Here is a 40,926-nt window from a genome sequence, read left to right as displayed (position 1 = left end):
CCCGCATGAAGACCTTCAAGATCCTGCGGGACTATCGCCGCGCCGCCAAAACATTGGCCGACACCGCTTCCGGCGTTGCCAACCTCCACAACATCATCCTCGCCGGATGACGCCGACACCGTTGAACGGCAACGCGTTCACCGAGTTACGAGACATCCTTTAGCCGCCCGGCGCCTTACCGACCGGCGCAGCCGGTGGCTGAACGACCTCGCCGCCAAGGTGCACGCGCTCGAAGAGCAGATCGGTGACTTCGCTGAGCTCACCAGCGAGGACGCGTTCATGGACGCGCTGACCACCGCCGCGCAGATCGCCGACCGCACCTCACGTGCCGAGAAGCTCGAGGCGTTACGCAACGCGGTCGTCAACTCCGTGATGCCCGACGCGCCGGACGTCGACACGCAGCAGCTCTTCTTCGAGATGATCGACCGGTTCACCCCGACCCACGTACGGATGCTGACGCTGCTCTCCGATCCGCCTGGCTGGTTCGACCGCCACGGAATGCCTCGGCCGGGTATCTCAATGGGCCCGAAGACCGCCATCATTGAGGCGGGTATGCCTGAGCTTGCCGGCCGCCGCGATCTGATTGACCGGTACGCCGGGGCGCTCACCGTCGCTGGCCTGATCAACCAGTCGATCAGCGGGATTATGTCGGCTGGCGGACTGTGGGTGCCGGCGACCGCGCCGCTCGGTATCGAGTTTCTAGCGTTCGTTGCCGACCCCGAGAGCAAGGTCGACTAGGCCGGGTCATGCCTGTACGGAAGCTACCGAACCTGTCACCGACCCGGGTGGTCGAACTACAGGACGCCCTCCTGGCCAACGCCGACCGGCTCCTGACCGCCGCACTCGCCGTACTCGACCTCGGCAACGTCGGTCTCGCGCGGTCGCTGGCCATCCTCGCCATGGAGGAATCGGGGAAGGCCATCGCCATCCACGAACGGCGGGTGGAGATGGCCTACGCACCGGAGGGTGAGCCGTTCGTGAACGCCCGACTGGAGAACCTGTGGGCAAGCCACCAGGAGAAGCTGGAACTGGTCCACCGCTTTCTGGCCGAAGGAGCGGTACTGGTTCGGCACCGAGCCCGCAGACCCGGAGAGGAACCTTGCCTACCTGGGAACCATCAAACGATGGACTCGGCGGCACGACGGTCACGTCCGCGCGGATGGTGTAGGAGACGGCCATCGCGGGATCCGGTTTGATGTTAGGCGGCGATCGGGGTCGGCTCGGTGTTGTCGGTGTCGTGTTGGTCGGTGTCGACAGTGATCGGGCGGGCTTTGGCCAGTAGTTCCAGGCCCATGTAGCGGCGGCCTTCGGTCCATTCGTCGGTCTGCTCGGCCAAGACGGCGCCGACGAGCCGGATGATCGACGGCCGGTTTGGGAAGATCCCGACGACGTCGGTGCGGCGGCGGATCTCCTTGTTCAACCGTTCCTGGGGGTTATTCGACCAGATCTGCCGCCAGATCTCGCGGGGGAAGCCGGTGAACGCGAGGAGGTCGTCGCGGGCGACATCGAGATGCTCGGCCGCAGCCGGGAACTTGGCTTCGATGGTCGCCACGACCCGGGCGAACTGGGCGCGGACGGCGTCGGCATCGGGCTGGTCGAAGATCGTGCGCACCAGAGTGGCGATCCACGGCTGCGCGGACTTCGGCACCTTCGTCAGCAGATTCCGCAGGTAGTGGGTGCGGCATCTCTGCCAGGACGCTCCGGGCAGGGCGGCGCCGATCGCGGCCACGAGACCAGCGTGGGCGTCGGATATCACCAGACGGACACCGGCCAGGCCGCGGGCGGTCAACGACCGCAGGAACGCCAACCAGCCGGCGCCGTCTTCGTCGGAGGAGACATCGAGGCCGAGGACCTCGCGTTGACCGTCGGCGTTGATACCGACGGCGATCAGCGCGTGAACATTGACGGTCCGGCCGGCTTCGCGAACCTTCATCGTCAAGGCGTCCATCCACACGAACGTGTAGTGCCCGCTGTCGAGGGGCCGGTTGCGGAACGCCTCGACCTGCGCGTCCAGGTGCGCGGCCATCTCCGAGACCTGCGACTTCGACAGCTGCCGGATCCCGAGTTGCTCGACCAGCTTCTCCACCCGCCGCGTGGACACTCCTAGCAGGTAAGTGGTGGCCACGACCGACACGAGGGCCTGCTCGGCCCGCCGGCGGTGCGTCAGCAGCCAGTCGGGGAAGTACGAGCCCTGACGCAGCTTGGGGATGGCCAGGTCGATCGTGCCGGTACGGGTGTCCCATTCCCGATGCCGGTAGCCGTTACGGGAGTTCACCCGCTCGTCGCTGCGCTGCCCATACGCCGCGCCGCAGATCGCATCCGCCTCGGCGGACATCAACGCCTGCGCGAACGTCTTGACCATCGCCTGCAACACGTCCGGCGACGCACCCTCGATCTGCTCGCGCAGCAGGTCAACAGGGTTCACACTCTCAGATGCGGCCATCGCGTTCCTCTCCTTCAATGACTTAGCCGTCTCGAAGGATCACGCGGTGGCCGTCTCCTATCTACGCAACACGCCCATCACGGGCAAGTCGTACACCACTCCAGTGGACGCAACCGGCACGACAAGCTGAAGCAGCGCGGCTTCTACGTAGACATCGACCGTGCGGGGGCTGCACTCAAACCCACGGGCGTCTCCGATCGAGAATCGCTGGTCGATGTCATCGGTCATGTCCACCAGATCGGCTGGCAACTCCGGCTTGGTGAGCACATCGAGGCCAAACAACAGGCTGAAGAAGCGCGAGGCACTCCGCCCACGACCGAGGCCGAGATCGAGGAGATGCGTGAGATGTTCTCAGGCATTCCGGGCTTGGCCTCGGACGAGGAGTTCTACGACTCCATGCGGCAGGGACGAGAAGGCCGAAAGTTGAACAACGACGGCTACCGACTCCACTTGCCAGAACCCGGGAGCAACCCTTTCCAGAACCTGGGCAAGCGGGGCTACGAAGCCGAAGCCCGGGAGCTGATGCGGCTGGCCGAGGAGTCGGACCGGCGGGAGGGCCAATGAGCACGGAAATCCTCGCCATCATCGGGGCCCTGACCGGCGTGGTCGGCGCTCTGACCGGTGTCGTCTCACTGGCCTGGCAGATCCTCGTCCACCGCCGCTCAGGCCGCCTCGTCTCCGTCACGTCGGCCTACATCATGCGGCTCTATGGGCCACCTCACGCCCCCGAGTACGACGACGACCAAGTGGCGATCATCGTCAGCAATCGCGGAGGAGCACCGGTCACGGTGACCAACTACGGGGTGGCCATGGGCGGTAAGGGCTCCAAGAAGAACCTCTTCGTCACGAACCCACCCGCCTGGGCCACCAGCCTGCCCGCAGCTGTTGCGCCCGGCGGGGAGCCAGCCCAGCTTCTGGCCCCGGTCGCGGACCTGATGAGGGTTCACGAGGAGCACGGCATACCGTTCCGCAAGATGCGCCCGTGGGTCGACCTGGGTGACGGCCGCCGGGTCTACTCCAAGAAGGCGGTCCCGCTGAGGTAGTTCAGGGGGGGAAGGGCATCATGCGATTGACTCGTCGCTCAGTGGCCGATGTGTGGCGCACAGCTAAGAGAACGCAGAGCGGGCGGCGAGCCAGTGGGGGTGGCTCGCCGCCCGCTCTCGTGCCAGCGTCGGGTCGCCGGCCTCCTAGGACGGTCTAGGGGGTGTGCGGGGGACCTCCGGGTGCCGGCATCGGGCCGGCGCGAGAACCGATGAGTGCGATGTAGCGATCGCTGCTCTGGGTGTAGGGTGCCAAAACTAGATTCCGGCTGCTGACCTGCGGTTCAAGGATTCGTTCAGGCGGCCCGGTGGTACTCGTTGATGGCTCCTCCCAGCCGTCGTTGGCGTTGGACGACGCCGTGGATCGGCACAACGACCTCCGGGTCGTGGTTGGGTGGCAGCTGCCCGCGTCCTTGGTGCGGCCGATGATCATTGAAGTGTCGGACGTATTCGGTGAGGACCGTCCTGGCGTGCCGCTGGCCGTAGATGAGGAGGTGGTCGGTACATTCCTCGCGCATGCTGCGGCCCCAGCGCTCCACGAAGCAGTTGGCCTGGGGTGTGCGAGGTGGCGTCTTGACCACCTGCACGCCCTCATCAGCGAGCACGGTGTCGAACGATGTGCCGTACTTGGTGTCTCGGTCGCGGATCAGGAACCGGAACGCCCCGGCTCCTTTTCTGAGGTCCATGACCAGGTTGCGGGCCTGTTGGGTCACCCAGGCCTGGGTCGGGTGTTCGGTCACGCCGAGCAGGTGTATCCGGCGGGTGGCGATTTCCATGACGACCAGTACGTACAGCCGGCGCAGCCACACGGTATCGACGTGGAAGAAGTCGGCGGCCAGCAGGCCGGTGGCCTGGGTGCGCAGGAATGTGCGCCAGGAGGTGTCGGTGTCGCGGGGTGCGGGGCCGAGGTGGCCACGGGCCAGGATTCGGCGGATGGTGCCGAGGCCGACGCGGTGGCCTAGTCCGAGCAGTTCGCCTTGGATTCTCTTGTGGCCCCAGCGGGGGTTGTCCCGGGCCATCCGGCGGATGAGTTTGCGGATCTCGTCGCTGACGGGTGGTCGGCCGCCGCGGTGGGGGTAAGTCCAGCGGCGTCGGACCAGCCGGCGGTGCCACGCTAGCAGCGTCGCCGGGGTCACGATCCGATGGGCGCGAACCGCGCGGGGCAGCCGCCGGGCCAGCGCGGACAGGATCGCCCGGTCTGGCCAGGACAGTCGTGGTCGGCCGTGGACCTGACGGCGTAGCACCGCGACCTCGTGACGCGGCGCCAGTAGCTCAGCGAGCACCGCGCTGTCACTGCGGGCCACGACGAACAGGGCGTCAAACACGCGGATCGCGACCAGATAGATCAGTTGGAACACCATGACCATCAAGGTGCGCCAGCCAGGCTGGGGACCAGCTCACAGCGCGTGCGACACGTATTGGCATCGTACAGGCGGACCGGGCCGATCAGGAGCCGGACGCTCGACATGCGAAGCGTCGATGCGTTGCTAACTAGAGGTGAAAAATTTAGGCCCACTCAAGAGTAAGGTCAATGACCGTGATCAAACGGTTATCTTCGCTGACGCCTAGGCGTTGAGCAGGGAATTCGGATCGCTCGACAGTGCGCGACGCTGGCAGCGTCAAGATCATATAACGATTATGTTTCGGGGGATTGACCGACCAGGCCGCCGCGCGTCTACTTTCTCACTACCAGTTAGCAACTACTTGGCCTGGTCACGAGGGTGGGGATGAACGAGCGACGCACACCGGTTCAGGACGTTCGGCGGCTGCACCGCGGCATGGTCCTGCGGAGCCTGCGAGACGGGGGCCCCCAGCCCCGTGCCGAGCTCGCCCGCCGGCTTGGCCTGTCCGCCACCACGATGACCAAGGTCGTCGGGCAGTTGCTCGACGAGGGTGTCGTCATCGAGGCGGAGTCCGAAGGGGTCGCCGCCCGGGTGGGGCGGCCATCGGTGGACGTCCGGCTGAAGGCGGACGCCCGCCAGGTGATCGGCATCCATGTCGGGGCCGGTGCCGTCCAGCTCGGGCTCTGCGATCTTACCGCGCGCGCGGGGCACACCAGCGCATTCACATACGACCTGGCCGAGCGGCCGGAGCGGGTGGCGGCCCGGGTCGTGGACGCGGCGATCGACCTGCTGGCCCGTGCCGGCCTGCCGCGCGGCCAGCTCCTCGGTGTCGGCGTGGCTGCGCCGGGCCCGGTCGACCCTGCCCACCGGGTCAACGTACTGTCGGTAAACCTCGGCTGGCGGGACGTGCCGTTCAGCGACATCCTCGAGCGGGAGCTGGGCGCCGCCACAGTCGTCGACCACAACGTGCGTTCCATGGCGTTGGCCGAGGCGCGGTACGGCAAAGCCGCCGGCGTGGACCCGTTGTTGTACGTCCACGTGCGGTTCGGTCTCGGTGCGGGCGTGGTGATCGGCGGTCAGCCGTTCCGTTCCGGCCCGTACGGCGTCACGGAGCTGGGCCACCTGCGGGTGGTCGAAAAGGGCCGCCGGTGTGCGTGCGGTGCGGTTGGCTGCCTGGAGACCGTGGTGTCCGAGCCGTACCTGGTCGAGCAGCTCGCCACGGTCCTGGGCCAGGAGTCGACCCGCCCGATGCGGGACCTGGCTCGGCTCGCCGACGGCGGCGACGAGCGCGCGGTGTCCATTTTGGATGATCTGGTCGACTACCTCACGACGGGCCTGGCCAGCGCGGTCAACCTGCTCAACCCCGAGCTGATCGTCCTCGGCGGGATCTTCGACGCCGCGCCGGACACCGTGTTCGACAAGGTTCGCTCGGTCCTGCACGACAAAGCTTTCCCGATCCTACGGGACGTGGTCCGGGTGGATCGCTCGACGTTCGGGATCAACGCCGGTGTGGTCGGCAGCGCCGCCGTCGCACTCGATCGCTTCTTCTACAACCCCTAGGAATGATCGATGAATCGTGTGTACGCCCCGCTGCCGACGTTCGACCCGCTGGCCGGCGACGTCATCTTGAGTCCGGAGAAGGCCGAGGCCGGCTACTGGGTCGGATGCGCCGGCGTCCTTTACGACCAGGGCCGGTTCTGGCTGACGTACCGCCAACGCCGGCCGCGCGGCGCCGAGGCCGAGCGCGGCTGGCGGTGCGCGGTGGCGGTCAGCGACGATGGCGTCGACTTCAGTGACGTGTGGTCGGTCCACAAGGATGAGCTGCGCTCGTCGTCGATGGAGCGGTTCTGCCTGCTGCCCGAGGGCGATGGGTACCGGCTGTATCTGTCCTATGTGGACCCGATTGACAACCGGTGGCGGATCGACGCGCTGAGCGCCAGCGAACCGTCCAAGTTCGACATCGCTGCTGTCCGTCCGGTGCTCACCGCCGCCTTGACCGGCACCGAAGGCGTCAAGGACCCGTACGTCGTCCAGGTCGGGCCGGTTACTTACATGTTCGTCAGCTACGCCGCCGCGCTGGACGGCATCGGCGCCGCCGCCCACTCCACCGGGGATATCTACAACGTGGGCGCGACCACCCACCCGACCGGCCTGGCCACCAGCACAGATGGCGAGCGCTTCGACTGGCACGGCCAGGTGCTCGGGGTAGGCCAGGGCTGGAACCGTTACCAGGCCCGGCTCAACAGCGTGGTGCCGATGTCGGCCGGCGGCTACGTCGGCTTCTACGACGGGTCGGCCTCGCACGATGAGAACTACGAGGAGCGGTGCGGGATCGCGGTATCCGCGGACCTGTTCACCTGGCACCGGCTCTCCGACGAGGGGCCGTGGGTCACCTCCGGGCAGGCCACCGGGTCGGTGCGTTACGTCGATGCGCACATCATCGACGGCCAGTGGTGGATCTACTACGAGATGACCCGCGTCGACCTGGCCCACGAGCTTCGGCTCATCCGTGTCCCGGCGGCCTAGGGGGCAGGCTATGACATCCACGATCCCTGTGCGCGGCGCCCCGCCCGGCGCAGTTGCGCCACCGGGCCGGCCCAGGACCGGGCGACGGCGCGGCGACCGGACCTCGCTGCGCATGCTCGCGCTCAACGTGGTCGCGGTCGCCGTCGGCCTTGGCGTGTGGGCCGGACTGGCTCGTGCCGGTGTCGAAGGGCTGCCAGGCCCGGTGGCGGTTGCGCGCCGAGGCTGGGAGCTGATCGAGAGCGGCACCCTGTTGAAGGACACCGCCGCGAGCCTCAGGCGGGTGCTCATCGGCTTCCTGCTCGGCAGCCTTCTCGCGATCCCGGTCGGTTTCCTGATGGGCTGGTACGTGACCGCGCGCGGCCTGATCGAGCCGTACGTGCAGTTCTTCCGCACCATCCCCCCGCTGGCCATCATCCCGCTCGCGATCGTGCTGCTGGGCATCGGCGAGACGCCGAAAATCTTCGTCATCACCCTGGCCGCGTTCCTGTCCAGCGTCATCAGCACCTTTCAAGGCGTGGTCAGCGTCGACAAGACACTGATCAACGCGGCCCGGGTCCTCGGCGCGCGCGACGGGGTGACGTTCCGGCGGGTGGTCGTGCCGGCCTCCTCACCGTTCATCCTCGTCGGGATGCGGATCGGCCTCGGCTCGGCGTGGGCCACGCTGGTGGCCGCCGAGCTGATCGCCGCGCAGCAGGGCGTCGGCTACCGGATGCAGCAGGCGCAGCTTTACTACGACCTGCCCACCATCTTCGTCGGACTGATCACCATCGGCGTCCTCGGGCTGATCATGGACCGGATCCTGCTGCTCATCGAGCGACGGCTGACCCGTTGGCAGGAGCGCCGATGAACACCAAGATCTCCTTTCAGCAGACCAGCTGCGCATTCCCGGTCAACGGCGCCACGTTCGTGGCCGTAGACAGGGTCAGCCTCGACATCGCTGACCGCGAGGTGGTCACCGTCGTCGGCCCGTCCGGATGCGGCAAGTCCACCCTGCTCAACATGGCCGCCGGCCTGGTCAACCCAACCGGCGGAGACGTCTACGTCGACGGGACGCCGGTGCGCGAGCCCGGCCCGGAACGCGGTGTGATCTTCCAGCAGTACGCCCTGTTCCCCTGGCTGACGGTGCGGGCCAACGTCGAGTTCGGCCTCACCCTCCAGCGGGGTGTCGGCCGGGCCGAGCGGCGCCGCCGCGCGCAGCACTTCATCGACCTGGTCGGGTTGACCGACTTCGCCGACGCGTTACCCAAGACGCTGTCCGGCGGCATGCGGCAGCGGTGCGCGATCGCGCGCGCCTACGCCGTGAACCCGAGCATCCTGCTCATGGACGAGCCGTTCGGCGCGCTGGACGCGCTCACTCGCGTTCAGATGCAGGACCAACTGTTGCGGGCCTGGAGCGCCGAGCAACGCACCATCATGTTCATCACCCACGACGTGGACGAGGCCGTCTACCTGGCCAACCGGGTCGTCGTCATGGCCGCCCGCCCCGGCCGTATCAAGGAAATCATCCCGGTCGAGCTCCCGTACCCCCGCTCTGAGGCGCACCGCCTCTCGCCGGAGTTCGCCAAGATCCGTAATCGCGTCTGGCACGCCGTATATCACCAGACGCCGGAGGAGGAACCAGCGACATGAGAAACATCAATAGACGAGCGTTCCTGGCCAGTTTGGTCGCCGCCGGCGTCGTGGTCGGCACCGCCGCCTGCGGCGACGACAGCGGCGACGGCAACACCGGCAGCGGCGAGCTGCAGGAGGTCAACGTCGGCTACATCGCCGACTTCAACGGCGCCAGCTTGGTCGCCGTCGCCCAGGAGCAGGGCCTGTGGGCCAAGCACGGGCTCAAACCCAACCTCAAGGTCTTCACCAACGGCCCCTTGCAGGTGCAGGCGCTCAACGCCGGCGACCTCGACTTCGGCTACCTCGGACCGGGCGCGCTCTGGCTGCCGGCGTCCGGCCAGGCGAAGGTCATCGCGGTCAACTCGCTCGGCCTGGCCGACCGGGTCATCGCCAAGCCGGGCATCACCTCGATCGCCGCCCTCAAGGGCAAGACCGTCGGCGTGCCGGAGGGGACGTCGGGTGACATGATCCTGCGGCTCGCGCTCGCCCAGGGCGGTCTGAGCATAGACGATGTGAAGAAGGTCGCGATGGACGCCAGCACGGTCGTCACCGCGTTCGGGTCCGGGCAGATCGACGCCGCCGGCATCTGGTATCCGCTGGTCGGCACCATCAAGAAGCAGGTCCCGGATCTGGTGGAGCTGGCCAAGAACGAGGACTTCCCGCAGACCAACTTCCCGACCGTCTTCGTTGCCCGCAACGAGGTGGCCGAGGGCAAGAAGGACCTGACCAGCAAGGTGGCCGGCCTGATCCGGGAGGCCAACGACTTCCGGGCCGCCAACCTCGAGCAGACCATCGCGGCGACGGTGAAGCTGACCCAGGGGCCGGAAGCGAACTTCAAGGCCGAGGCGGAGAACGTCCGGTTCTTGACCAGCACGGAGATCGACGCGGCCACCGCCGACGGCTCGGTCAACAACTGGTTCAAGAGCCTCAACGAGCTGTTCGTCTCCTTCGGCAAGCTGCAGACCGCGACCGACCCTGCCACCTACTACCTCGGCGACGTCTACACGTCCGCAAAGTAGGCCCAGCGGGCCGCCGGTACGTTCTGGCACGGCGGCCCACCGATGATCGGAGGGAGGACCATGGTGCGCCGATTCCGGACCGCCAGCGACGAGCTGCGCGAGGTCGGCACCGACCCGGACTACCGGTTCTCCCTGGCCAACGAGCGCACCATGCTGGCCTACCTACGCACCGCCCTGGCACTCATGGCGGCCGGTGTCGCCCTGCTGCAGGTGTTCGAGCACCCATTGGACACCGCGGCCGGTGCCGTTCTCATGGGCGCCGGTATCGCCGTGGCCGGCAACAGCTACCGTCGGTGGCGGCGCGTGGAGGAAGCCCTGCGCCGGGACGAACCGCTGCCGTTCAGCCGGGTGCCAGCGGGGGCGGCGGCGGTCCTGGTAGCGGTCGCCGCCATCGTCCTCGTCGGCCGGGTGTGGCAGCCATGAACTCCGGGCAGCCGCACCGTGACCCCGGCCTGCAACCGGAGCGGACCCTGCTGTCCTGGCGGCGCACCGCCCTCACGGTCGCCGCGGGCGGCGCGATCCTGCTGCGCTACGCCACCCCCCAAACCGCACCAACCGTCGCGGCGGCCGGCGCACTGGCCGCCGCGGCGCTGGCCACGGTGCTCTGCGGGCGTTCGCGCGCCCAGGCGCACCGTGCGGGCCAGCTGGGCGCGCCAGCCCCAGAACTCGTCCTCGGCCTCGTCGCCGCCACCATCCTCGCCGGCGCCGCGGCCCTGACGCTCGCCCTGCTGGCCTAGCCACACAGCGAATCCGCGCAGGGCCCCGCGGGCGAGCAGCGTTCCCCCACTCGCCGCCTGGCCGGGCACCTCTGGGTGCCGCGTGCCCGGCGGACCGTACCCCACGTTCGGAGGCACCGAATGGATCGACCGCGGATTTCCCGACGAGGACTCCTGGCCACTACCGGGGCGGCGGCCACCGCGGCCGCGATCCCGAGCACCGCCTGGGCCGGTGGCCGCAACCCGGCGGGCCCGGGCCGCAAGGACGGCCGAACATCCTCTGGCTGGTTAGCGAGGACAACAACCCGTACGTCGGCGCGCACGGCGACCGGCTGACCCAGACGCCCACCATCGACACCCTGGCCCGGGACGGGGTGCGCTACCGCAACGCGTTCAGCGTCGCCCCGGTCTGCGCCCCGTCCCGGTTCGCCCTCATCACCGGCGTCTGCCCCGAGCGCGTCGGCCCGGCCGAGAACATGCGGGCCAGCAGCACCCTGCCGCAGTTCATGAAGGGCTTCCCGGAGTACCTGCGCCAGGCCGGCTACTACTGCACCAACAACAGCAAGACCGACTACAACACGACCATCGACATGGCCGCCACCTGGGACGCCAGCAGCGGCTCCGCGCACTGGCGAAACCGCCCCGAAGGCGCCCCGTTCTTCGCCGTCTTCAATTACCTGACCACGCACGAGTCATCGATGTTCACCGCCCCCGCCGGTCCCACAGACCCGGCGTCGGTGCGGGTGCCGGCGTTCCTGCCGGACACCCCGAATGTCCGCAACGACCGCGCCCACCAGTACGACCGCATGGCCCAGATGGACGCGCAGCTGGCCGCCCGGCTGGCCGAGCTCGACGCCGACGGGCTCGCCGAGGACACCATCGTGTTCTACCACGGCGACAACGGCGGCGTGATGCCGTGGAGCAAGCGGCACGCCAAGGACAACGGCCTGCGGGTCCCGCTGATCGTCCGATTTCCCCGTAAGAACTCCTAACGATCTCGTGCGCAATTACGTGGGGTGTGTGAGCTGCGGTAATCTGCGTTCGGTTACCAGGTGATCATGCGGTCGGACACCAGCCCTGCGACGGCGTCGATGGTCTCGGGCAACAGTTCACGCCGCCCGGTGAAGCGCTGGAGTTGCCGCCACCATTTCAGTTCGGCGATGGCGTGCTCGACCGGAATCCGTAGTGACGACTGCCGTTTACGGTCGGCCTCCCATTGAACCTGCCGGGCCGGTGGTGCGCCGGGACGTAGCTTCAACGGCGGCGCGGTTACCTGGCCCGGATGGTCTTTTGCCAGCCCTTGGTAGCCGGCGTCGACCAACACCTTCACCTGCGGATAGGCGTCCAGCAAGGCATCAATGCCCTCGACCCGGGCGGCGGTGGTGTCGTGCATCCGGCCTGGCCGGTGTCTGCCGCACCACAGCGTCGACCCGTACTCATCGGCCACGACGGTGGTCTTGATCGTGTTCTGCTTCACCTTGCCCGACACGAACGCCTTCCCCCCGGGCCGCCCAACGCGCGGGCGACGGACCCGGATCTCGGTGGCATCCAGCCGCAGCGTCACGCCCTCCGCGGCGGCGTAGGCGAACACGTCCGCCAAGGTGTGTAGCCGTATCCCACTCGGGCGGGCGCACCCTCGACCGGCCAGCAACGGCCGGACCTGCCCGATCGCCCGAGTCACCGTGGAGCGGTCCACCCCGAACGCCGCCGCCAAGGCCTCATGCGGCACACCCAACCGCAGATGAGCAAGGGTGAGCACCAGTCGGTCGTTGAACTCCAGGACCAGCCTCCGCCCGGCACCGGCTGCCCGCTGGCGGTCCCCACCCCGACGGGCGTACAACCGGCCTTCCTGTCCTGCCAGCCACACCGGATACAACTCGGTTCGTAGGAGATGCAGATGCCGGCGAGAGATCCCAATGAACGCGGGATGGCTGAACACACGACGAGCCCACCGCATCGACACCCGAAGATCATCACCCATGCCGGACCGGTGCACCAACCGTCCTATTGCGCACGAGGTCGTTAAACTCCGAGGTACGTAGCTTGCTGGCGGCGGTGGGGTTGTGCAGACACCAAAGACCGAGGATGCACGTCTCCATCGAGGTGCGCGCCAACAGCGCTGCAGCCTCCCGCTGGCGGGTCCGTACTGCACGTCGCGTTTCGCGCTGCAGCCACAGCAACCGCAGCAGCGCCAACTGCGCGAAATCCAAACCAGTCGCGGTCGTCTCGTCCTGCGGCCAGGGGATGCGGGTAGCCAGTTCGCGGGCACGGCTCCGGACGCGGGCGCGGCGCAGCAAGTCGGGATACGGCAATACACCACGAAGGACCATTCGGGCGATCACCAGCACGATGGGTGTCACAGTCGAGAGCATGGCAGCTCCACCATGCTCCGACCTCGCAATTTCGCCTGGGTCGGCCCATTCTGTCGTACCGGGCCGGCAAGATGTGGTCATGCCGATCCGGCAGAGGTAAGGAGCGACTGGACCACCACTGCTGCTGTGGCCTGCTGGGGACAGCAGCCCCGTGCCCACGCTGCGCACACCAGGCGCTCTGGATCTTGGCTTTACTGCCCGTGAACCGGTCACCTCTCGAGTTGCGTCCGTCAACGCCGTAAGCGTCCGATGATCATGTTCGAAGGCCCTCGTGTGCTGTGCCGTGCTACGGCACGAGTGACGGAAATCTGACTTACCGCTCAGGGCGGCGCGTAAGCCGAGTTGCCGATAGTGTCACTCGCGGCATTTAGCTGATGTCGTTTGGTAACCGCAGCGGATCGCCTTGGGGGTTTGATGGCACCGAGCAGACGTTGGGCAGTCCTGATCGGAGTCGACCAGTGTGGCTGTGACGTCCAGTTGCCTCCGCTCCATTATGCCGAGAGTGATGCGCTCGCGCTGCGGGACGTGTTGCTGGACCAGGAAATCGGCACCTTCGACGACGATGCGGTGAAGATGTTCGTCGGTCCCGAGGCCACCTGGCGCGAGATCAAGGTGTTTCTCCGTGATCTGGCACTAGAGTCCGCGCCGTCGGACGTCCTGTTTGTCTATTTCGCCGGACATGCGTTGGTTCCGCAATGGAGCGATCAACTCGACGCCTACCTGGTCACAGCTGACCTCAATCCCGGCACGCTTCCCCGCGAACCCGACAACGGGTTGCGGATGTCCTTCCTCAAGCGGGATATCTTTGACGCCTTCGCAGGCGCCTCATTCCTGGTGCTCGACTGTTGCCATGCAGGCCTCTACGCCGATGCGGACCGGCGCAACATCAAAGTTCTGCAGACTTACGCCGAGGCGGTGGACCGGCCCCGGCACAATGCTCTGCTCGCCTGCCCCAGTGGATCGGTGGCCCGGGAGAGCACCGATTATGGGCACGGGACGTTGACCCACCACGTGTTGCGGGCGTTGCGGGGCAGGGCAGGCGACGAGGCGGGACGGGTGTCGTTCGCGCAGATGGCGACGTTTGTGGCCGAGCAGGGTATGGACCCGCCACCGGTGCATACGGCGCACGTCTACGGGGCCACCACGGTGCTGACCCAGCCGCCCATGTCCCGGCACGACCGCCAAGCACTCAGTAGCCCGGCAAACCCCGGCATCACGCGCCCTTGCCTCAACCCACTCGAGGACCAGACAAGCTCGATCCGGCAGCTACTGGGCCGGATGTTCCGCGCGGACATGCGCTCAGCGCACCAGTCTCAGCAGGGCGAACGCGACGGACGCGTAGAACTCATCCGGCACGCGCTCGACGCGGGATCGGCCGCGGTCGTGGAGTTCGTCGGCAGCAACTTCGGCGTGGTGAACCGAACGGCACGATTCGACAAGGACACGCTGTCGCCAATGCTTGAGCTCGCGGCCGTCGACGCGGTAAAGCATCCGAGGGCGACACCCGGATACGTTGTCTCGCACGGCGTCGGCCGCCAGATGCTCTGCGTGCCTCTGTCATTTGCCGGCGACCGTACCCTCACTCTTGCCGTGGTCGACCCGGCACTTGCCCAGCTAGATATGGGTGAACCGCTGGCCGTCATGCTTCGCGCGGTCTGGGATTCCGATCCGGTGGCCGATCCTCTGCAGTCGGAGATGACCGTCCTGACCGCCCTGCGCACCTCTTTCGGCCGACTGCCACTCAAGCTGTACGACGATGCCTTCAGCCTCTACCAACAGCTGATCGGGTCGATGATCATGGTGTTTCAACCGGTCGTCGAGCTGGACCAACGTGCGACCGGTGTCAGCGTCCAGAGCTTCGAGGCGTTGGCCCGCCGCAGCGACGGTGAGCTGCGCGCTCCCTGGTCCGCGCTACGGATGGCTCACGACTGGGGCGACCGTTTCATCGTCGAACGCGATGCCATCCTCGTAACCAAGGCAATCCACTCCTACGCCGAGGCCGACGCTGCCTCCGGATGGCAGGGAACCAAGCCGTTGTCGGTCAACGTGGCGGTTCGCTCGCTGCTCAGCGACGCGTACATCAACCAGGTGAGCAAGGCGCTCGCCGAGGCAGGGCTGCATCCCCGAACCCTGACACTGGAGATCTCCGAGCAGGACCCGATCACACCTGAGCCGGGCGAGCGATGGCCGCAGGAGCCCCTGGTTTACTTTCACAACCGGCTCACCACGCTCGCGAGGGAGCTGCGGATCAGCTTCGCGGTCGACGACTTCGGAGTTGGCTACGCATCGCTGGCTCGTATGGCTGAGCTGCCGCTCACCCAGATAAAGGTCGACCGGGCGATTCTGCACCACCCCATGGCGTTGGAGGAACTCACGCTCGTGGCGCAAGTCGCTCGCTACGCCAGCGATCAGGGACAGACCGGGCAGCCAAGGACGGTCATCGTCGAGGGCTTCGACGATGACGCGCCAGTCAGTCTGTACGAGATTTTCCGATTGGGCATCCATCACGTGCAGGGTTACTTCAGCGGTGCGGTCGCCTCGACCACGCTGCGCGAACTGGACCCAGCCGTGCAGGAACGTATCGCATCACTCGTGAGAGGGGAAAAGTGACGAGCGTCAAGCTACTGCTCCCGCCGGAAGTGATCGAGGAACTCGATCTGCCCTATGAGGGGGTTCGTGACGGCGGTGCCATTACCATGGCGATCGAGGGGATTGCCGTGCTGGCAAGCCTCGCGACCCTGGCCACGCTGCAGCCACAGGCGGAGGCGCTGGTTACCGCGATACGCAACTGGCGTCTTCGCAATCATCAGAAGCCGGCGGTGCTGACGGTCGAGGGGGCAAACATCAGCCTGCGGATCGAGCTACCGCCCAACGTCAACCGAGCGACCCTGCTTCGGCAACTTGAACCACTGCTCGACGAAGACAGCCCGTAGACGCACCACCTCCCAGAGCCAGTGCGACAGAGCAAAGCCCTGACCGGCGAGATGCTGGTCAGGGCTTTGACCATTTTATTAACCTGACCTCACCCGCGGAGGCCGTTGACTCGAACTTCGAGCCCGCCCACAGCGTGGTGGAGGCTGGCCTCCGCCGGTGGGCGCTGTCCGACGACGAGCTGGCCCTGCAGTTCACCGAGGATGCTGCCAGGGAGTTGGAGATCCCCGACGTCGATGGTTGGCTGCGGTTCCGGCTTGCGGTAAGGCCGGCGGCGCGGCGTAAGCTGCGGGCCGGGCTGGAGAGGATACTCCAGCTGTTCAGTTGACGGCCCTGCGCGCCTATGGGTGCGTCCTTCGCGGCAGATGCGGACATCGACTTTCCACCGACTGTCGGACACTATTGGTAGGTTCGCCCTTGCTGATGGATGCTGGACCAGGTTTGGGGACGCTTGTGGCTGGGTCACGTCCGCGCGGATGGTGTAGGAGACGGCCATCGCGGGATCCGGTTTGATGTTAGGCGGCGATCGGGGTCGGCTCGGTGTTGTCGGTGTCGTGTTGGTCGGTGTCGACAGTGATCGGGCGGGCTTTGGCCAGTAGTTCCAGGCCCATGTAGCGGCGGCCTTCGGTCCATTCGTCGGTCTGCTCGGCCAAGACGGCGCCGACGAGCCGGATGATCGACGGCCGGTTTGGGAAGATCCCGACGACGTCGGTGCGGCGGCGGATCTCCTTGTTCAACCGTTCCTGCGGGTTATTCGACCAGATCTGCCGCCAGATCTCGCGGGGGAAGCCGGTGAACGCGAGGAGGTCGTCGCGGGCGACATCGAGATGCTCGGCCGCAGCCGGGAACTTGGCTTCGATGGTCGCCACGACCCGGGCGAACTGGGCGCGGACGGCGTCGGCATCGGGCTGGTCGAAGATCGTGCGCACCAGAGTGGCGATCCACGGCTGCGCGGACTTCGGCACCTTCGTCAGCAGATTCCGCAGGTAGTGGGTGCGGCATCTCTGCCAGGACGCTCCGGGCAGGGCGGCGCCGATCGCGGCCACGAGACCAGCGTGGGCGTCGGATATCACCAGACGGACACCGGCCAGGCCGCGGGCGGTCAACGACCGCAGGAACGCCAACCAGCCGGCGCCGTCTTCGTCGGAGGAGACATCGAGGCCGAGGACCTCGCGTTGACCGTCGGCGTTGATACCGACGGCGATCAGCGCGTGAACATTGACGGTCCGGCCGGCTTCGCGAACCTTCATCGTCAAGGCGTCCATCCACACGAACGTGTAGTGCCCGCTGTCGAGGGGCCGGTTGCGGAACGCCTCGACCTGCGCGTCCAGGTGCGCGGCCATCTCCGAGACCTGCGACTTCGACAGCTGCCGGATCCCGAGTTGCTCGACCAGCTTCTCCACCCGCCGCGTGGACACTCCTAGCAGGTAAGTGGTGGCCACGACCGACACGAGGGCCTGCTCGGCCCGCCGGCGGTGCGTCAGCAGCCAGTCGGGGAAGTACGAGCCCTGACGCAGCTTGGGGATGGCCAGGTCGATCGTGCCGGTACGGGTGTCCCATTCCCGATGCCGGTAGCCGTTACGGGAGTTCACCCGCTCGTCGCTGCGCTGCCCATACGCCGCGCCGCAGATCGCATCCGCCTCGGCGGACATCAACGCCTGCGCGAACGTCTTGACCATCGCCTGCAACACGTCCGGCGACGCACCCTCGATCTGCTCGCGCAGCAGGTCAACAGGGTTCACACTCTCAGATGCGGCCATCGCGTTCCTCTCCTTCAATGACTTAGCCGTCTCGAAGGATCACGCGGTGGCCGTCTCCTATCTACGCAACACGCCCATCACGGGCAAGTCGTACACCACTCCAGTGGACGCAACCAACGCCCCAGCCGGCCACCCAGCGTTCAACTGCAACCGCGCGGATCGCGGCACGTGCGGATGCGGGTCCGGCATGCGCGGGTGGTCCGCGCCCTGTCTGAAGCATGAGCGGGCGGCGGACCAGACGAAGCACGATACGAACCAGTGAGCAGTAGTAGTCGGCGATTCGCTGCCGGGTGAACGGGCGGCGCTGCGGGACTACTGTTGCTCCGCATGACCCACGTCGAGATCGAGATCACCGCGGAGCTGGTCCGGGATCTGGTACGCGACCAGCACCCCGACCTCGCCGATCGCCCGGTTCGGCTGGGCGCGCGTGGATGGGACAACCAACTTTGGCGGCTCGGTGACGACCTGGCCGTCCGGCTTCCGTGGGCGACCGGGTCCGCGGACGTGCTGCTGCGCAAGGAGTACTCCTGGCTGCCCACGCTTGCCCCGCGCCTTCCGCTGCCGATCCCCGTCCCGCAACGATTCGGCGAGCCCTCCGAACGGTTCCCTCGGCCCTGGCTCATCACCACCTGGGTTCCGGGCACACCCGCCGACCAGATCCCCGTCACGCGTGCAGCAGACGCGGCCAAAACCTTGGCCACTTTCCTGACCGCTCTTCACCAACCCGCCCCCAGCGTCGCGCCCGCAGGCCGGGACCGCGGCGGGCCACTGGCCGGCCACGCCGAGGGATTCGCCAAGGCGGTCACCTCCGCCACCGAGCGAGGGCTGATCCACGACCCGGACGCCGTTCGCGCCGTCTGGCACGACGCGGTCGCCGCGCCTCAATGGATGGGCCCGGCACTATGGCTTCACGCCGACCTGCACCCGGCCAACGTCCTCACCGCCGACGGCACCTTCTGCGGCGTGATCGATTTCGGCGACCTCTGCGCGGGCGACCCAGCATATGACCTCGCCGCCGCGTGGCTCCTGCTACCGGCCGACACCACCGACCACTTCTACGCGGCCTACCAGCCGACCCCGGACACCGCCACCATGCGCCGCGCCCGCGGCTGGGCGATGGCACGCGCCCTCGGCGGCATCCTCATCGGCGACGCCGGCATCCACGGCCGCCCCGGCGGCAAGCCCACCTGGGGCCCACCCGCCCACGCCGCCCTGCAACGCCTCATCGCCACAATCCGCTGACCCGGCGATCGCCAATGCGTCCGACAAACGGCGCGATCAACCATCCGCACAGCGGGTGGACACCATCGGACTGACCCGCATCTACGTGCTGTTCCTGATGGAGATCGCGACCCGGCGACTCCACCTACTGGGCGCCAGCACGAACCCGACCGGTGAGTGGGTGGCGCAGCAAGCCCGCAACCTGATGCTGGACCTGGGGGAGCGGGCCAACCGGGTTTCGGTTCCTAATCCGCGACCGGGACGCCAAGTACACCGCCATGTTCGACACCGTGTTCCACGCGGAGGGTGTCGAGGTGCTCCGGACACCACCCCAGGCACCCCGGGCGAACGCGTTCGCGGAGCGCTGGGTACGCACGGTGCGGCGGGAATGTCTGGACCGGATCCTGATCTACAACACGCGACATCTGCTCGCCGTGCTGCGCGAATACCTAACGCACTACAACCAACATCGTCCGCATCAGGGCCGCGGGCAACGCCCACCTGACCGAGGCGCGGTCCCAGCGCCGGTGACCGACCTGGGTGCCGTCCGGGTACGGCGCAGGAAGTTGGTCCAGGGGTTGATCAACGAGTATGAGCAGGCCGCGTAGCCGAAACCGAGTTCTCGCACGGGACAGGTCGTCACGGGCCGCGTATCGAAAGAAACCTTGTGGTCAGGTACTCCGATGCCTAAGCTAAAGCGCCTTAGTTGTTGTGGAGGGGGGAACCCTTGCCGAATCTTGTCGGAGGTACGCGTGCTTCATGGTCGGTCGTTCACGGCGGTCGCAGTCGCGGTCGCCCTCGTCGTCACACTGTTGCCATCGTCGGCGACCGCAAGTGACACCCTGCCGTGGGAGGGCGTCGCGGCGAAGGGCGCCAACCAGCCCTACCAGCACGGCTACACCAGTGCCGATCTGCTGCGCTGGACGCCGGAGTCGGACCTGTTCGGCGACATGACCCGCGCCCGAGTCCCGCTGCAGCCGCGCGTCGCGCCGCTGAAAGCCACCCAGGCTGACCCGAACCTCGACCCGGCGGTGCAACAACTCACGCTGGCCGGGGACTATGGCAACGCATTCTTCGAGAGCTACCCGTACAACAACGAGTTCAGCGCCTATCTGTTCAACTACTGGCAGTATACCGACTACTACGCCGCGTGGCACGGTATGCCCACAGAGGGCGTGCCGGAGAAACTGTACGATCCAAAGCTGGACTGGCGCGAGAAGTGGTTCGAGTTCGGGATGCTCAACCTGCCCAACTCCGGGTACACCAACGCGGCGCACAAGAACGGCGTGAAGTCGCTCGGCTGCATCTTCTTCTCGGAGAACGACCGCGGCACGCAGACGTACACGGAGATGCTCGTCCAGGACGAGAACGGCGACTACCCGGTCGCCCGCAAGCTCGTCGAACTGGCCCGCTGGTACGGCTTCGACGGCTACTTCATCAACCAGGAGGAGCCGTCCGTCGCGGTTGCCGACATCCCGCGCTACAAGGCGTTCCTCAAGGTGCTCCGGGACTCCGGGCTCTACGTGCAGTTCTACGACTCGGTCGACACGATCACTGGCCTGCGGGTGTACCAGAATGAGTTCAACAGCCAGAACAGCCCGTTCGTGCGGGATCCGGAGCTGGGCGACGTCAGCGACTCCATGTTCCTGAACTACTGGTGGAACAAGAGCAAGCTCACCTCGTCCCGAAACCACGCGCGGTCCCTCGGGCTCGACCCGCGCAGGGCGGTGTTCGCCGGCCTGGAGGCAGGCAAGGACCAGTTCAAACAGCGGTTCAACCTGGACGACAACCTCGACGCCGATGGTGTGCCGATGAACGGCATCGCGACGCTGGGTGCGGACTTCGTGCACTCGGACATGGCCGACAAGGAGAACGACGCCAAGCAGTGGCAGGCGTACGACCGGGAACGGCGCTGGTGGACCGGTAGCTCCACCGGCGGGGCCGACGACGCCGCGAACTGGAAGGGCATTTCGTCCTACATCACCGAGCGGTCCACGATCAGCGGCACTACCTTCGACACCACCTTCAACACCGGTCACGGCCTCGAGTACGTCGAGAAGGGTGCGGTGTCGAACCCAGCCGAGTGGTCGAACATCAACATTCAGGATCATCCGGTTACCTGGCAGTGGAACATCTCCGCGTCTGGGGACGGCACGCCGGTGCTGGGCGTCGACTACGACTACGGTCCCCGGTACACGAAGGCCGACCGGTTCTCCTACCAGCAGGTGGGCGCCTATCAGGGCGGCAGCTCCCTGGTGCTGACCGGTGACCTGGCCGCGGACAACTACCTGAAGCTCTACCGCACGAATCTGTCGGTGACCGACAAGTCGAAGCTCGGGATCACCTACCGGAAGGTCTCGGCCGACGACGCATCGCAGTTGCGCGCCGCCGTCACCTTTGCCGACGATCCGGACACCGTGGTGCACCTGCCGATCGAGGCCTCGGGCGCGCGGACCGGCTGGACCAAGGCGTCGCTCGACCTGTCGCCGTACGCGGGGCGCACCATCGTCACGCTCGGCCTGTTCGTCGCCGCCGGGCCGGCCACCATCGAGAACTACCAGCTGAACGTGGGCCGGATGACGCTCACCGACGGCGAGTCGCATGTGCCTCCCACGCCGACCGGTTTCCACATCCGCGCGGCGCTCACCGGCACCGACGAGCTCGAACTCGGCTGGAACCTGGACGACTACGACAGGGTGGCCGAGTACGCCGTCTACGACAATGGCGTGTATCTCGGCGGAACCTACGACGACGTCCTTTACGTCAAGCGGTTCACCGGGCAGAAGGGCACGCTGGAGCTGCGGGCCGTCGGTCACGACGGCAGCGTCAGCGAGCCTGCGATCATCCGGTACGACTTCCGGAGAGCGCCGGGCGACGTCAAGGCCACCACGGCGGCTGACGGCAGCGTGACAGTGACCTGGCCGAAGGCTGCTCCCGGCGCCCGGGTACGGCTGGAATCGGCGTACTCCGGCACCCGCATCGTCCGAGAGGTGACGTCGACGGATGCCACCTCAGCGACCCTGACCCGGCTGCCGACAACCGGTGGGCACTACCTGGTGACGGTCAGCCACAGCAGTGCGACACCGGTCTCCTACCGGGGTGAGTTCGCTGACACGCACGTCGAGGCGTACCCCGCCGCGCTGGTGACCGTCACCGGAAACTTGTTTCGGTTCCGGACCCCGTCGACGGCGGACTGGTACAAGTTGCACGTCAAGGAGGACGGCGTGGCGAAGACGTTCGCCACCACCTATTCGTCCGGCGCGAAGCCGTACATCATCCGGGGGCGTACCACCCTTGCGGCGCTCACGGTCATGATGGACCGCCTGGACTCAGAGGTCACCGTCACGATCGAGGATTACGCCGGCAACACCACCACCACGGTTGTGCGCGCGGCCTTGGCCGAGCGGCTGAGCGAGGGTGGGCTCCGTGTACCGTAGGGGCACGCCGCGATCGCCCGAGTCGTCGGATCCGCGCCCGTACCGATGAGGATCTATGCCGCCGCGCCGCACCCGACCGACGTTGAAGGATCTCGCCAAGCGTCTGGGGATCTCCGAGTCGGCCGCATCGTTCGCCTTGAACGGGCGTCCCGGGGTCTCGGAGCAGACCCGCAAGCGGGTCCTCGCCTTGGCGGAGGAGTTGCAGTGGTCACCGCATCACGCAGCGCGGACCCTGTCCGGCATCACGTCGATGACCGTGGGCTTCGTGCTCACCCGCGACGTGCAGGAATTCGGGATGGAGACGTTCTATCTGCGGTTGCTGACCGGTGCGCAGTCCGTGCTCAGCGATCGTGGATACGGCCTGCTGTTCCAGATGACGCACTCGGTGGACGAGGAGCTTGCCGTGCTGCGTCGCTGGAGCGAGGAGCGCCGGGTTGAGGGTGTAATCATCAGCGACCTGCGCCGCGGTGATCCGCGCCCTGCGTACCTGCGGGATCTGGGCCTGCCGGCCGTACTGGTCGGCGGGCCCGACCCAAGGAAGCTGATACCGGGCGTCACGGTCGATGACGGTGCGGCGATCCGGCTGCTCGTCGAGCACCTGCGGGACACCGGACACCGGCGCCTAGCCTACGTCAGCGGGCCGGCTGACCTGCTCCACGTGCATCGCCGGATCATCGCGTTCCGGCGTGCAGCGGATGGGATCATGGCCGAGCCGGGGGTTATCGGCACGGACTACAGCGACGAGCAGGGGCGGGCTGCCGCCCAGCGGTTGGTGCGCGCCGCTGATCCCCCGGACGCAGTGGTCTTCGACAACGAGGTGCTGGCGGTGGCCGGCGTCCGGACATTGAACGGCGCCGGCCTGTCCGTGCCAGCCGACATCTCCGTGGTCAGCTGTGAGGACTCCGCGATCTGCATGGCCTTGCAGCCGGCGCTGACCGCCGTGCAGCGCGATCCGACGGTCTTCGGCGAGACGGTGGCGCAGAAGCTGCTCCGGCTGGTGCACAACGAGCCGGAGCCGGTCGTCGAGGCGCAGCAGCCCACGATAGCGATCAGGGAGAGCACGCGGCAGCGTTGACGCCAGTCGACGGACCGGGCCGTTCCCTGTGCTTCGCCGTGACCCGCGAGCGGAGCCACCAGGTGTGGAGTCGTGGCGGCAACCTGCGGCGATGCATTGACACAGTCACTAAAGCGCTTTAGGGTTCTCGCCAATCACCGGAGGTGACACCGTGCATGTCAATCCGTCCATCGTTCTCGCGCGTCTGCAGCGGGTGGTCCGGGAGCGGCTTCGCCCCAGGCTGTACGAGCCGCTCGCGGACGTGTCGGTGAGCGCCTGGCGGGTCGACGGCGACGGCGAGCCGGTACCTCCCGGGCACGCCCTCGGCCTGGACGTCCTGGCTGACCGGGAGAACCCCGGCTACGTGCCGTTCGCCGTCGGTGACACCTGGGGTCCCGCCTGGGGCACCACCTGGCTGCGTATCGAGGGCCGGGTGCCCGGCTCGGTGCTCCCGGTCGAGCTGGTGCTCGACCTGGGGTGGTTCGACCACTCCGTGGGCGGGCACTGCGAGGGCCTCGTGTACCGGCCCGACGGCATGCCGGTCAAGGCGCTGCACCCGCGTAACGGCTGGGTACGGCTGACCGGCCCGGGCGCCGCGCCGGACGTCCTGGCCGTGGACGGCTCGTTCACGCTCTACGTCGAAGCGGCCGCGAACCCGCTGCTGCTCGGCCTGCCGCCGTTCGTGGAGACCACACTCGGCGAGAAGCCCCGTCCCGACGAGCCGGAGCCGTACCGGCTGGTGGCCGCGCAGCTGTGCGCGTTCTCGCCGGACGTGTTCGCGTTGCTGCGTGATCTGGAGGCGACCGGCGACCTGCTGCCGCATCTGGACCCGGGCGAGCCGCGCTACTGGCGGGTGCTGGACGCGGTGGAGGCGGCGCTCGACGCGACCAACGTGCCGGACGCTCGGGCGGCACTGGCCGACGTCCTCGCCCGGCCCGCACACGCCACCGCGCACCGGGTGACCGCGGTCGGTCACGCGCACATCGACTCGGCCTGGCTGTGGCCACTGCGCGAGACGCGGCGCAAGGTGGCGCGCACACTCACCAACGTGCTGGCGCTGATGGACACCGACCCCACGATGGTGTACGCGATGTCCTCGGCCCAGCAGTTCGCCTGGGTCCAGGCGGACCATCCGGAGCTGTTCGAACGGGTCCGAGCCCGGGTGGCCGAAGGGCGCATCGTGCCGGTCGGCGGCATGTGGGTCGAGTCGGACGCCGTGATGCCGGCCGGCGAGTCGTTGGTCCGGCAGATCAGCTACGGCCAGCGCTACTTCGCCGAGACGTTCGGCCACGAATCCGAGGTGGTCTGGCTGCCCGACAGCTTCGGCTACTCCGGCGCGTGGCCGCAGCTCGCCCGCCGCGCCGGCTACCGCTGGTTCCTCACCCAGAAGCTCTCCTGGAACGACACCACCGTCTTCCCGCACCACACCTTCGCCTGGGAGGGCATCGACGGCACCCGCATCCTCACCCACTTCCCGCCGTCCGACACGTACGCCGCCGAGGTGACCGCGGCCGAGCTCAAGCACGCCGTGACGAACTTCCGGGACAAGACGCGCTCCGACCATTCGCTGCTGCTGTTCGGGTACGGGGACGGCGGTGGTGGCCCCAACCGGGAGATGCTGGCCCGCGCCCACCGCTTCCGCGACCTGGAGGGCGCGCCGCGGGTCGAGCTGCGCGCCCCGGAGAAGTTCTTCGCCGACGCCGAGGCCGAGCTGGGCGACCGGGCGCCGGTCTGGGCCGGTGAGCTGTACCTGGAGCTGCACCGAGGCACGCTGACCTCGCAGATCGCGATGAAGCAGGGCAACCGCCGGGCCGAGGCGATGCTGCGCACCGTCGAGTACCTGGCGACGGCCGCCGCCGTACGCGACGGCGCCGCCTACCCGTACGACGAGCTGGACGAGGCATGGCGCACGGTGCTGCTGCACCAGTTCCACGACATCCTGCCCGGCTCCTCGATCTCCTGGGTGCACCGCGAGGCCAGGGACACGTACGCCCGCCTGGACGCGCGGCTGCGCAGCCTCGTGCCGGGCAGCGGCGCCCCCGGGCGGCTGGTCGGCTGGACCGTGGTACGCGCCGAACCGGCGGTGGCTCCCGGCGCGGACGGTGTGCTGGACAACGGCATCCTGCGCGCCGTCATCGGCCCGGATGGGCACGTGACCACGCTGACCGAACTGCGGACCGGCCGCGAGCTCGTGGTCGAGGGCGGGCAGCTCGGAGTGCTGCAGCTGTTCCGCGACGAGCCGGTGCGCTGGGACGCCTGGGACCTCGACCGGCACGTGCTGCGCAGCCGGGTGGAGCTGACCGGCCCGGTGACCGTCGCGGCCACCGGGGACGCGATCGTCGTCACCCGCCAGCACGGCGACTCGACGTTCACCACCACGTACACGATGCGGCCGGACGCGCCCCGCCTGGACGTCACCGTCGACGTGGACTGGCAGGAGCGCGAGCACCTGCTCAAGCTCTCGCTGCCGGTCGCCGTACACACAATGCGGTCCCGGTACGAAACGCAGTACGGCTCCATCGAACGTCCCACCCACGAGAACACGCTCGCCGACGAGGCCCAGTACGAGGTCTGCTCGCACCGCTGGGTGCACGTGGCCGAGCCGGGACTCGGTGTCGGCGTGGTCAACGACTCCACGTACGGATGCGACGTGCGCCGGGTCCCCGGCGGCACCGACATCCGCCCCACGCTGCTGCGCGCACCGCGGTTCCCTGACCCGGACACCGACCGCGGCCGGCACACGTTCCGATTCGCCGTCCTGGTCGGGGACGAGACGGACACCCGGGCCGCCGCCGACGACCTGAACGCACCGCAGCTCGCCGCGCTCGCCGATGTCGAACCCCTGATGACGCTCGACGTCGAGTCGGGCGCGGCCGTCATCGACTGGATCAAGCTCGCCGACGACCGCAGCGGCGACGTCATCGCCCGCGTTCACGAGACGCGCGGCGGCCGCGCCATCACCCGCCCCAACCTCGGCTTCGACGCCACCGTCACCGAAACGGACCTGCTCGAACGCCCCCTTCCGCCCGATTCCGACCTGCCCGTCGCCCTCCGAGCCGGCCGGCTGGTCCTCGGCCCCTACCAGATCGCCACTCTCCGTCTGACCCCGTCACCGTCCAAGGAGTGCTGATGTCCTTCCGCAAACCCGCCAGATACGTTTTACCGGTCGTCCTCGCACTCGCGCTCGGCGCGTGCGGGATCGGCGGCGGCGCCGACGACTCGGAAACCACCGTCAGCGGCGAGGTGAAAGGCGAGATCACCTTCCAGACCTGGAACCTCAAGGGCAACTACGCCGACTACTTCAACGGCCTGGTCACCGCGTTCCAGAACGCCAACCCGGGCACCACGGTCAAGTGGATCGACCAGCCGCCGGAGGGATACCAGGACAAGCTCTCCGCCGACGCGGCCGCCGGATCCCTCCCGGACGTGGTCGACATCGGCCCGGAGGCGGCGTTCACGCTCGCCAATGCCGGCATGCTCCTCGACCTGTCCAAGACCGACCCCGAGGCCAAGGCGTCGTACCTGCCCAAGGCATGGGACGCCAACGCCTTCCCGTCGCTCGGCGGCACCTACGCGTACCCGTGGTACCTGAACACCGGGCCCTCCTTCTTCAACACGGCCGTGCTGCAGAAGTGCGGCGTGTCGAAGGATCCGCTGCCGGCCACCTTCGACGCGCTGTTCGCGGCGGGCCAGAAGATGGCGGCGACCTGCAAGAGCGATGCCACCATGGTCGGCCGGCTGCCGGCGATCGAGACCTTCGGCGCGTACGGCGTGCCGCTCATGGACCAGGCGGGCACCAAGTTCACCTTCAACGACGCCAAGGCCGTGGAGCTGGTCAGCCACTACCGCAACCTGTTCCAGGCGGGCGGCATGACCGAGGAGACGCTCAACAAGTTGCAGACCGGTGAGGTGGACGCGTTCAAGGCCGGCCGAGTCGGGTGGCTGCCCGGCAGCTCGTACACGCTCAAGGATCTGAAGGCGACGGCACCGAAGGTGGCCGAAACCGTGGCGATCTCGCCGCAGATCACCAACGACAAGCCGAACATGTACATCGAGTCGCTCGCCGTCAACGCGAAGTCCAAGAACGTCGCCACCGCCGTCGCCTTCGCCAAGTTCGCCACCAACAAGGAGAACCAGCTCGCGTTCAGCAAGCAGGCCGCGATCTTCCCGTCCGCCGCCGGCGCGCTCGACGACCCGTACTTCACGACCGACGATGGCACTGACGAGGCCAAGCTCCGGCTGGAGTCCGCCAAGGCCGTCTCCGAGGCGGTCGTCTACTGGCCGGCGGCCTTCTCCTCCAAGAGCGTCGACTACCTGCGGGAGCAGATCGCCCTCGCCGTGCTCGGCAAGAAGGACGTGCAGGCAGCGTTGGACGAGGCCGTCAAGTACGCCGACGCGAGTCTGCCCAAGAAATGACCGCCACCCCCGTCCGCCGGGATACCACGGCGACCGGGACGATGCCGCCGCGAGCCCGCCCGGGCCGCGGCGGCATCGGGCGAACTCACGACCGGTGGTGGACACCATGGCTGTTCCTGGTGCCCGCCCTGGCGATCGTCGTGGTCTTCATCCTGTTCCCGTTCGCCAACACGCTCGCCCTGTCGGCGACCGATGCGACCCTGCTCAAGCCGGGCCAGTTCGTCGGCGCGGACAACTTCGTCCGGCTCTGGCACGACGACCGGTTCCGCACCGCCATGACCAACTCCCTGCTGTACGTGGTCTGCGTGGTCCCGGTCATGGTCGCCGCCCCGCTGGTGCTGGCCGCGCTGGCCAATGGCACCACCCGGATCCTCGGTTTCCTGCGCACCGCGTACTACCTGCCGGTGGTCATGTCGTCGGTGATCGTGGGTCTGATCTGGACCAACCTGCTGGACAGCCGGGGCCTGGTGAACCAGGTACTGGACTGGCTCGGCGTGATCAGCGAGCCGGTGCCGTTCCTCAGTGGCCGCTGGCTGACCCTGCTCAGCGCGATGGTGGTCACGATCTGGACCGGCCTCGGATACTACATGGTCATCTACCTCGCCGCGCTGGCCAACATCGACCCTGCGCTGTACGACGCCGCATCCGTCGACGGGGCCGGGCCGATCCGGCAATTCCTGCACGTGACCGTCCCGGGCGTACGCACCACGTCGGCACTGATCGGGCTCTTCTCCTCGGTCTCCGCCTTCCGCGTCTTCGGCGAGGTGTACATCCTGACCGGCGGCACCGGAGGCGTGGGTGGCCAGAACATCACGATCACCATGCTCATCCAGCAGGAGGGCACCGGCCTGCAGGCCGAGACCGGGTACGCCGGCGCGATCAGCGTGGTGATGTTCGTGGTCCTCGGGCTGCTGCTCGCCGGGCAACTGTGGTTCCAGCGCCGAGGAGGCAGCCGGTGAGCCGTACCCAGAAAACCCTGCGCTACCTAGTGCTGCTCGCGTTCTTCCTGCTGCTGGCCGGGCCGCTGCTCTGGCAGCTCTCCCTGTCGTTCAAAGGCGCCGGCGACGACCTGTACGCCCAGCCACCGCAGGTGATCCCGGCCGACCCCACGACCGGGAACTACACCGGCGTCCTGGACCGTCTGCCCGTACTGCTCTACGTGTTGAACTCCGGGATCGTGGCGCTGCTGGTGGTGGCCGGCAACATCGCGGGTGCGACCCTAGCCGGATTCGCCCTGGCTCGACTGCGCTTCCGGTTCCGTTGCCTGGTCACCGGCCTGTTCGTGGTGGCGCTGCTGGTGCCGATCGAGTCGATCATCATCGCCCAGTTCCTGCTGGTCCGATCCACCGGACTGGCTGACACGCTGCTCGGCGTGGCCCTGCCGACCTGCGTCGCCGCGCTCAACGTGCTGCTGATGCGCAACGGCTTTCAGGTCATCCCGGCCGAGCTGGAGGAGGCGGCCCGGATCGACGGCGCGGGCGTGTGGCGGCGGTTCTGGCACGTCTGCGTGCCGCAGGTCCGCGGCGTGATGACCGTGGTGGCGATCTTCTCGTTCGTCGGCGCCTGGAACGACTTCCTGTGGCCGCTGATCGTGCTCTCCAGCGAGGAGAACTACACCCTGACCCTTGGCCTCAACCGGTTGCGTGGCACCTTCTACTCCGATCCGCGGCTGATCGCGGCCGGCACGATCATCGCGCTGCTGCCGATCCTCGCCGTGTTCGCCCTTCTCCAGCGATACTTCTTTCGCGGCCTGGAAGCAGGCGGCATCAAAGGATGACCTTCGTGCGCACACTTCCCCGTTTCGGCGTCAATTACGTTCCGTCCGGTGATTGGTTCTACTCGTGGTTGTCGCCCCGCTGGGACACCATCCGTCGTGACCTCGACAGCATTGCCGCTCTCGGGCTCGACCACGTCCGGGTCCTGCCGCTCTGGCCGGTGCTGCAGCCGAACCGCACGCTGATCGCCGACAAGGCGCTGGCCGACGTGCGCCGCGTCGTGGAGCTCGCCGGGGACGCCGGGCTGGACGCGAGCGTCGACGTGATCCAGGGGCACCTGTCCAGCTTCGACTTCGTGCCGTCGTGGCTGTCCAGCTGGCACCGGCGCAACATGTTCACCGACCCGGAGAGCGTCGCCGCGCAGGCCGCGCTCGTCAAGGCCGTGCACACCGCCGTCGCGGACCTGCCCGGCTACCTCGGCCTGACGCTCGGCAACGAGGTGAACCAGTTCTCCTCGCCCCCGCATCCGTCGCCGATGCCGGCCACTCCCGACCAGATCAGCACCTGGCTGACCACGCTGCTGGCCGCGGTACCGTCCGGTCGGGGCGTGCGGCTGCACGCCGAATACGACGCCGTCTGGTACCAGGACGGGCATCCCTTCCTGCCGACCCATGCCAGCCGGTACGGCGACGTCACCGCCATCCACTCCTGGATCTTCAACGGCACCGCGCAACACTACGGCGCGATGTCCGGGGCGAGCATCCGCCATGCGGAGTATCTGATCGAGCTGTCCCGAGCGTTCGCGGTCGACCCCGCCCGCCCGGTCTGGTTGCAGGAGATCGGCGCACCGCTGAACTGCCTCGACGAGAGCGACGCGCCCGAGTTCTGCCGCCGCGCGGTGCTCGCCGCAGCCGCGTCCGACGCGCTGTGGGGCATCACCTGGTGGTGCTCGCACGACGTACGTCGCGGTCTGGCTGACTTCCCTGAACTGGAGTACTCGCTCGGGTTGTTCGACTCGAACGGCCGGGTCAAGCCGATCGGCACGGCGTTCGCCGAGGTGGCCGAGCACGTCCGGGCGGGATGGCGGGACGCCGCGCCGGAACCGCGCACGACCGCCGTGCAGATTCCGGCCGACGGTGACGGTGTCCCGGTGAGCCGGGCCGCCCTCGCACCGGGCGGCGCGGTCTTCACCGCCTGGATGGCGGCCGCCCTGCGCGGCGAGCGCCCAGCGCTGGTCCTCACTGGGGCCGCCCACCGCTTCGAACACCTGCTGCCGCCCGTGCCGTCCGATGTTTCCGGCGTCTACAGCGCGGTCAGCGACGCCGACGCGTTCGCCCTGTGATGCCGCTCTACCGCAGGGCGGACCTGCCAGTCGGCGAGCGGGTCCGGGATCTGCTCGGCCGGATGACCCTGACCGAGAAGGTCGGCCAGCTCAACCAGCGCCTGTACGGCTGGCACGCGTGGCGACGCACCCCCAACGGGTTCGCGGTCACCGAGAAACTGGTCGCCGAGGCGCGCCGCTACGGCGGGATCGGGGCCGTCTACGGCCTGCAACGCGCCGACGCCTGGTCCGGGCAGGGCTGGGCGACCGGCGCCACGGCCGACGACGGTGCCGAACTCGCCGCCGAGGTCCAGCGCGCGATCGTCACCGAGTCACGGCTCGGCATACCCGCGCTGTTCGTCGAGGAAGTGCCGCACGGTCACCAGGCCCTCGACGGGACGGTGCTGCCGGTCGCGCTGGCGGTCGCGTCGAGCTGGGACCCGGACCTGTACGAGCGGGCATCCCAAGCGGTCGCCACCGAGGTTCGCGCCCGCGGCGCCCACGTCGCACTGGTGTCCACACTGGACGTCCTGCGCGATCCTCGCTGGGGCCGCGCCGAGGAGACGTTCGGCGAGGACCCGTACCTCGCCGCCGTGTTCACCACGGCCGCTGTACGCGGGCTGCAGGGCTGCGGCGCTGGCGAGCCGGTCCCGGCGGATCGGGTGGCCGTGGTGCTCAAGCACGCCGCCGGGCAGGGCGCGACGATCGGCGGCCGCAACTGGGCCGCGACCGAACTCGGCTGGCGGGAGCTCGCCGAGATCCACCTGCCGCCGGTCCGGGCCGCCGTGGACGCCGGCGCGGCCGGGCTGATGGCCGCCTACAGCGAGGTCGATGGCCTGCCAGTGGCCGCCAACCGGCACCTGCTCACCGATGTGATCCGTGGTGCACTCGGCTTCGACGGTCTGGTGATGGCGGACGGTACGGCCCTGGACCGGCTGCTGCGACTCACCGGTGACCCGGTGTCCGCGGCGGCGCTGGCGTTGCGGGCCGGCACCGACCTGAGCCTGTGGGACGAGGTTTTCCCACACCTGGGCACGGCCGTCGAGCGGGGCCTGTTGACCGAGGAGGAACTCGACCACGCGGTGTCCCGGGTCCTCGCGCTCAAGTTCCGGCTCGGCTTGTTCGACGAGCCCGCCGTACCACCGGCCGGGGTCGACCACGCTCGGCGGGAGGCGGCGCGGCTCTCCGCGGAACTCGCCGCCCGATCCGTCACGCTCTTGCGCGACGACGGCCAGCTTCCGTTGCGCGGCAGGCGGATCGCGGTACTCGGGCCACACGCCGACACGCTGGACCACGCGCTCGGCGACTACACCGCGCCCCAGCGCCCCGACGCCGGAACCACGATCGCGGCGGCGCTGCGGGCCGCCGTACCGGTGGGCACGGAGGTGGTGACCGCGCCCGGCGCGGACATCGCCACCGACGACGAGTCGGCGATCTCCGCCGCGGTGGCTCTGGCCCGGGACGCGGACGTCGTCGTGCTCTGCCTCGGCGGCTCCAGCGCCCGTGACGCCGAAACCCGGTTCGACGTCAACGGAGCGGCCCTTACCGGCGGGCCTCGCTCGCAGATGACGGCGGGGGAGGGCGTCGACCTGGCGGCGCTGCGGGTCGGCGCGGGTCAGTACGCGCTGCTGCGCCGCGTGGCCGCGACCGGCACTCCGGTGGTGGCCGTCGTCGTGCAGGGCCGGCCACATGTGCTCGGCGAGGTGCTGTCCACCGCTGCCGCGTGCCTGAACGTCTTTTACCCGGGGCCGGCGCTCGGCACCGCGGTGACGGATGTGCTGCTCGGCCGGCGGGAACCACAGGGACGGCTGCCGGTGTCACTGCCGCGCGACGCCGCGAGCCTGCCGGTGCACTACAACCACCGCGACCACGACTGGGCCGGATACCTCGACGCGCCGCCCGGACCGCTGTTGCCATTCGGCTCCGGGCTCGGCGCGCACCCGCTCGTGCTCTCCGCGCCGGAATTGCTGCCGGGCAAGCAGGTGAGCGTAACCGAGCTGCGGGCAGGCACTGAGCTCACGTGCCGGGTCTCGATCCGCAACGACGGCCCGGTCCGGGCCTCCACGGTCGTACAGCTCTACCTCCGCCGGATCACGGCGTCGACGTGGCCACGCACCCGCGAGCTGCGTGGCTTCCGGTGGGTCGAAGTCCCGGCGGGCGGGTGCGTGACAGTGGAACTGACGGTCGGCGCCGCACAGGTGAGCGCGGTGGATGACTGCGGACGCCCACAGGTGGAAGCCGGTCTCGTCGAGCTGCAGACCGGCACATCGGTGGCCGACCTTACCGGGGTGCGGCTGTTGCTCACCACCGCCGCGACGGCCGTCGCTCAGCCTGAGGGGGTATCCCCATCGGCTGGGGTACCGCGATCACCGAGTTCCTCACCAGGACCGCCGGAGAGAACGGCCACGCAAGCGCCGCCCGGAACCCGGCCAGCGCAGCGCGCGCTCTGACGCGCGGTCGTGGCGATGCTCGACGGCATCCGAAGGCTGGTCGTGGATCGGATCGTGTCGGCCACCGGCTACGAGCAGGCCCGCTCCGTCGTCGCCGCCCTCGCCGAGGACTGGGCCGCCGCCCGCGACGTCCAGCTCGACCTGCCAGGAACCGGGGGTCTGCAACAGCCCCCCGATCGCCGACGACGACACCATCACCGCCACCGGGAGCGGCTGCTGCGGTCTGACCGGATGCGCCTCGCGCGGATGGTGGCCGCCGACAATCTGGTCGGCGGCCGCCGTCACGCCGGCTACGGGTGGCGGATCTTCGGAGCGTTCGCGATGATTCAGACCGGCGGCTACGACGCCTTCTGCTACTCCTGCGGTCCTGCTTCACCCGATGGCGGTCAACCTGGACGTTTCGGTGGGCCGGCGGCATCCGTACCAACCGGGTCTGGATCGTCCCAGGCTAACGGAAGGAGCTTGCATCCCATGCAGCGAATCACCCTGCACACCCGGCTCAAGCCGGGCAAGGAAAGTGAGTACGACAACGTCCACAAGGTCATCCCCGCCGAACTGGACAGCGCACTACGTGCCGCCGGGGTGCATACGTGGCGGATCTGGCGGGACGGCCGCGACCTGTTCCACCTGGTCGAGGTCGAGGACTATCAGCGGATGCGACACGAGCTGCGCGATCACCCGGCCAATGTGCGCTGGCAGGCCCGGATGGCGCAGTTGCTGAAGGTTGAGGACGACTACTCGGGCACCGACTCGGGGCTGCGCCTCGTCTGGGAGCTGCCGTGACCGGACACCTCGGGAGAACTGCTACGCGCAACGGTTCATCCGCAGCGTCCGTTCCGAGTGCACCGACCGGATCCTGATCTACAACGAACGGCACGCCTGCAGGATCCTCGACGAATATGGGCTCTTCGAAGTTAAGCGGGGTTCGCGTCGGATCGGGTTTGGACGTGAGGCTCGCAGCTCATCGGTGATCATCTGAGTGTCTAAATGTTGTGGGTCAGGACGTTGGTGACGGCGCATAGTGGTGGGCAAGGTTGGTGGCTAGGTCGCGGAGGTGAGCCCTGGCTTCGGTGGGGCCGTGCACAGTGATGGCGCTTTCGAACGGCAGTAATGCTCGCACATCCTCCAGACGCAGGAAGCGGATCGTCACCTTGTGGCCGGTGGGGGACTCTTCATGGTCGTCCCGGACGAGTCGTTGGCCAAAGATCCGTTGCGCTCGCTCGATCTGGGTCTGGTCGATGGTGGCGCTGACCTCTATCGCGTGGTTGTGTTCCCACTGAGCAATGAGCGCTGCAGCGACGGTGGCCAGGGTCTGGTTCTCGCGGATCCGTCGTGGCTGGTCGGCTTCTTTCCACGTCGTGATCCGTTGGAGTCGGTACATCCGTGGCACTCGGGCACAGTCGGCGACGAGGTACCAGGGTGCCGGCCTTGGCGAACAGCCCGTAGGGATCCACGACGAGGTCGCGTGGGCATGACTCGTGTGGGCTGTCGTACTCGATCTGTAGCTGGCGACCTCGCCGCACTGCGCCGATCAGCGAAGCCGGAGTCGTGCCGGAAGCTCGTGCCTGACGCCAGGGACGGATGTCCACGTGCACTACGTCGGTGAGCGGCAGGAGCTCATGAACTCGACGTGACTGTGTAGCGACGATCTTGGAGAGCGCGCGCTGGCTGCCGACCGATGCGTTGAGCTCCGCACGTTGCTTCTCGTCCAGCCCGGTGAGCGACAGATGATCACGCTCGCCCGGCGTGAGTCGCGTGAGGTCGAGCCCGGACCCGGGCAGCATGGTCACGCCTCCGAGGCGGCCCCGGTGTGCGGTCACCGGCAGACCGGCGTCGCGGAGCCAGTTCAGGTCTCGAGTGATGGTTCGAAGGGACACCCCGAGCGCCGAGGCAAGTTCCTGTGTGGTCACGGCATCCCTCGATTCGAAAAGCAACATCAGGGAGAAGAAACGGTCTGGGGTCACCCACCAAGTTTTTCAGGAATTGCGACACGATGCGGCGCATATCCCGGTCAGGCTGGTGGATGCGTACAAACGCCCAGTGAGAAGGAACAACCATGACCACATCCGTCGTGTCCATCGTCTACGTGAACGATGCTCCCGCCGCAGCTCGTTTCTACGGTGACCTCCTCGGCATGAGCCCCTCGTTCGAGACTCCGGGATACATCACCTTCGACCTCGGGCCAGGCGCTGACCTCGCTCTGTGGTCTGGCCAGTTCGAGGATCTGTCACCGGATGTCCCGCGTACCAGTGAGGTGTGCCTGGCCATCGACGGTGGACCCGACGAGGTCAACGTGATCTTTAAGCAGTGGCAGTCCAAGGGCGTCACGATCCTGCGCGAGCCTCATGATGCGGGGTTCGGGCTGACCTTCCTCGCAGCCGATCCTGACGGGAACCGTATGCGCGTCGCACCGCAGGACTGAAAGGCCGCAATGCGGCAGGCGCGCACGATAGGTGTCGCGCCTGCCGTCGTCTGACTTCGAAAGGACGACGAGTGCCGCACGCGAATGCGCCCCTGAGCGTCGAGGGCCGTAGGCGGCTCGTGAAGCGGTGCCAGACACGTCCCATTGCCCACGTCGCCGCTGAGATGGGTATCTCCCGCGCATGCGCCAGCAAGTGGGTAAATCGCTGGCGGCTACACGGTGAAACGGGATTGCAAGACCGGCCGTCGAGTCCGCACCGGAGTCCGAACGCGACTCCAGCATGGGTCATCGAGCAGATCGAGTCACCGCCCGTTGGCCCGGACACATGGTGCACCTGGATGTGAAGAAGGTCGGCCGGATCCCTGATGGCGGTGGGTGGCGGATCCACGGCCGGGACAGCGATCAGGCCAAGATCGCTAGTCGGGCGAAGTCGGCCGGGGCGAAGCGTGGCTACGTCTACCTGCACTCCGTCGTCGATGGTTTCTCACGGCTCGCAGCGGCTCCAGCGCCGCCCACTCGGTGTCGGTCAGGTCATGCCGCCTCGTCACCGCTACAGTGGCCACGAGGTCTCCGTGCTGATGGTCTTCTTCGTCGATGAACCATCTACCGGAGACCTCGTCATTCATCGATCACCGACGCGCCGGGACCCGCTCACCCCTCACCGCGGGCGGACTTTGACACAGGCCCTAGTGTCCTGAGTCGTCAATTCGTTGGCAGTATGCGGCGATTGTTTCGAGGATGTCGTCAGCCGTTTCGGTCCACACGAATGGTTTGGGGTCGGCGTTCCACGCCTCGATCCAGGCGGTGACGTCGGCTTCCAGCGCGGCGACGCTGCGGTGGGCTGAGCGGCGGAGTTTGCGGTTGGTCAGTTCGGCGAACCAGCGTTCGACCAGGTTGAGCCACGACGAGTAGGTCGGGGTGAAGTGCAGGTGGAACCGGGGATGCTTGAGCAGCCACTGCTGGATGGCGGGCGTTTTGTGGGTGGCGTAGTTGCCCAGCACCAGATGCAGGTCCAGTTTGGGCGGGGTCGCCTGGTCGATGGTGCGCAGGAACCGCAGGAACTCCTGGTGGCGGTGCTTGCGCTGGGTCTGGCCGATCACCTTGCCGGTGGCCACATCAAGGGCGGCGAACAGACTGGTGGTGCCGTGGCGCACGTAGTCGTGGGTCACCCGGCCCGGCGCGCCGGGCATCATCGGCAGCATCGGCGCGGTGCGGTCCAGGGCCTGCATCTGGGACTTCTCGTCCACCGCGAGGACCATGGCGGCCTCGGGCGGATCGAGGTACAACCCGACGATGTCACGGACCTTGTCGATGAACAGCGGGTCGTTCGACAGCTTCCAACTGTCGACCAGGTGCGGCTTGAGCCCGAACGCCCGCCAGATCCGCGAGACCGCTGTCTGATTCAGGCCCACCGCCTTCGCCATCGACCGGGTCGACCAGTGACTGTCCTGATCAGATGGCAGCTCCTCAAGCGTCTTCGTAATCACCGCCTCGACCTGCGCATCACCGATCTTCCGCGGCGCGCCCGGACGCGGCTCGTCCCGCAGGCCGTCCACCCGATCGATCACGAACCGTTTACGCCACTTACCCACCGTCGGCAGCGATACACCGCGCCGACGCGACACCTCACTGTTGGACAGACCCTCCGCACACGCCAGCACGATCCGCGCCCGCACCGCCAACGCCTGCGCCGTCTTCGGCCGCCGAGCCAGCCCCTGCAACACCTCCCGCTCCTCGGCGGTCAGTTCCAGCAAGGCCAGCTTCGGACCACGACCATCACCCACACAGACAATCTACCAACGAATTAACGACTCAGCACACTAGTTCGGATGGTCACATGTGAAGAGCTGCGAGCATGGTCAACGATGCGACCCGGCTGCTGGGCTTGGACGGACTGTTAGTGGAGCGGGCCGAGCTGGACGCCGACGGTGTCCCGCTGGTGGACGTGTCCACCGGTGATGAGCAGGCACGATGCTGCCCGCGGTGCGGGCAGCGGGCGACCCGGGTGAAGCAATGGACCACAACCAGGCCGCGGGATCTGCCGGCGGGTGGCCGGCCCGTGTGACTGCGCTGGCGGAAGCGACGCTGGTACTGCCTGACGGTCCGGTGTTCGCGGAAGTCGTTCACCGAGCAGGTGGTGCAGGTTCCGGACCGGTCGCGGTTGACCCGCCGGCTGCGTGAGGCAGTGCACGACAACTCGTCGCCCGGAAAAATTCTTACCCGAATCGCTCGGTCGGCGGCTCTTCTGCGCCTGGCCAACTACGCAGAGTCGCGGCCGTGGCTGCTGCCTTTCCTTGGCGGGTACGTCTTATGCGCTGCTGGGCACCAGTGTGTCGGCGTGGTAAAACTCGGCCGAAGGTCTCTTGACAGCACTGGGTATCGCGTAAGAAATTTTACCACTATCGGTCGTCGGAGCTTGGTGAAGGGTGGTGCCAGAGGTGGTCGACTCCCCGGCGGTGGATGGCGGTGTACTGCAGACTGTGCGTGCCAAGCTGCCGGAGTTCACGGGTGCTTTGCAGCGCGTCGCAGAGCAGGTGGTAGCCGATCCGGCTGGCGCGGCCCGGGCCACCATCGTGGAGTTGGCCGAGCGTAGCGGTACGTCGCCGGCGACGATCACCCGTTTCTGCCGAGCGCTTGGCTTCGAGGGGTACGCCGAACTGCGGCTGGGTATCGCCGAGGAGACGGGTCGGGCTCGCGCGGCCGGTTGGTCGGTGGACATCGGGCGGGAGATCCAGCCGGATGATCCGCTGGGCCGGGTGCTGGGCCAGATCATGGCGGCTGACACGAAGGCGATGCAGGACACCGCGGCGCTGCTGGATCTGCGTGAGGTGGAGCGGGCGGCGGACGCGATCGCCCGCGCTGCCCGGGTCGCCATCTTCGGCGCCAGCGGCAGTGCTCTGGTCGGCGAGGAGATGCAGTTCAGCCTGCACCGCATCGGCGTGCCGGCGTGGGCGTGGACCGATCTGCACAACGGCCTGGCGGCCGCGGCGTTGCTGTTCCGCGGTGACGTGGCGCTGGGCATTTCACACAGCGGCCAGACGCGCGAGACGATCGAGATGCTTGCCGAGTCCGGCGGCCGCGGCGCGACCACGGTGGCGCTCACCAGCTTTCCCCGCTCGCCGCTGGCGGAGTTGGCCGACATCGTACTGCTCACCGCCAGTCAGGCCACCACGTTTCGTCCGGATGCGCTGTCCGCGCGCCATCCCCAGCTCGTCGTGCTCGACCTGCTGTACATCGCAGTCGCGCAGCGCACGTACGACCGTGCACACGCCGCGTTCCAGCGCACCGCGCACGCGGTCGACGGACACAAGCAGCGACCCACCCCGTAGCCAGCCCATACGAACAACCGACCCCCTAATCAGCCCATGAAGGAGCCCTCAATGCCCCCAACCCCCGGTGTCGATCGTCGTACCCTCTTGCGCCGAGCGGCGGCTGTTGGTCTGCTCGCCACTCCGGCCGCCGGTCTGCTCGGCGGCTGCGTTGGCGGAGGTGACGCTGGCGCGCCGCAACAGGCGCAGGGTGAGAAGACCGCGGACAACCCGCTGGGTGTCAAGGAGGACGCCGAGCTCGAGGTGGTCATCTTCAACGGTGGCCTGGGCACCAAGTACGCCACCGACGTGCACATCCCGTCGTACAAGCAGAAGTTCCCGAAGGCGAACGTCAAGTTCTCGCAGACGGAGGAGGTCGCCACCGTTCTGCAGCCGCGGTTCACCAGCAACACGCCGCCGGACATGATCAACAATGCTGGTTCGAAGCTGATGGACCAGGGTGCGCTGGTGCAGGCCGGTCAGGTGCAGGACCTGACCGAGCTGTTCGAGGCCGAGTCGCTGGACCTGCCGGGCAAGAAGGTCAAGGACACCCTCATTCCGGGCACCATCGAGCAGGGCACGTTCAACGGCAAGCCGTACGTGCTGAACTACGCGTTCACCGTGTTCGGGCTGTGGTACGACAGCACGCTGTTCGAGAAGAACGGCTGGGTCCCGCCGAAGACGTGGAGCGAGTTCACGGCGTTGTGTGACAAGATCAGGGCGGCGGGTGTCACGCCGTACTCGTATGCGGGCGCGAACGCCGCGTACTACCAGTACCTGGTGCTCCTGACCAGCGCGGCGAAGATCGGTGGGCCGGACGTCCTCAAGAACATCGACAACCTGGAGGACGGGGCCTGGCAGGTCGACGCGGTGAAGCAGGCCGCGGCGGCGTGGGCCGAGATCGGCGCAAAGTACGGCAACAAGGCGCACCTCGGTCTCAAGCACACCGAGGTCCAGCTCCAGCAGAACCAGGGCAAGGTCGCGTTCTATCCCAGCGGGTCGTGGCTGGAGAACGAGCAGGCCAAGGACACCCCGCCCGGCTTCACGTACGCGGTCATGCCGGTGCCGAGCGTGACCGGCTCGGACAAGCTGCCGCAGACCGCGATCTACGCGGCGGCCGGGGAGATGTACTTCGTCGCGTCCAAGGGTAAGAACCCGCGCGGTGGTATGGAGTACTTGCGGCACATGCTGTCCAAGGCCGGTGCCAAGGGCTTCACCGAGTTGACCAAGGTGCTCACGGTGGTCCGGGGCGCGACTGACGGGCTGACCATCTCGCCCGGCCTCACCAGCAGTGAGGCGATGCTCAAGGCGGCCGGCACAGATTACTTCTCCTACCGGTGGGACACCTGGTACAAGAAGCTGGACGACGAGTGCCGCGCCGCCACCAACGAACTGTTCTTCAACGGCGGTACCGCGGAGAAGTTCTGCGAGCGTATGCAGAAGGCCGCGAACGCGGTGAAGAAGGATCCATCGATCCAGAAGTTCACCCGCTGAGTCACGGGCTGACATCATGCGGCATGGCAAGTACCCGTTCATCGTCGGCTTCTTAGCCGCACCGGTCGCCCTCTACACGACCTTCGTCATCGGCCCGTACCTGCAAGCGTTCTACCTCGCGATGACGAACTGGCGTGGCGTGGCGGCGAACCCGACGTTCATCGGGCTGGACAACTTCCGGCGATTGCTGCAGGACGAGGTGTTCTGGAAGGCTGTCCGGCACCACGGCCTGTTGCTGCTTGCCATGCCGCTGATCACCATCGCGATCGCCCTCATCTTCGCGTTCCTCCTGAACGTGGGCGGTGGGGCGCGCAGTGGGGCGATGGC

General features: G+C 67.7%; 38 protein-coding genes and 6 pseudogenes. 34 read left to right on the top strand and 10 right to left on the bottom strand.

Features of this window, described 5'->3' with window-relative positions:
- The 3 genes and pseudogenes from C1I99_RS07125 to C1I99_RS07115 form a co-directional block, all read left to right on the top strand.
- Nucleotides 1-110 (top strand): annotated as a pseudogene (locus C1I99_RS07125) (IS5/IS1182 family transposase); the annotation flags it as partial.
- 169 nt (nucleotides 111-279) lie between these two features.
- Nucleotides 280-738 carry a hypothetical protein gene (locus tag C1I99_RS07120; RefSeq protein ID WP_146603913.1) on the top strand — a complete coding sequence of 153 codons (459 nt, stop codon included), beginning with the start codon at nucleotides 280-282 and terminating at the stop codon, nucleotides 736-738.
- A 47-nt stretch (nucleotides 739-785) separates the two neighbouring features.
- Entirely contained in the window at nucleotides 786-1,196 is a 411-nt protein-coding gene (locus tag C1I99_RS07115) for an AbiV family abortive infection protein (RefSeq protein WP_199562030.1), read from the top strand.
- A 2-nt stretch (nucleotides 1,197-1,198) separates the two neighbouring features.
- On the opposite strand, the gene C1I99_RS07110 is transcribed toward C1I99_RS07115, so the two are convergent.
- The gene (locus C1I99_RS07110) at nucleotides 1,199-2,443 is read right to left on the bottom strand and encodes an IS256 family transposase (RefSeq protein WP_111133381.1); all 1,245 of its coding nucleotides are present in this window, start codon (nucleotides 2,441-2,443) and stop codon (nucleotides 1,199-1,201) included.
- Between the two features lie 126 nt (nucleotides 2,444-2,569).
- Between C1I99_RS07110 and C1I99_RS35175 the strand changes: the two are divergent.
- The 3 genes and pseudogenes from C1I99_RS35175 to C1I99_RS07095 all read left to right on the top strand — a co-directional run.
- Nucleotides 2,570-2,626: pseudogene (locus C1I99_RS35175) on the top strand (hypothetical protein); the annotation flags it as partial.
- 162 nt (nucleotides 2,627-2,788) lie between these two features.
- Nucleotides 2,789-3,007 (top strand): hypothetical protein, encoded by a 219-nt coding sequence (locus tag C1I99_RS07100; RefSeq protein ID WP_146603912.1) that lies wholly within the window; start codon nucleotides 2,789-2,791, stop codon nucleotides 3,005-3,007.
- Nucleotides 3,004-3,486, top strand: coding sequence for a hypothetical protein (locus tag C1I99_RS07095; RefSeq protein ID WP_111133394.1), 483 nt, complete (start codon nucleotides 3,004-3,006; stop codon nucleotides 3,484-3,486). Before C1I99_RS07100 ends, C1I99_RS07095 begins: the two co-directional genes overlap by 4 nt.
- Before the next feature lie 293 nt (nucleotides 3,487-3,779).
- On the opposite strand, the gene C1I99_RS07090 is transcribed toward C1I99_RS07095, so the two are convergent.
- Nucleotides 3,780-4,844: an integrase core domain-containing protein gene (locus C1I99_RS07090; protein WP_111133403.1), complete on the bottom strand. Its 1,065-nt coding sequence runs from the start codon at nucleotides 4,842-4,844 to the stop codon at nucleotides 3,780-3,782.
- A 366-nt stretch (nucleotides 4,845-5,210) separates the two neighbouring features.
- Here C1I99_RS07090 and C1I99_RS07085 point away from each other — a divergent pair, with 366 nt between their 5' ends.
- The 8 genes from C1I99_RS07085 (at nucleotide 5,211) to C1I99_RS07045 (ending at nucleotide 11,690) form a co-directional block, all read left to right on the top strand.
- Complete coding sequence (locus C1I99_RS07085) at nucleotides 5,211-6,386, top strand: ROK family transcriptional regulator (RefSeq protein ID WP_111133393.1); 1,176 nt, start codon at nucleotides 5,211-5,213, stop codon at nucleotides 6,384-6,386.
- Between the two features lie 9 nt (nucleotides 6,387-6,395).
- Complete coding sequence (locus C1I99_RS07080) at nucleotides 6,396-7,352, top strand: glycoside hydrolase family protein (RefSeq protein ID WP_111133392.1); 957 nt, start codon at nucleotides 6,396-6,398, stop codon at nucleotides 7,350-7,352.
- 112 nt (nucleotides 7,353-7,464) lie between these two features.
- Nucleotides 7,465-8,199, top strand: a complete 735-nt coding sequence (locus C1I99_RS07075; RefSeq protein ID WP_111133391.1) for an ABC transporter permease — start codon at nucleotides 7,465-7,467, stop codon at nucleotides 8,197-8,199.
- Entirely contained in the window at nucleotides 8,196-8,981 is a 786-nt protein-coding gene (locus C1I99_RS07070; RefSeq protein ID WP_111133390.1) for an ABC transporter ATP-binding protein, read from the top strand. Before C1I99_RS07075 ends, C1I99_RS07070 begins: the two co-directional genes overlap by 4 nt.
- Nucleotides 8,978-9,982: an aliphatic sulfonate ABC transporter substrate-binding protein gene (locus C1I99_RS07065; RefSeq protein ID WP_111133389.1), complete on the top strand. Its 1,005-nt coding sequence runs from the start codon at nucleotides 8,978-8,980 to the stop codon at nucleotides 9,980-9,982. Before C1I99_RS07070 ends, C1I99_RS07065 begins: the two co-directional genes overlap by 4 nt.
- A gap of 63 nt (nucleotides 9,983-10,045) precedes the next feature.
- On the top strand, nucleotides 10,046-10,405 hold the full coding sequence (locus tag C1I99_RS07060) for a YidH family protein (protein WP_233512381.1): 360 nt from the start codon (nucleotides 10,046-10,048) through the stop codon (nucleotides 10,403-10,405).
- Entirely contained in the window at nucleotides 10,402-10,719 is a 318-nt protein-coding gene (locus C1I99_RS07055) for a DUF202 domain-containing protein (RefSeq protein WP_111133387.1), read from the top strand. The genes C1I99_RS07060 and C1I99_RS07055 overlap by 4 nt, the downstream gene beginning before the upstream one ends.
- Before the next feature lie 11 nt (nucleotides 10,720-10,730).
- Complete coding sequence (locus C1I99_RS07045) at nucleotides 10,731-11,690, top strand: sulfatase-like hydrolase/transferase (RefSeq protein ID WP_325049195.1); 960 nt, start codon at nucleotides 10,731-10,733, stop codon at nucleotides 11,688-11,690.
- A gap of 53 nt (nucleotides 11,691-11,743) precedes the next feature.
- On the opposite strand, the gene C1I99_RS33840 is transcribed toward C1I99_RS07045, so the two are convergent.
- From C1I99_RS33840 to C1I99_RS33835, 3 genes and pseudogenes are all read right to left on the bottom strand, one after another.
- Nucleotides 11,744-12,289 carry a transposase family protein gene (locus C1I99_RS33840; protein ID WP_233512380.1) on the bottom strand — a complete coding sequence of 182 codons (546 nt, stop codon included), beginning with the start codon at nucleotides 12,287-12,289 and terminating at the stop codon, nucleotides 11,744-11,746.
- A 51-nt stretch (nucleotides 12,290-12,340) separates the two neighbouring features.
- Nucleotides 12,341-12,655: pseudogene (locus tag C1I99_RS34990) on the bottom strand (helix-turn-helix domain-containing protein); the annotation flags it as partial.
- 16 nt (nucleotides 12,656-12,671) lie between these two features.
- Nucleotides 12,672-13,058, bottom strand: coding sequence for a hypothetical protein (locus C1I99_RS33835; protein WP_233512379.1), 387 nt, complete (start codon nucleotides 13,056-13,058; stop codon nucleotides 12,672-12,674).
- Between the two features lie 426 nt (nucleotides 13,059-13,484).
- Here C1I99_RS33835 and C1I99_RS07030 point away from each other — a divergent pair, with 426 nt between their 5' ends.
- The 3 genes from C1I99_RS07030 to C1I99_RS07020 all read left to right on the top strand — a co-directional run bounded on the left by C1I99_RS07030 (nucleotide 13,485) and on the right by C1I99_RS07020 (nucleotide 16,329).
- Complete coding sequence (locus C1I99_RS07030; RefSeq protein WP_111133384.1) at nucleotides 13,485-15,680, top strand: EAL domain-containing protein; 2,196 nt, start codon at nucleotides 13,485-13,487, stop codon at nucleotides 15,678-15,680.
- On the top strand, nucleotides 15,677-16,003 hold the full coding sequence (locus C1I99_RS07025; RefSeq protein ID WP_111133383.1) for a hypothetical protein: 327 nt from the start codon (nucleotides 15,677-15,679) through the stop codon (nucleotides 16,001-16,003). The genes C1I99_RS07030 and C1I99_RS07025 overlap by 4 nt, the downstream gene beginning before the upstream one ends.
- 134 nt (nucleotides 16,004-16,137) lie before the next feature.
- The gene (locus tag C1I99_RS07020) at nucleotides 16,138-16,329 is read left to right on the top strand and encodes a hypothetical protein (RefSeq protein ID WP_111133382.1); all 192 of its coding nucleotides are present in this window, start codon (nucleotides 16,138-16,140) and stop codon (nucleotides 16,327-16,329) included.
- Between the two features lie 187 nt (nucleotides 16,330-16,516).
- Here C1I99_RS07020 and C1I99_RS07015 read toward each other — a convergent pair whose 3' ends face one another.
- The gene (locus tag C1I99_RS07015; RefSeq protein ID WP_111133381.1) at nucleotides 16,517-17,761 is read right to left on the bottom strand and encodes an IS256 family transposase; all 1,245 of its coding nucleotides are present in this window, start codon (nucleotides 17,759-17,761) and stop codon (nucleotides 16,517-16,519) included.
- Nucleotides 17,762-18,088: 327 nt separating this feature from the next.
- Between C1I99_RS07015 and C1I99_RS07010 the strand changes: the two genes are divergently transcribed.
- The 10 genes from C1I99_RS07010 to C1I99_RS06970 all read left to right on the top strand — a co-directional run bounded on the left by C1I99_RS07010 (nucleotide 18,089) and on the right by C1I99_RS06970 (nucleotide 33,375).
- Nucleotides 18,089-19,003, top strand: a complete 915-nt coding sequence (locus tag C1I99_RS07010) for an aminoglycoside phosphotransferase family protein (RefSeq protein WP_111133380.1) — start codon at nucleotides 18,089-18,091, stop codon at nucleotides 19,001-19,003.
- 257 nt (nucleotides 19,004-19,260) lie between these two features.
- The gene (locus C1I99_RS07005; protein ID WP_233512378.1) at nucleotides 19,261-19,590 is read left to right on the top strand and encodes an integrase core domain-containing protein; all 330 of its coding nucleotides are present in this window, start codon (nucleotides 19,261-19,263) and stop codon (nucleotides 19,588-19,590) included.
- 144 nt (nucleotides 19,591-19,734) lie between these two features.
- Nucleotides 19,735-22,419 carry an endo-beta-N-acetylglucosaminidase gene (locus C1I99_RS07000; protein ID WP_199562027.1) on the top strand — a complete coding sequence of 895 codons (2,685 nt, stop codon included), beginning with the start codon at nucleotides 19,735-19,737 and terminating at the stop codon, nucleotides 22,417-22,419.
- An 82-nt stretch (nucleotides 22,420-22,501) separates the two neighbouring features.
- The gene (locus C1I99_RS06995) at nucleotides 22,502-23,494 is read left to right on the top strand and encodes a LacI family DNA-binding transcriptional regulator (RefSeq protein ID WP_158554025.1); all 993 of its coding nucleotides are present in this window, start codon (nucleotides 22,502-22,504) and stop codon (nucleotides 23,492-23,494) included.
- Between the two features lie 151 nt (nucleotides 23,495-23,645).
- Entirely contained in the window at nucleotides 23,646-26,603 is a 2,958-nt protein-coding gene (locus tag C1I99_RS06990; RefSeq protein WP_111133377.1) for an alpha-mannosidase, read from the top strand.
- On the top strand, nucleotides 26,603-27,889 hold the full coding sequence (locus C1I99_RS06985) for an extracellular solute-binding protein (RefSeq protein ID WP_111133400.1): 1,287 nt from the start codon (nucleotides 26,603-26,605) through the stop codon (nucleotides 27,887-27,889). Before C1I99_RS06990 ends, C1I99_RS06985 begins: the two co-directional genes overlap by 1 nt.
- Nucleotides 27,886-28,848 carry a carbohydrate ABC transporter permease gene (locus tag C1I99_RS33235; protein ID WP_233512377.1) on the top strand — a complete coding sequence of 321 codons (963 nt, stop codon included), beginning with the start codon at nucleotides 27,886-27,888 and terminating at the stop codon, nucleotides 28,846-28,848. Before C1I99_RS06985 ends, C1I99_RS33235 begins: the two co-directional genes overlap by 4 nt.
- Nucleotides 28,845-29,666, top strand: coding sequence for a carbohydrate ABC transporter permease (locus C1I99_RS33230; RefSeq protein WP_199562026.1), 822 nt, complete (start codon nucleotides 28,845-28,847; stop codon nucleotides 29,664-29,666). The genes C1I99_RS33235 and C1I99_RS33230 overlap by 4 nt, the downstream gene beginning before the upstream one ends.
- Before the next feature lie 5 nt (nucleotides 29,667-29,671).
- Nucleotides 29,672-30,946, top strand: coding sequence for a glycoside hydrolase 5 family protein (locus C1I99_RS06975; RefSeq protein WP_199562025.1), 1,275 nt, complete (start codon nucleotides 29,672-29,674; stop codon nucleotides 30,944-30,946).
- 62 nt (nucleotides 30,947-31,008) lie between these two features.
- Nucleotides 31,009-33,375 (top strand): glycoside hydrolase family 3 N-terminal domain-containing protein, encoded by a 2,367-nt coding sequence (locus tag C1I99_RS06970; protein WP_199562024.1) that lies wholly within the window; start codon nucleotides 31,009-31,011, stop codon nucleotides 33,373-33,375.
- On the opposite strand, the gene C1I99_RS35170 is transcribed toward C1I99_RS06970, so the two are convergent.
- Complete coding sequence (locus C1I99_RS35170; protein WP_158554024.1) at nucleotides 33,304-33,660, bottom strand: hypothetical protein; 357 nt, start codon at nucleotides 33,658-33,660, stop codon at nucleotides 33,304-33,306. The two genes, C1I99_RS06970 and C1I99_RS35170, sit on opposite strands and share 72 nt — an antisense overlap.
- A gap of 186 nt (nucleotides 33,661-33,846) precedes the next feature.
- Here C1I99_RS35170 and C1I99_RS06965 point away from each other — a divergent pair, with 186 nt between their 5' ends.
- On the top strand, nucleotides 33,847-34,158 hold the full coding sequence (locus C1I99_RS06965; protein ID WP_158554023.1) for an L-rhamnose mutarotase: 312 nt from the start codon (nucleotides 33,847-33,849) through the stop codon (nucleotides 34,156-34,158).
- 214 nt (nucleotides 34,159-34,372) lie between these two features.
- On the opposite strand, the gene C1I99_RS33830 is transcribed toward C1I99_RS06965, so the two are convergent.
- Together C1I99_RS33830 and C1I99_RS35440 are read right to left on the bottom strand one after the other, a co-directional pair.
- Entirely contained in the window at nucleotides 34,373-34,756 is a 384-nt protein-coding gene (locus C1I99_RS33830) for a WYL domain-containing protein (RefSeq protein WP_233512376.1), read from the bottom strand.
- 49 nt (nucleotides 34,757-34,805) lie between these two features.
- A pseudogene (locus C1I99_RS35440) lies at nucleotides 34,806-35,312 on the bottom strand (helix-turn-helix transcriptional regulator); the annotation flags it as partial.
- A 119-nt stretch (nucleotides 35,313-35,431) separates the two neighbouring features.
- Between C1I99_RS35440 and C1I99_RS06950 the strand changes: the two are divergent.
- The gene (locus C1I99_RS06950; protein ID WP_111133374.1) at nucleotides 35,432-35,797 is read left to right on the top strand and encodes a VOC family protein; all 366 of its coding nucleotides are present in this window, start codon (nucleotides 35,432-35,434) and stop codon (nucleotides 35,795-35,797) included.
- Nucleotides 35,798-35,868: 71 nt separating this feature from the next.
- Nucleotides 35,869-36,293, top strand: a pseudogene (locus C1I99_RS06945) (helix-turn-helix domain-containing protein); the annotation flags it as partial.
- Nucleotides 36,294-36,483: 190 nt separating this feature from the next.
- Here the strand turns inward: C1I99_RS06945 and C1I99_RS06940 are convergent.
- Nucleotides 36,484-37,557, bottom strand: coding sequence for an IS630 family transposase (locus C1I99_RS06940; RefSeq protein ID WP_438941388.1), 1,074 nt, complete (start codon nucleotides 37,555-37,557; stop codon nucleotides 36,484-36,486).
- Nucleotides 37,558-37,652: 95 nt separating this feature from the next.
- Between C1I99_RS06940 and C1I99_RS35165 the strand changes: the two are divergent.
- From C1I99_RS35165 to C1I99_RS06920, 4 genes and pseudogenes are all read left to right on the top strand, one after another.
- Nucleotides 37,653-37,982 (top strand): annotated as a pseudogene (locus C1I99_RS35165) (transposase family protein); the annotation flags it as partial.
- A 253-nt stretch (nucleotides 37,983-38,235) separates the two neighbouring features.
- Entirely contained in the window at nucleotides 38,236-39,126 is an 891-nt protein-coding gene (locus C1I99_RS06930) for a MurR/RpiR family transcriptional regulator (protein WP_438941387.1), read from the top strand.
- A gap of 51 nt (nucleotides 39,127-39,177) precedes the next feature.
- Nucleotides 39,178-40,599 (top strand): N-acetylglucosamine/diacetylchitobiose ABC transporter substrate-binding protein, encoded by a 1,422-nt coding sequence (gene ngcE / locus C1I99_RS06925; RefSeq protein ID WP_111133371.1) that lies wholly within the window; start codon nucleotides 39,178-39,180, stop codon nucleotides 40,597-40,599.
- A gap of 16 nt (nucleotides 40,600-40,615) precedes the next feature.
- The coding region (locus C1I99_RS06920) for a carbohydrate ABC transporter permease (protein WP_146603911.1) at nucleotides 40,616-40,926 on the top strand (311 nt) is incomplete at its 3' end.

The sequence above is a fragment of the Micromonospora deserti genome (genome assembly GCF_003236335.1).
Lineage (GTDB): Bacteria > Actinomycetota > Actinomycetes > Mycobacteriales > Micromonosporaceae > Micromonospora > Micromonospora deserti.
The sequence above is the reverse complement of the archived record's forward strand: the minus strand, read 5'-3'. Positions and strand labels throughout refer to the sequence as shown.

What these genes read in the sequence shown, in the direction of transcription:
- C1I99_RS07120 (WP_146603913.1), top strand. Translation starts at nt 280, where the DNA reads ATGGACGCGCTGACCACCGCCGCGCAGATCGCCGACCGCACCTCACGT.
- C1I99_RS07110 (WP_111133381.1), bottom strand. Translation starts at nt 2,443, where the DNA reads ATGGCCGCATCTGAGAGTGTGAACCCTGTTGACCTGCTGCGCGAGCAG.
- C1I99_RS07100 (WP_146603912.1), top strand. Translation starts at nt 2,789, where the DNA reads ATGTTCTCAGGCATTCCGGGCTTGGCCTCGGACGAGGAGTTCTACGAC.
- C1I99_RS07095 (WP_111133394.1), top strand. Translation starts at nt 3,004, where the DNA reads ATGAGCACGGAAATCCTCGCCATCATCGGGGCCCTGACCGGCGTGGTC.
- C1I99_RS07090 (WP_111133403.1), bottom strand. Translation starts at nt 4,844, where the DNA reads ATGGTGTTCCAACTGATCTATCTGGTCGCGATCCGCGTGTTTGACGCC.
- C1I99_RS07085 (WP_111133393.1), top strand. Translation starts at nt 5,211, where the DNA reads ATGAACGAGCGACGCACACCGGTTCAGGACGTTCGGCGGCTGCACCGC.
- C1I99_RS07080 (WP_111133392.1), top strand. Translation starts at nt 6,396, where the DNA reads ATGAATCGTGTGTACGCCCCGCTGCCGACGTTCGACCCGCTGGCCGGC.
- C1I99_RS07075 (WP_111133391.1), top strand. Translation starts at nt 7,465, where the DNA reads ATGCTCGCGCTCAACGTGGTCGCGGTCGCCGTCGGCCTTGGCGTGTGG.
- C1I99_RS07070 (WP_111133390.1), top strand. Translation starts at nt 8,196, where the DNA reads ATGAACACCAAGATCTCCTTTCAGCAGACCAGCTGCGCATTCCCGGTC.
- C1I99_RS07065 (WP_111133389.1), top strand. Translation starts at nt 8,978, where the DNA reads ATGAGAAACATCAATAGACGAGCGTTCCTGGCCAGTTTGGTCGCCGCC.
- C1I99_RS07055 (WP_111133387.1), top strand. Translation starts at nt 10,402, where the DNA reads ATGAACTCCGGGCAGCCGCACCGTGACCCCGGCCTGCAACCGGAGCGG.
- C1I99_RS07030 (WP_111133384.1), top strand. Translation starts at nt 13,485, where the DNA reads ATGGCACCGAGCAGACGTTGGGCAGTCCTGATCGGAGTCGACCAGTGT.
- C1I99_RS07015 (WP_111133381.1), bottom strand. Translation starts at nt 17,761, where the DNA reads ATGGCCGCATCTGAGAGTGTGAACCCTGTTGACCTGCTGCGCGAGCAG.
- C1I99_RS07010 (WP_111133380.1), top strand. Translation starts at nt 18,089, where the DNA reads ATGACCCACGTCGAGATCGAGATCACCGCGGAGCTGGTCCGGGATCTG.
- C1I99_RS07005 (WP_233512378.1), top strand. Translation starts at nt 19,261, where the DNA reads ATGTTCGACACCGTGTTCCACGCGGAGGGTGTCGAGGTGCTCCGGACA.
- C1I99_RS06985 (WP_111133400.1), top strand. Translation starts at nt 26,603, where the DNA reads ATGTCCTTCCGCAAACCCGCCAGATACGTTTTACCGGTCGTCCTCGCA.
- C1I99_RS33235 (WP_233512377.1), top strand. Translation starts at nt 27,886, where the DNA reads ATGACCGCCACCCCCGTCCGCCGGGATACCACGGCGACCGGGACGATG.
- C1I99_RS06970 (WP_199562024.1), top strand. Translation starts at nt 31,009, where the DNA reads ATGACCCTGACCGAGAAGGTCGGCCAGCTCAACCAGCGCCTGTACGGC.
- C1I99_RS06965 (WP_158554023.1), top strand. Translation starts at nt 33,847, where the DNA reads ATGCAGCGAATCACCCTGCACACCCGGCTCAAGCCGGGCAAGGAAAGT.
- C1I99_RS33830 (WP_233512376.1), bottom strand. Translation starts at nt 34,756, where the DNA reads ATGTACCGACTCCAACGGATCACGACGTGGAAAGAAGCCGACCAGCCA.
- C1I99_RS06950 (WP_111133374.1), top strand. Translation starts at nt 35,432, where the DNA reads ATGACCACATCCGTCGTGTCCATCGTCTACGTGAACGATGCTCCCGCC.
- ngcE (WP_111133371.1), top strand. Translation starts at nt 39,178, where the DNA reads ATGCCCCCAACCCCCGGTGTCGATCGTCGTACCCTCTTGCGCCGAGCG.